The 55,441-nt window shown below is 71.4% G+C and carries 55 protein-coding genes and 1 pseudogene (1 of these 56 running past the window's edge); 22 read left to right on the top strand and 34 right to left on the bottom strand.

The window, feature by feature from the left end; translation table 11 throughout:
* The first annotated feature begins 62 nt into the window (after positions 1-62).
* Positions 63-830: an SDR family oxidoreductase gene (locus OM076_RS08745; RefSeq protein ID WP_270039152.1), complete on the top strand. Its 768-nt coding sequence runs from the start codon at positions 63-65 to the stop codon at positions 828-830.
* Here the strand turns inward: OM076_RS08745 and OM076_RS08750 are convergent.
* Positions 808-1,473, bottom strand: a complete 666-nt coding sequence (locus OM076_RS08750; RefSeq protein WP_270039154.1) for a hypothetical protein — start codon at positions 1,471-1,473, stop codon at positions 808-810. The two genes, OM076_RS08745 and OM076_RS08750, sit on opposite strands and share 23 nt — an antisense overlap.
* A gap of 70 nt (positions 1,474-1,543) precedes the next feature.
* Positions 1,544-1,936 carry a hypothetical protein gene (locus OM076_RS08755; protein WP_270039156.1) on the bottom strand — a complete coding sequence of 131 codons (393 nt, stop codon included), beginning with the start codon at positions 1,934-1,936 and terminating at the stop codon, positions 1,544-1,546.
* A gap of 416 nt (positions 1,937-2,352) precedes the next feature.
* Here OM076_RS08755 and OM076_RS08760 point away from each other — a divergent pair, with 416 nt between their 5' ends.
* The gene (locus tag OM076_RS08760) at positions 2,353-5,643 is read left to right on the top strand and encodes a M14 family metallopeptidase (RefSeq protein WP_270039157.1); all 3,291 of its coding nucleotides are present in this window, start codon (positions 2,353-2,355) and stop codon (positions 5,641-5,643) included.
* 66 nt (positions 5,644-5,709) lie between these two features.
* On the opposite strand, the gene OM076_RS08765 is transcribed toward OM076_RS08760, so the two are convergent.
* The 4 genes from OM076_RS08765 to OM076_RS08780 all read right to left on the bottom strand — a co-directional run bounded on the left by OM076_RS08765 (position 5,710) and on the right by OM076_RS08780 (position 9,829).
* Complete coding sequence (locus OM076_RS08765) at positions 5,710-6,090, bottom strand: hypothetical protein (RefSeq protein WP_270039158.1); 381 nt, start codon at positions 6,088-6,090, stop codon at positions 5,710-5,712.
* 29 nt (positions 6,091-6,119) lie between these two features.
* Entirely contained in the window at positions 6,120-7,112 is a 993-nt protein-coding gene (locus tag OM076_RS08770) for an LLM class flavin-dependent oxidoreductase (RefSeq protein WP_270039160.1), read from the bottom strand.
* Between the two features lie 77 nt (positions 7,113-7,189).
* Positions 7,190-7,654: a DUF8821 family protein gene (locus tag OM076_RS08775; protein WP_270039161.1), complete on the bottom strand. Its 465-nt coding sequence runs from the start codon at positions 7,652-7,654 to the stop codon at positions 7,190-7,192.
* Between the two features lie 21 nt (positions 7,655-7,675).
* Positions 7,676-9,829 carry a glycoside hydrolase family 15 protein gene (locus OM076_RS08780; protein ID WP_270039162.1) on the bottom strand — a complete coding sequence of 718 codons (2,154 nt, stop codon included), beginning with the start codon at positions 9,827-9,829 and terminating at the stop codon, positions 7,676-7,678.
* A gap of 114 nt (positions 9,830-9,943) precedes the next feature.
* Between OM076_RS08780 and OM076_RS08785 the strand changes: the two genes are divergently transcribed.
* Together OM076_RS08785 and OM076_RS08790 are read left to right on the top strand one after the other, a co-directional pair.
* The gene (locus tag OM076_RS08785) at positions 9,944-10,135 is read left to right on the top strand and encodes a hypothetical protein (protein WP_270039163.1); all 192 of its coding nucleotides are present in this window, start codon (positions 9,944-9,946) and stop codon (positions 10,133-10,135) included.
* A 6-nt stretch (positions 10,136-10,141) separates the two neighbouring features.
* The gene (locus OM076_RS08790; protein WP_270039165.1) at positions 10,142-11,272 is read left to right on the top strand and encodes a S1 family peptidase; all 1,131 of its coding nucleotides are present in this window, start codon (positions 10,142-10,144) and stop codon (positions 11,270-11,272) included.
* Between the two features lie 13 nt (positions 11,273-11,285).
* Here the strand turns inward: OM076_RS08790 and OM076_RS08795 are convergent, their stop codons facing one another.
* Positions 11,286-11,981, bottom strand: a complete 696-nt coding sequence (locus OM076_RS08795; RefSeq protein WP_270039166.1) for an alpha/beta hydrolase — start codon at positions 11,979-11,981, stop codon at positions 11,286-11,288.
* Between the two features lie 67 nt (positions 11,982-12,048).
* On the opposite strand from OM076_RS08795, the gene OM076_RS08800 reads away from it, so the two are divergent.
* Positions 12,049-12,600 (top strand): TetR/AcrR family transcriptional regulator, encoded by a 552-nt coding sequence (locus OM076_RS08800; RefSeq protein ID WP_270039168.1) that lies wholly within the window; start codon positions 12,049-12,051, stop codon positions 12,598-12,600.
* Here OM076_RS08800 and OM076_RS46795 read toward each other — a convergent pair.
* Positions 12,587-13,061: pseudogene (locus tag OM076_RS46795) on the bottom strand (GNAT family N-acetyltransferase). The gene OM076_RS08800 and the pseudogene OM076_RS46795 sit on opposite strands and share 14 nt — an antisense overlap.
* A 48-nt stretch (positions 13,062-13,109) precedes the next feature.
* On the opposite strand from OM076_RS46795, the gene OM076_RS08805 reads away from it, so the two are divergent.
* On the top strand, positions 13,110-14,087 hold the full coding sequence (locus OM076_RS08805; protein ID WP_270039169.1) for a DUF2515 family protein: 978 nt from the start codon (positions 13,110-13,112) through the stop codon (positions 14,085-14,087).
* A gap of 4 nt (positions 14,088-14,091) precedes the next feature.
* Positions 14,092-15,057 (top strand): alpha/beta hydrolase, encoded by a 966-nt coding sequence (locus OM076_RS08810; RefSeq protein WP_270039170.1) that lies wholly within the window; start codon positions 14,092-14,094, stop codon positions 15,055-15,057.
* Here the strand turns inward: OM076_RS08810 and OM076_RS08815 are convergent.
* Positions 15,054-17,759, bottom strand: a complete 2,706-nt coding sequence (locus tag OM076_RS08815; protein ID WP_270039172.1) for an ATP-binding protein — start codon at positions 17,757-17,759, stop codon at positions 15,054-15,056. The genes OM076_RS08810 and OM076_RS08815 overlap by 4 nt on opposite strands.
* A gap of 112 nt (positions 17,760-17,871) precedes the next feature.
* On the opposite strand from OM076_RS08815, the gene OM076_RS08820 reads away from it, so the two are divergent.
* Together OM076_RS08820 and OM076_RS08825 are read left to right on the top strand one after the other, a co-directional pair.
* Complete coding sequence (locus OM076_RS08820) at positions 17,872-18,123, top strand: hypothetical protein (RefSeq protein ID WP_270039174.1); 252 nt, start codon at positions 17,872-17,874, stop codon at positions 18,121-18,123.
* Entirely contained in the window at positions 18,120-18,749 is a 630-nt protein-coding gene (locus OM076_RS08825; protein ID WP_270039176.1) for a sigma-70 family RNA polymerase sigma factor, read from the top strand. The genes OM076_RS08820 and OM076_RS08825 overlap by 4 nt, the downstream gene beginning before the upstream one ends.
* Before the next feature lie 201 nt (positions 18,750-18,950).
* On the opposite strand, the gene OM076_RS08830 is transcribed toward OM076_RS08825, so the two are convergent.
* From OM076_RS08830 to OM076_RS08855, 6 genes are read right to left on the bottom strand one after another with little or no spacing between them, the layout of a single operon-like run.
* On the bottom strand, positions 18,951-21,686 hold the full coding sequence (locus OM076_RS08830) for a helix-turn-helix transcriptional regulator (protein WP_270039178.1): 2,736 nt from the start codon (positions 21,684-21,686) through the stop codon (positions 18,951-18,953).
* A gap of 30 nt (positions 21,687-21,716) precedes the next feature.
* Positions 21,717-22,619: a Rossmann-fold NAD(P)-binding domain-containing protein gene (locus OM076_RS08835; protein WP_270039180.1), complete on the bottom strand. Its 903-nt coding sequence runs from the start codon at positions 22,617-22,619 to the stop codon at positions 21,717-21,719.
* Entirely contained in the window at positions 22,616-23,014 is a 399-nt protein-coding gene (locus tag OM076_RS08840) for a hypothetical protein (RefSeq protein WP_270039182.1), read from the bottom strand. The genes OM076_RS08835 and OM076_RS08840 overlap by 4 nt, the downstream gene beginning before the upstream one ends.
* Positions 23,014-23,157 (bottom strand): hypothetical protein, encoded by a 144-nt coding sequence (locus OM076_RS08845; protein WP_270039183.1) that lies wholly within the window; start codon positions 23,155-23,157, stop codon positions 23,014-23,016. Before OM076_RS08845 ends, OM076_RS08840 begins: the two co-directional genes overlap by 1 nt.
* A 26-nt stretch (positions 23,158-23,183) precedes the next feature.
* Entirely contained in the window at positions 23,184-23,402 is a 219-nt protein-coding gene (locus OM076_RS08850) for a hypothetical protein (RefSeq protein ID WP_270039185.1), read from the bottom strand.
* 4 nt (positions 23,403-23,406) lie between these two features.
* Positions 23,407-24,165 carry an SDR family oxidoreductase gene (locus OM076_RS08855; RefSeq protein ID WP_270039186.1) on the bottom strand — a complete coding sequence of 253 codons (759 nt, stop codon included), beginning with the start codon at positions 24,163-24,165 and terminating at the stop codon, positions 23,407-23,409.
* Positions 24,166-24,270: 105 nt separating this feature from the next.
* Between OM076_RS08855 and OM076_RS08860 the strand changes: the two genes are divergently transcribed.
* The 3 genes from OM076_RS08860 to OM076_RS08870 all read left to right on the top strand — a co-directional run bounded on the left by OM076_RS08860 (position 24,271) and on the right by OM076_RS08870 (position 28,060).
* A complete protein-coding gene (locus OM076_RS08860) occupies positions 24,271-25,458 on the top strand; it encodes a low temperature requirement protein A (RefSeq protein ID WP_270039188.1) in 1,188 nt (395 codons plus the stop codon).
* Positions 25,455-26,804 (top strand): peroxidase family protein, encoded by a 1,350-nt coding sequence (locus OM076_RS08865; RefSeq protein WP_270039189.1) that lies wholly within the window; start codon positions 25,455-25,457, stop codon positions 26,802-26,804. Before OM076_RS08860 ends, OM076_RS08865 begins: the two co-directional genes overlap by 4 nt.
* Before the next feature lie 386 nt (positions 26,805-27,190).
* Positions 27,191-28,060: a hypothetical protein gene (locus tag OM076_RS08870; protein ID WP_270039190.1), complete on the top strand. Its 870-nt coding sequence runs from the start codon at positions 27,191-27,193 to the stop codon at positions 28,058-28,060.
* Here OM076_RS08870 and OM076_RS08875 read toward each other — a convergent pair.
* Positions 28,044-28,589, bottom strand: coding sequence for a sigma-70 family RNA polymerase sigma factor (locus OM076_RS08875; RefSeq protein ID WP_270039192.1), 546 nt, complete (start codon positions 28,587-28,589; stop codon positions 28,044-28,046). The two genes, OM076_RS08870 and OM076_RS08875, sit on opposite strands and share 17 nt — an antisense overlap.
* Before the next feature lie 107 nt (positions 28,590-28,696).
* Here OM076_RS08875 and OM076_RS08880 point away from each other — a divergent pair, with 107 nt between their 5' ends.
* The 4 genes from OM076_RS08880 (at position 28,697) to OM076_RS08895 (ending at position 32,436) form a co-directional block, all read left to right on the top strand.
* Positions 28,697-29,899: an alpha/beta hydrolase fold domain-containing protein gene (locus tag OM076_RS08880; protein ID WP_270039193.1), complete on the top strand. Its 1,203-nt coding sequence runs from the start codon at positions 28,697-28,699 to the stop codon at positions 29,897-29,899.
* Between the two features lie 64 nt (positions 29,900-29,963).
* Entirely contained in the window at positions 29,964-30,926 is a 963-nt protein-coding gene (locus tag OM076_RS08885; protein WP_270039195.1) for a methionine ABC transporter ATP-binding protein, read from the top strand.
* Entirely contained in the window at positions 30,923-31,576 is a 654-nt protein-coding gene (locus tag OM076_RS08890) for a methionine ABC transporter permease (protein WP_270039196.1), read from the top strand. The genes OM076_RS08885 and OM076_RS08890 overlap by 4 nt, the downstream gene beginning before the upstream one ends.
* 29 nt (positions 31,577-31,605) lie before the next feature.
* Entirely contained in the window at positions 31,606-32,436 is an 831-nt protein-coding gene (locus OM076_RS08895; RefSeq protein WP_270039198.1) for a MetQ/NlpA family ABC transporter substrate-binding protein, read from the top strand.
* Between the two features lie 49 nt (positions 32,437-32,485).
* Here OM076_RS08895 and OM076_RS08900 read toward each other — a convergent pair whose 3' ends face one another.
* The 7 genes from OM076_RS08900 to OM076_RS08930 form a co-directional block, all read right to left on the bottom strand.
* The gene (locus OM076_RS08900; RefSeq protein ID WP_270039199.1) at positions 32,486-35,350 is read right to left on the bottom strand and encodes a M14 family zinc carboxypeptidase; all 2,865 of its coding nucleotides are present in this window, start codon (positions 35,348-35,350) and stop codon (positions 32,486-32,488) included.
* Positions 35,351-35,511: 161 nt separating this feature from the next.
* Entirely contained in the window at positions 35,512-36,516 is a 1,005-nt protein-coding gene (locus OM076_RS08905) for a PucR family transcriptional regulator (protein ID WP_270039200.1), read from the bottom strand.
* Positions 36,517-36,673: 157 nt separating this feature from the next.
* Positions 36,674-37,159, bottom strand: a complete 486-nt coding sequence (gene tsaA, locus OM076_RS08910; RefSeq protein ID WP_270039201.1) for a tRNA (N6-threonylcarbamoyladenosine(37)-N6)-methyltransferase TrmO — start codon at positions 37,157-37,159, stop codon at positions 36,674-36,676.
* A 10-nt stretch (positions 37,160-37,169) separates the two neighbouring features.
* Complete coding sequence (locus tag OM076_RS08915; protein ID WP_270039203.1) at positions 37,170-37,727, bottom strand: dihydrofolate reductase family protein; 558 nt, start codon at positions 37,725-37,727, stop codon at positions 37,170-37,172.
* A gap of 81 nt (positions 37,728-37,808) precedes the next feature.
* Complete coding sequence (locus OM076_RS08920) at positions 37,809-38,273, bottom strand: hypothetical protein (protein WP_270039205.1); 465 nt, start codon at positions 38,271-38,273, stop codon at positions 37,809-37,811.
* Between the two features lie 14 nt (positions 38,274-38,287).
* Positions 38,288-38,476 (bottom strand): hypothetical protein, encoded by a 189-nt coding sequence (locus OM076_RS08925; RefSeq protein WP_270039207.1) that lies wholly within the window; start codon positions 38,474-38,476, stop codon positions 38,288-38,290.
* Entirely contained in the window at positions 38,473-38,814 is a 342-nt protein-coding gene (locus OM076_RS08930; protein ID WP_270039208.1) for a LysR family transcriptional regulator, read from the bottom strand. Before OM076_RS08930 ends, OM076_RS08925 begins: the two co-directional genes overlap by 4 nt.
* 83 nt (positions 38,815-38,897) lie before the next feature.
* Here OM076_RS08930 and OM076_RS08935 point away from each other — a divergent pair, with 83 nt between their 5' ends.
* Positions 38,898-39,869, top strand: a complete 972-nt coding sequence (locus OM076_RS08935; protein WP_270039209.1) for an aldo/keto reductase — start codon at positions 38,898-38,900, stop codon at positions 39,867-39,869.
* Here the strand turns inward: OM076_RS08935 and OM076_RS08940 are convergent.
* From OM076_RS08940 to OM076_RS08950, 3 genes are read right to left on the bottom strand one after another with little or no spacing between them, the layout of a single operon-like run.
* A complete protein-coding gene (locus tag OM076_RS08940) occupies positions 39,805-41,208 on the bottom strand; it encodes an MFS transporter (protein WP_270039210.1) in 1,404 nt (467 codons plus the stop codon). The genes OM076_RS08935 and OM076_RS08940 overlap by 65 nt on opposite strands.
* On the bottom strand, positions 41,205-42,053 hold the full coding sequence (locus OM076_RS08945) for a dihydrodipicolinate synthase family protein (protein WP_270039212.1): 849 nt from the start codon (positions 42,051-42,053) through the stop codon (positions 41,205-41,207). Before OM076_RS08945 ends, OM076_RS08940 begins: the two co-directional genes overlap by 4 nt.
* Positions 42,038-43,333, bottom strand: a complete 1,296-nt coding sequence (locus tag OM076_RS08950) for an aminotransferase class I/II-fold pyridoxal phosphate-dependent enzyme (RefSeq protein WP_270039214.1) — start codon at positions 43,331-43,333, stop codon at positions 42,038-42,040. Before OM076_RS08950 ends, OM076_RS08945 begins: the two co-directional genes overlap by 16 nt.
* Positions 43,334-43,386: 53 nt before the next feature.
* Between OM076_RS08950 and OM076_RS08955 the strand changes: the two genes are divergently transcribed.
* Positions 43,387-43,887, top strand: a complete 501-nt coding sequence (locus OM076_RS08955) for a cupin domain-containing protein (RefSeq protein ID WP_270039215.1) — start codon at positions 43,387-43,389, stop codon at positions 43,885-43,887.
* A gap of 42 nt (positions 43,888-43,929) precedes the next feature.
* Positions 43,930-44,676 carry a hypothetical protein gene (locus OM076_RS08960; protein ID WP_270039216.1) on the top strand — a complete coding sequence of 249 codons (747 nt, stop codon included), beginning with the start codon at positions 43,930-43,932 and terminating at the stop codon, positions 44,674-44,676.
* 10 nt (positions 44,677-44,686) lie between these two features.
* Here OM076_RS08960 and rph read toward each other — a convergent pair whose 3' ends face one another.
* The 3 genes from rph to OM076_RS08975 all read right to left on the bottom strand — a co-directional run bounded on the left by rph (position 44,687) and on the right by OM076_RS08975 (position 48,275).
* Positions 44,687-47,245, bottom strand: coding sequence for a rifamycin-inactivating phosphotransferase (gene rph, locus OM076_RS08965; RefSeq protein WP_270039217.1), 2,559 nt, complete (start codon positions 47,243-47,245; stop codon positions 44,687-44,689).
* A 134-nt stretch (positions 47,246-47,379) separates the two neighbouring features.
* Complete coding sequence (locus OM076_RS08970) at positions 47,380-47,886, bottom strand: hypothetical protein (protein ID WP_270039219.1); 507 nt, start codon at positions 47,884-47,886, stop codon at positions 47,380-47,382.
* A 38-nt stretch (positions 47,887-47,924) separates the two neighbouring features.
* On the bottom strand, positions 47,925-48,275 hold the full coding sequence (locus tag OM076_RS08975; protein WP_270039221.1) for a hypothetical protein: 351 nt from the start codon (positions 48,273-48,275) through the stop codon (positions 47,925-47,927).
* 273 nt (positions 48,276-48,548) lie between these two features.
* On the opposite strand from OM076_RS08975, the gene OM076_RS08980 reads away from it, so the two are divergent.
* Positions 48,549-49,214 carry a GAP family protein gene (locus OM076_RS08980; protein WP_270039223.1) on the top strand — a complete coding sequence of 222 codons (666 nt, stop codon included), beginning with the start codon at positions 48,549-48,551 and terminating at the stop codon, positions 49,212-49,214.
* Here the strand turns inward: OM076_RS08980 and OM076_RS08985 are convergent.
* Complete coding sequence (locus tag OM076_RS08985) at positions 49,189-50,340, bottom strand: AI-2E family transporter (RefSeq protein WP_270039225.1); 1,152 nt, start codon at positions 50,338-50,340, stop codon at positions 49,189-49,191. The genes OM076_RS08980 and OM076_RS08985 overlap by 26 nt on opposite strands.
* A 114-nt stretch (positions 50,341-50,454) precedes the next feature.
* On the opposite strand from OM076_RS08985, the gene OM076_RS08990 reads away from it, so the two are divergent.
* On the top strand, positions 50,455-52,476 hold the full coding sequence (locus OM076_RS08990) for a phage holin family protein (RefSeq protein WP_270039226.1): 2,022 nt from the start codon (positions 50,455-50,457) through the stop codon (positions 52,474-52,476).
* Between the two features lie 51 nt (positions 52,477-52,527).
* On the opposite strand, the gene OM076_RS08995 is transcribed toward OM076_RS08990, so the two are convergent.
* The 3 genes from OM076_RS08995 to OM076_RS09005 all read right to left on the bottom strand — a co-directional run bounded on the left by OM076_RS08995 (position 52,528) and on the right by OM076_RS09005 (position 55,077).
* A complete protein-coding gene (locus OM076_RS08995) occupies positions 52,528-53,037 on the bottom strand; it encodes an LURP-one-related/scramblase family protein (protein WP_270039228.1) in 510 nt (169 codons plus the stop codon).
* A gap of 108 nt (positions 53,038-53,145) precedes the next feature.
* The gene (locus OM076_RS09000; RefSeq protein WP_270039229.1) at positions 53,146-54,825 is read right to left on the bottom strand and encodes a SulP family inorganic anion transporter; all 1,680 of its coding nucleotides are present in this window, start codon (positions 54,823-54,825) and stop codon (positions 53,146-53,148) included.
* Positions 54,826-54,909: 84 nt separating this feature from the next.
* Entirely contained in the window at positions 54,910-55,077 is a 168-nt protein-coding gene (locus OM076_RS09005; RefSeq protein ID WP_270039231.1) for a hypothetical protein, read from the bottom strand.
* 16 nt (positions 55,078-55,093) lie between these two features.
* Here OM076_RS09005 and OM076_RS09010 point away from each other — a divergent pair, with 16 nt between their 5' ends.
* Complete coding sequence (locus OM076_RS09010) at positions 55,094-55,393, top strand: hypothetical protein (RefSeq protein WP_270039232.1); 300 nt, start codon at positions 55,094-55,096, stop codon at positions 55,391-55,393.
* Between the two features lie 36 nt (positions 55,394-55,429).
* Here OM076_RS09010 and OM076_RS09015 read toward each other — a convergent pair whose 3' ends face one another.
* A protein-coding gene (locus OM076_RS09015) for a hypothetical protein (RefSeq protein WP_270039233.1) crosses the window boundary here: on the bottom strand, positions 55,430-55,441 show its 3' end. 132 nt of this gene lie beyond the right edge of the window; 12 of the gene's 144 nt are visible here — the last part of the coding sequence; its start codon lies off the right edge, out of view; it ends in the stop codon at positions 55,430-55,432.

Raw genomic sequence — 55,441 nt, forward strand, 5'->3', positions numbered from 1 at the left:
CCAAGCCCGGTGCGGGCGACGCGGCCGCCCGCCGCGCGGGACGCATTAGCGTCGCCGACACGATGCTCGCTCCCGATGCTCTCGCCGACCGCGTCTGCCTCGTCACCGGCGGTGGCTCCGGGCTCGGGCGCGCGTTCGCGACCGCGCTCGCGGCCGCTGGGGCGCGCGTTGCCGTGCTCGGGCGGCGAGAGGAGGCGCTGCTCGAGACGGTTGCGGGATTGCCGTCCGGCCGTGGCCTGGCCACGGTGGCCGACGTGCGCGACCCGGCCGCTGTCGCTGCGGCGTTCGATGCCGTCGAAGCGACGTTCGGGACGGTCACGACGCTGGTCAACAACGCGGCCGGCAACTTCGTCGCGCCCGCGGAGGAGATCTCGCCCAACGGTTGGCGAGCCGTCGTCGGCATCGTGCTCGACGGGACGTTTCACTGCTCGCGCGAGTTCGCGTTGCGGGCGAGCGGCGGCGGGCAGATCGTCAACATCGTCGCGACCTACGCGTTCTCCGGCGGCCCGGGCAACGCGCACTCGGCGGCGGCCAAGGCGGGTGTGGTCAACCTCACGCGCTCACTCGCGGTCGAGTGGGCGCCGCGCGGCATCCGCGTCAACGCGATCGCGCCCGGCCCGGTGGACACCGGCGGCGCGGGCGCAAAGCTGTGGTCGACGCCGGAGGTCCGCGACCGTGTGCTGGCCAGCGTGCCGGCCGGGCGCTTCGCGACAGGCGAGGAGATCGCCGACGTCTGCACCTTCCTGGTCTCCGACCACGCCGCCTACATCACCGGCGACGTGATCGTCGCCGACGGCGGCTTCGGCCTCAACCAGTTGCGGCTCGGCTGACCAGCGAGACGCCTGCCGCCGCGGTTATCGCGACGAGCAGGAGCGTGAGGCCGTAGGTGCTGACGCCGAGCCCGTAGACCCAGCCGGCCGCCGCGACGAACATCGCGCAGAACGCGACCGCGGCACCGACGAGCCCCGCGCTTTCCGGGACCTCGGCCCGCGGCCCGGGCCGGACCAACCGGTCGGCCACGGCGGCGGCCGGGACGCCGTAGACCAGGCCGACCGCGAGGCTGCCGTACCAGCCGGCATAGATGGCGGCGACGCCGGCAACGGCGAAGACGAAGGTCGTGAGGGCGGTCAGCCGGAGCCAGGCCGCGACGGCGGGCCAGCGGCGGAGGGTGAGGCCGGCCACGCCGAGACCGGCGAGCAGCGCGACGAGGAACGCGGGCCACGAGCCGGTGCTTCCACGTCGCTGCCACTCGCCCTCATGGACGAAGTACCCCGCGGCGTCTGTGCCCGACGACTCCTGGATGGAGCATTCGCGGCCGGGCGGCGCCCAGCGCGTCGTGGTCCTGCTGATCGATCCCTCGGTCTGCGGAGAGCAGAAGTCCTCGCTGACGAGGTGACCGGAGAGGCCGGCGGCGCCGAGGATGGCCAACGCCACGATGGCGATCAGCCCGACCACGCGCGCAACGATCAGCACGCCCTCAGTATAGAGCGACGCCGCCGGAATACGGTGCGCTGCGACCGGGTGGTCGCAGCGCGAACTTCAATCAGCCGTTGCCGTCCTCGACGGTGCCGCTGACGGTCGTGTTGACGGAGACCGAGTAGACGGTCGGGGGCGTGTAGCCGGCCGGCGCGGCGGCGACGGCGGCGTACCAGGCGTCGACGGCCTCGGCGTACGTGAGGTTGTAGAAGACGTAGCCGCCGATGCTGATGACCGACGTGACCGACGGAGCGGGGGTCGAGGCGGGCGTCGCGGCCGGGGTCGCCGCGGCGACGGCCGGGGCGGCCGTAACGGCAGCCTGAGTCGCGTGCTTGCCGCGATCCGATCGGCTGTGAGAAGCGGCGGAGGCGGTGCTCGCGGCGAACGGGACGACGGCCAGGCCGAGCGCGACGGCAACGACGCGGCGACCCTTGAGGATGGAGCGGAGAGGAGTGTTCATGCAAGATGTGTCGGCACGCCGTCAAGCCCACACGACCCCCAAAATGTTCGTGGTATCTACACGAACGCTTCGCCTGAAGGTGTGTCAGTGGTGCTACAAAACCGCTGGTCAACCGCTTAAGTCGGGCCGATCGGCAACTCGGCGGTCGCGCATTCGGCTCTGCGTAACGGATGCCCCGCAACGATCGTCGACCGCGATCGGGGTTGTAAGCACGCGTACGCGCCCGCAAGGGCGCCGAACGCGTCCGACGGCCTCCCCCAGGTGGAGGAGGCCACCCGTCCACTGGCCGAAGGTCGGGCGTGGAGGCATCTCCACACCCGGATCCAACACAGCCTGCCCGGATCCATTCACATTTCTCTCATCTAAGGGTTGGCGCGACTGCGGCAGCCGAGGGTGAGACGGTTAGGAGGATCTGGATGATCACGAGACGGTCACTGACGACCGTGGCAGCCGCCGCGCTGCTGCTCGGGGGTGCCGGCACCGCGTGGGCCGACGACTCGCACGACGTGCTGCCGGGATCGGATACGGCGCTCGTGCAGGTGTTCGTCAACAGCGAGGCCGACGTCGAGAAGCTGTCGGCCGAGTTCGACCTCGCGGAGTACAAGCAGGTCGAGGACGACGGCACGATCCAGCTCAACATCGATGCCGATCCCGGCGAGCGCGCACAGTTGCGCGCGATGGGCTTCCGCATCGGGCAGACGATCGAGGACGCGAAGACACGCGCAGCGGTCAACGCCGAGCGCGAGGAGGCCGCGGCCCTGGAGCGGCTCGCCGGCGACCTGGCCGAAAACGGCGTGCCGAAGGGCGGCATCAAGCTCGACGGCAAGTCGGTCGTTCCGACTCCTGGCGAGACCGTCATCCAGCGCGCCAACAAGTTCACGAACTACGCCGGCACGTTCATCTACGTCGAGGCGCACAACAAGGCGACCGTCCGCGTCGCGGGCTCCAACACCGCCTTCACTGGCCCGACGCTGGCGCTCTCGTTCGCCGGCGCCGACGGGGTCTACTCCACGCCGACCAACATGGGTCGCTTCATCGACACCGACCCGACGCCCGACGAGTACATGTACCACCGTCAGCTCGTGCGTCTGACGCCCGCGCAGGCCGCGATCCCGGCCTCTCAGATGACGGTCCGCGTGGCCGCCGGCACGGGCGCGACCGACACGTTCAAGGTCACGGAGTGGCTCGGCACGACGCTGCCGCCGAACGTCGCGGGCTACCAGAAGGGCTTCTTCAACCGCTATCAGGACCCGACCGAGAACCGCGCCCAGCTCGACGCGCTGGCCACGCAGTTCCCGAACCTGGTCACGCCGGTCAACCTCCCGAACCTGACCAACGGCTACCAGCGCAAGTCGCAGGCGATCATGAACGGCACGACCGCCATCGGGTCGACTCCGCCGGTCACGCTCGGCCCGCTGCTGATCGACACCACGGGCGAGATCACGGCCGCGCAGCCGGTCGCCTCGATCCCGTTCACCGGCGTCGCGGGGCAGAGCATCCGCGCGATCGTCAACGGGATCCCGGGCGGCTCGACCGACTTCATCCTGGCGATCAAGGACCCCGCGGGCACCGTCCTGCAGTCGATCGACACCGGGACGAGCCCGGAGACGGTCAACCAGGTCCTGCCCACCAGCGGCACATACACCTACGAGGTCTCAGGCTTCGAGGGCGACCTCGGCGACTTCACGTTCACGGTCCAGGAAGTGTTCTCCTCGGCGGTCGTGCTCACCGCGAAGGAGTGGGGCCACACCGGCGGCGACGAAGTCACCGCCGAGTTCAGGAACCCGGGCGCCGCCAGCTCGCCGCTGAGCGTCGCGGTGACCGGTAAGGACATCGTCGTCAATCTCGCGACCAACGACACGGGCGCGCTCACGAGCACGGCCGCGCAGGTCGTCGCCGCGATCAACGCCAAGCCCGAGGCGGCGGCGCTCGTGACCGCCATGACCTATCGCGGCAACACCGGCGGCGGCGTCGTGCCGGTCCGCGCCAAGGTGAACCTCGACGACTTCCTCAACGCTCCGGCGCACGTGCAGCGCGGCCCGTTCCAGCAGCGCGTGTACCGCATCGGCTCCGTCCGTGACGGCTCCAAGGTCGGCGTCTTCCTCTACTGCCAGCAGCACGCTCGCGAGTGGACGACGGGCCTGACCTGCGTCGAGACCGCCGAGCGGCTCGTGCGCAACTACGCGACCGACCCCGAGACCAAGAAGCTGCTGGACAACGTCGAGGTCTTCGTGCTACCGAACGTCAACCCCGACGGCGGCCACTACTCGATGTACGACTTCAACTCGCAGCGGCGCAACATGACCAACCACTGCCCCGTCGCGGGCAACTCCGACCCGGCCGCCCGCAACACCTGGGGCGTCGACCTCAACCGCAACAACGGCGAGTACTCGCTCTTCGACGGCTACTTCGGTGCTTCGTCGAGCTGCACCAGCGACACGTACTCCGGCCCGGCGGAGTACTCCGAGCCGGAGATCAAGAACGAGAAGTGGGTCGCGGACACGTTCCCGAACATCAAGTTCGCCAACAACATCCACTCCTACGGCGGCTACTTCATGTGGGCGCCAGGCTCGTACACCGGCAACGGCCGCGTCACCGCGCCGGCGCCGAACATCGGCATCGAGAAGTACTTCTTCGAGGCCGGCGAGAAGATCCTCGCCCGCATCAAGGAGCACCGCAACACGGTGATCCTGCCCGAGCGCACCGGCCCGATCGCCGACGTGCTCTACAGCGCGGCCGGCAACTCGGCGGACGACCAGTGGTACCGCAAGGGCATCATCTCCTACTCCTTCGAGACCGGCGCGGATCGCTTCACGTCGACGTCGACCGGCACGGCGCAGATCATCACCGGCTTCCAGCCCTGCTTCTCGGGCGTGGGCACCGGCGGCGGCACCGGCACCTGCAACGCAAACCTCATCAACGAGGGTCGTGACCAGGCGATGGAGTTCGCCAACGGCAACTACGGCATGATCGAGTCCGCGTACGACTACGCGATGGACACCACCGCGCCGAAGACGTCGATCGAGTTCTCCGCCGCCCAGACGTCCGGCGACCCGATCAACTACCGGTTCAACTGGGACGACGAGGCCGCGGTCATCTACTACACGACCGACGGCACGACGCCGAACCTGTCCTCGCGCAAGTACAACAACCAGCGGGCGCGCAGCATCGGCGAGGTGCTGACGCTCAGCCAGCCGGGCGCCTACACGGTCAAGTGGATGGCGATCGACATGAAGGGCAACCAGTCCGCGGTCCAGAGCCAGCGGCTCCTGGTCGCCGCGGACGACGAGTCCGGCACCGTCGGCGGCTCCGTGCCGGCGACGCTGGCGCTGACCCTCGGCACTCCGGCGACGTTCGGCGCGTTCACGCCGGGCGTGGCGCGCGACTACAACGTCTCGAGCACGGCCACCGTGATCTCGTCCGCCGGTGACGCGACGCTGAGCGTCGCCGACCCGTCCTCGACGAACACCGGCCACCTCGTCAACGGTGCGTTCTTCCTGCCGCAAAAGCTGCAGGCCGGCACCGGCGGGACGCTCGCCCCGGTCGGCGGCTCCGCCGCTCCGACCACGCTGAAGACCTGGTCCGCCCCGACCTCCAACGAGGCCGTGGCGATCAACTTCCGCCAGACCATCGCGGCGAGTGACGCGCTCCGTACGGGTGCGTACTCGAAGACGCTGACGTTCACGCTCTCTACGACCACCCCGTAGACCGAAGCCGCTCCCGGAGCACGTCCGCGTGCTCCGGGAGCAGTGGTCTCCGTGGGCGGCGGTGGCTCACTCCGGGCACACCGCCGCGCCGTTCTTGCACAGTCGATAGGAAACGCCCGGCCGCAGAAGCTCGCGGTGATCGATTCGATAGGCCCGATCGCCGGAGCCTTGCCCGAACACGACGACGTATGGCCGGCCCAGGTTCCAGCCGCCGTCGAAGCCGCCGAAGCTGTCGGTGAGCCCGCCTCGGTAGCCCGCTTGGAAAGCCTTCGCCGCAACGTCTTTCGTGTCACGTGGAAGCGAAGCGCCGGCCTGCAGCGCCCGGCCGACTGGAACGCCCGCGTCGTAGCCCGCCGTGTAGCCGTCGCTCCACGTCCCTCGATGCGCCGGCGCGGTGTGGCGGCCGAGCAGGAACGCCGCGGCGAACATCGCGCCCAGGGCCACCACGATCGCCGCCGCACGCGCGCGGCTCGGTGTCATCCGAGGGTGGCGGCGCGGTTCGAGGCCGCGACCACCTCGAGGAGCTCGGTCAGCTCAGCCTCCGGACGACCGGGAGGGAGCACGAGGGCAACGCTGTCCGCGCCCGCCGCGGCCCACGCGTCGATCTGGCCCGGCCCTTCGTCATAGGTCCCGAACAGCGTGACCTCGCGCGCGAGCTGCTCGGCCGTGGCGGGCCATTCCTGCCCCGTGGCCTGCAGTGCCTCGATGGTGCCGGAATCGGAGAAGCGCTCGAGCAGCCGCGGGTAGATCGGTCCCATGCGGGTGGTGTAGGTCGACAACCACCATGCCGCCAACCGGCGCGCACTCTCGGTGTCCGGGCCGAGCGCGACCGGCACGGCGGCGGTGATGTGCGTCCGGTGCGGGAGCTCAGCACGCGCCTCGCCCTCGTCCAGCAGCGCGCGGCCTTCCGCCAGTCGCGAGCGTGCCCACAGAAACGGCGCCCACTCGTCCGCGAGCTCCCCCGCCACCCGGATCGACTCGTCCGCCAGCGCCGCCAGCGCGATCGGCACCGGCACGTCAGGGACAACGCCCAGCCGCAGCGGCTTCGCGCCCGCCGCGGGTCGTGGCAAGCGCTCGCCGGCGAGCAACGCGCGGACGCCGGTCAGCGTCTCCCGCAGGTGTGCGACCGGGCGCTCCCAGCGCACGCCGTGCAGCCCTTCCGTCAACGGCTGGCTTCCGGCGCCCAGGCCGAGCGAGAAGCGCCCGGCGGAGGCCCGCTGCAACCCCGCGGCGGCGAGCGCGATGCTCGCCGGCGTCCGCCCCCACACCGAGAGCACGCCGGTGCCGAGCCCGATCCGCGACGTCTGCGCCGCCATCTCCGCGAGCACGATCGTCGCGTCGTGGCTCCACGCCTCAGCTACCTGGACGCGACCGAAGCCGAGCGCCTCGGCGTGCCGCGCGAGCCGCAGCATGGTGTCCACCCGCGTCTCGAAGGGCGTGAACGCGACACCGGTCGCCGAGAGTTCCATCGCGACGATGGTGCCGCCTCGGGCCCCGCGGGACAATCGGGGCGGAACCCCGAACTTTCTCCCCGACAGGTCGGGGGTCAGTACTCGTTCTTGATGATGAAATACGATCCCCGGATCGTCCCGGCCAGCTTCGACCGCTGGCGGGCGAACTTGAAGCTCGACGCGAGCTCGTCGGGAACGTCCATCCCGTCGGACAGCTTGAAACCGACCGCCCGCTTCTCGGGGCCGTCGACGGTGTACATCACGTTGATCGACAGCCCGCTCTCGTAGAACACATACGCGATCCGGATGTTCTCGACCTGAAAGGCCGTCGCCTCCAGAGGGCGAGAGGCGATGACGATGTCCCGTTCCTCCTTGAGGATCCGGTGCACCCACTCGATCGTCGCCTCGGCGTCGCTCGCCGGCTCCACCGTGAAGACGTGGTCGTACTTGTTCTTGAAGTAGCGGGCTTCATTCGCCCGCAGACCGGCCAGCGCATCCGCGAATGGAGACGACTCCAGACCGACGGTCGAGACGGTCTTGAAGTCCACGGTGTACGGCATTCGCATTCTCCAGTTGCGCGCCTAGCAGGGGCCGCCGTAGCGGCAGCTGACGAGGCTGGAGCGCTCCACGGGGCGCCCGGCGTCGATCGACCAGGCGAGCCGGACGAACTGGGCGTGCGTCCACCCGAGCGGGGTCGCGGAGCCCGTGCCCGTCCCCGGGGTGCGGCCGTCGGTGCCGGCCGGCGGGTTGTCGTCCCACACCTGCTCGGGGAGCATGAGCCCGTCGTTGGCGGTGTTGGCGATGGCGTCGAGGCGTGTGGTCGCGGCTGCTCGGGCGGCCGCGACGTTCCCGGTCAGCTGACCGGCGGCGAGCTCGTACTCGCCGCGCTCGCCGGCGAAGATCGGCCACAGGCGCCCGATGCCGTCGTTGGTCCCGAACGGCCGGCCGTCCGGAGTCTCGCCGTAGCCGTCGTGGTTGAAGCGCCGCCAGAACGTCCCGTTCGGAGTGTCGACGCCGAGCTCACGGTCGACCACCGGCAGGGTCGACAGCACGTCGGGATCGTCGGCGCGCAGGACGCCGAGGCGCACGAGCTCCAGGAAGCTCGGGTCCACGACCGTGCGCTGATCGACGGTCGGACCGCCGTCGGCGATCGTGTAGGCGGTGCCCGCGTTCGCGTCGCCGTCCACGCTGAGTCGCAGGAAGTAGGGCGAGGAAGACAGCGGTCCGTTGGTGGTCACGGTCCAGTGATCGAGGCGCGAGCGCCAGTCGTCGGCGATCGAGCGGTAGCGGGCCGCCTCCTCGCTCGCGCCGTTGGCCTGCGCGATCTGCGCGGCGCACACCAGCCCGGCGATCTCGGCGCCGATGCTCGCCGGCGAATAGCCGGTCGCGTTCTCCCAGCGCTCCTGGGTCGCCGGTCCCTTCGCGAGGATGCACTCCGCGGCGCGCTGGACGTGGCTCCAGGTACCGGCGTCGGTGCGTCCGAGCTGCGAGGCGAGCAGGATCGGGTCGGCGACCTCGTCGAGCTGTAGGCCGCCCCAGTGCGGAGAGCCGTCGAGGTTCGAGTTCTGCGGCAGGCAGCCGTCGGCCTGCTGCTGGCGCGTCCACAGGTAGTCGAGCGCCCGCCCTGCGGCTGCGCGGTCGCCGGCGGCGATCTGGGCGGTGGCGATCTCGTAGAGGTCGCGCGACCACACGAGGTGGTAGGGCCCGTTGTAGCCGGGGATCAGGCCCCAGACCCAGGCCATGGTCGGCGACGCGATGACGGCGCCGCGGTAGGTCTTGTCCTCCGAGGCGGCGAGGACCATGAGCGAGACGTCGTAGAGCGCCTTGTGGCCGGCGACGCTGCGCGGCCGCGAGCGACCGGCGAGGTAGTCGTGCCACCCGGACTGGTACGCCCTCTCGGCGGTGCCGTAGCCGTCGGCGAGCGAGGCGTAGGCGGCGGAACGCGCCGCGGATGCAGACGTTCCGAAGCTGAGGGCCAGCGTCGCGTCCTGGCTTCCGGCCTTGCCGGTCAGCTCCAGGCGGCCGGTCTGCACGACGTTGCCGTTGGGCGCCGAGGCGTAGTTGAAGTCCATCGCGTCGTCCGCCTGCAGGTCGCTCCAGCCATCGCTGGCGCCGAGATAGCCGTTGGAGGTCTTCGTGAAAGCCGGGGCGGCGACGAGTGCGCTGGCCGCCTTGGCGTCGGATGCCACCAACGCGGTGCCGGCGGTCGAACCGGAGTCGTCGTCGCCGTTGCCCGACAAGCTCGGGTCGTACAGCGCGTACAGCCGGAGCGGCTTCTTGGTGAGCGACTCGAAGTGCACCCGGATCAGCAGGACGGAGCGCCTCGGATCCGTCGTGTAGGTCTTGGTGATGCGATAGCGCCTGTCCGGGTCGGTGTTGACCTGGCGGTAGGAGAGGCTGCGCGGGTCGGTGAGGCTGAGCGAGTGCCGGGTGTCTTCGCGCTCGCGATCGACCCACGACTTCCCGTCGCTGACGACGAACTGCAGGTCGCGGACCGCGGGCGTACCGAGATCCGGGTAGTACACCTCGGTCAGCTCGCCACCGCCGAGGGTGTGCCAGACGGTGCTGGCCGGCGCAGTCGAGGTGCCGAAGCCGTCCTTGTCGCCGGAGGTCCACAGCGCGGGGGCGCCAGGGGCGCCGGGCGCGACGCCGCTCGCGGCTCCAGCGGGCGGCACGGCGACGAGCGCGCACGTGAAGGCGAGGCCCACCAGCCGGGCGATCCGTCGGTAGGTCATGAAGTCCTCCCAGACTCGAAACGCGACCCTGCTGCAGTGCTGCTACCCCCGAGCGCGGCAATCCGAACAACGGGCAACCGATGACTTGTGGGAGGAGCCGTCGTCTCAAGGCGCATGTCCAACGTCACCTTCAGCCTCTCGATGTCCCTCGACGGCTTCGTCGCGGGCCCCCACGACGAGATCGACCCGCTGCACGACTGGCTCTTCAGCGGTGAGCACCCGCGTCCGCTGAACGCGTGGCTAAAGCTCAGGGTCGGCGCCTCAAAGTTCAGGGCTGACAACCAGGGCGGTCGCCACTTACGCTGACCGGCCATGCGCGTGAAACTCATCCTGGCGGTGCTCCTGACAGCGGTCGCGGCGGCCCCGGCGCACGCGGTGTCGGGCGGGGATACGTTGCCGATCGCGCAGGCTCCGTATGTCGCCTGGCTCGGTGGGCAGTGCACCGGCACGCTGATCTCGCCGACGCGCATCCTCACCGCGGCGCATTGCCTGGACGGAGCGGACGTGGCGGACGCGCGGGTGCTGGTCGGCGTCGACGGCAACACGCTGACGCGTGGCGTGAGCAAGCTCTCCGTGTCCGTCCGCGGGTACACCGAGCACCCGAAGTTCAAGCTGTCGTTCCCGTTCGCGCACAAGCGGCCGCAGGACGCGATCGCGGTCAATGACGTCGGGCTGATCCTGCTCAAGACGCCGGTCCGGACGATCGCGCCGGTGCGCCTGGCGGGAGCGGACGACGGCGCGCTCGAGGCGGGCGGAGCCGCCGCGGCGATCCTCGGCTACGGCATCATCGCGCCGGAGACCGAGATGGGCACGCCGCGCGCCCCGCTGCAGCAGGGCACGCTCGGCGTGCTCGGAGCGAGCGACTGCGAGCAGGCGTACCCGCGGGCGATCCAGGCCACGATGATCTGCACCTCGGACCCCGCGCACCAGGCGCCGCCGTTCGTCATGGCCTGCCCCGGCGACAGCGGCGGACCGGTGATCGCTCAGACCCCGGCCGGACCGGTGCAGCTCGGCATCACCAGCTGGGGAGCGGAGGTGATGGAGGTCGGCTGCGGCCTGCGCTCGCTGCCGAACGTCGCCATGCGCGTCTCGTCATACGCCTCGTTCATCAACCAGACCGACCCGGTCATCCAGCCGTACACGACCGGCGGCTTTCGCCACACGCGCATCGTCGGCAAGGCCCGGATCGGGAACACGGTGACCTGCACGCCCCCGAAACTCGGCGGCGCGCCGCTCAAGCTCTCCTACGAGTGGTCGGTCGGGACCAACACCGGCACCTTCAAGCCGCTCCGCCACGCCCACGGGTCGAAGCTGAAGATCACCAAGGCGATCTACAACAGCGCGCGCCCCACCCAGTACCGGAGCCTCTTCTGCACCGCGACGGCGCGCAACGCGGGCGGGAGCCTCGACACAGGACTGACCTCCACACGGATGAGGAAGTAGCTCCCCGTTGCCGTCACAGCGCGAGGATCAGGTCGCGGACGGCGGCGGGCTGGGAGAGGAACGGGTGGTGGCCGGCGTCGAGTTCCACGACGCTGCCCGCCCGGCCGGCGAACTCGCGCTGCCGCGCGACGGGAGTGCCGTGATCGTCGGCGCAGACGAGGTACGTCGAGGGCACGTGCTGCCAGGCCGCTGACCGCACCGGCTGCCCGACGACCGCCAGGCTCTGGCGGGCCGTCTTGTCGATGGCCTGTCGCTGGATCTCCGGATCGCAGTCCTGCAGGAACGTGGGTGCCAGCGTCTCCGGCCGGACCGTGAACGTGCCGCCCTCGGGATCGATGTCGAGGAATGGTGCGGGCTCCTCACCGCCGAATGAGGAGAGGCTCTGCCCGACCTCGGGCAGGTAGCTCGACACCAGCAGCAGATGGCGCACGGCGTCGATGCCCGCCGCTGCCTCCGCGGCAACGATGCCGCCGTAGCTGTGGGCGACCACGACGGCCGGCTCGTCGCTCGCGGTCAACACGTGCCGGACGGAGACGACGTCTTCGGCCAGCCCGGGTCCTTGCGCACCGGCCGGCTCACCCGTCTCGCCACAGCTGGGCAGGACGGGCGCCTCGCTGGCCACGCCCCGCTGGGCCAGCAGCTCGCCGGTTCGGTGCCACCACCACGATCCGTCCTTCACGCACGCCCCGTGCACGAACACAATCCGCATCACGACCTCCTCGATCGACTGTCGGGCAACGATAGACGTACCGATCGTTACGTGAAAACATGCGGCGATGGGCAGGCAGCGCCAGCCGCAGATCAAGCAGCGGCTCCTCGACGCGTGCACCGACTACGCGCTCGAGCACGGGCTGCCTGATCGGCTCGGGCCGCTGGCCGCCGCCGCAGGCACCTCGAGCCGGATGCTGATCTACCACTTCGAGACCCGCGACGGACTGCTCCGCGAGGTCCTCGGACAGGCCCGCCGCCGCCAGGTCGAGGCCTTCACCGACCTCATACGCCTGCGACCCGACGAGCCCTACCCGGCCACGCTGGACCGCGCCTGGTCCGCGATCTCCGGGCCCCAGGGCCAGCCGTACCTCCGCATGTTCGGCCGGCTGCACGACACGGCGGGAGAACCACTCTGGCCCGGGTTCCGGCGAACCGCGACGACCGACTGGCTCGCGCCGCTCGAGGAAGGCATGCGCAGTCTCGGCCGCCCCGAGCTGGCGACCGTCGTGCTCGCCGTCATCCGCGGCCTGCTCACGGACCTCGCCGCCACCGGCGACACCGCACGCACCGACCAGGCCTTCCAGGACTTCCTCGCCACCATCGTCACTCGAGGGTGAGGACGACCTCGTCGATCTCCTCGCCCCGTGCGTTCGCAAAACCCCCGCTCGGTACCGGTCAACACGAATCCGCACTTCTCCAGCACCCGGATCGAGCGATGGTTGTCCGCCGCCGCGCGGCCACGCAACGGACGGTCCGTCACGACGCTGAGCAGCTCCCGCAGCGCGGCGGTCGCCGCTCCACGGCCCCAGTACTCCCGCCCGATCCAGTAGGTGACCTCACGTTCCTCGGGCGGGCCGTAGACGGCGGCGCTCCCGAGGACCGCATCACCGTCGCCGACGACGGTACGCGTGATGTTCGACGGGTCTTGGAGGATGCGCGCCCAGTGCGCCTCGAAGTAGGCCCGGTCCGTTGGGTCCTTGGCGGTGAACGCCGCCATCCACATCCCCTCGGGATCGTTCGAGTGGGAGAAGAAGACGGGCAGATCGCTGTCTCGCACTTCTCGTAGCGACACGTGCATAGGCACCAGCTTGACCGAACGAACCGGCCACGGGAAGATGGGGCGAAGGTGAGGACACGAGAGGAGCTCATCCCTCCACCGCACGAGCTCGTCCACCGCAATGGGGTGCCGGAGACGATCGCCGAGTGGAAGGCGCTGGGCGAGGGACTCCTGACCGAGCAGCCCTGCGCGTTTCACCGCAACATCGAGATCTCGTCGCGCTACGCCTGGCTGTACACGTTCCTGCCCGAGTACTTCAAGTGGGCCGGCATGGCCGCGTTCGCGTCCCACCACGTCCGGCTCGCCCTCTTTCCGTTCCGGCTGGACACCGATCGCACCGGCTACGTGGACATCCCCCACAGCCTGCGTCGTCAGAAGGCGCTGCTGCTCGCGGACGTCAACACGATCCGCGAGACGAACAACGCCATCTTCGACGACATCTTCTGGGCGCACCTCGCGTACGGCACCGCCGAGGATGGGATCGAGTGCCTTCGCGCGCTCCTGGGAGCGGAGCCCCACTACGCCGCCGTCCTCTCCGGCTTTGAGTCGATCGACCAAGGACGCCGGGTGTTGGAGGACACGGCAGCCTCACCGGAGGCGCGACGAACGGCCACCGCCCTGATTTGGAAGGGCAACGTCCAACTGCTCCAGCACGAGCAGCACGCCTTGGTGCAACCCAACCTCGATCGGCTCTCGTGCGCGTTCGCCAGGCTCTTCTCGATCGGCTCGGCCCTGACCTTCGAGGTGCGCGGAATGCGCGAGGAGGCTTCGTACTTCACCTCGTTCTACCTCTACGCGCTCACGCGAGGGATCCCACCGGCGCTGCGTGCGCAAGCGTGGCCGCGGATCACCCGCTACGACGACCGCTGGCGCTGGATCGTGACGAGCATCGTGCCCCGCTTCCGGAGATTCGACGCCGACACCCGCCTGGCCGACGCCAGCCTGAGCCGCATCTTCGACGAAGCGCGCGACTACGCGTCCAACCCCTGCGTCCTGCGCACCGGCCGAGCCGAGCTGTCACGAAACGGGGCGCGGTCCGGTCATTGAGGGCATGACCGCTCCCACCCTCACCTCGCCGGTCGTGCTCGAGCACGCGGCGCAGGCGTTCGCCGACGCGGCCGCACAGCCGCCGCTCCTTTACGAGCTGACGCCCGCGCAGGCGCGCACGGTGCTCGACGACGTCCAGGCCGCGCCGATCGACAAGCTGCCCGTCGACGAGACCTGGTTCACGGTTCCCGCAGATGTGGGCGACGTGCGCGTGCGCCTGCTGCGGCCGCTCGATGCCGTCGCTCCGCTCCCGGTGATCCTCTACATGCATGGCGGCGGCTGGGTGCTCGGCGACGCCGGAACGCACGACCGGCTCGTCCGCGAGCTCGTCGCCGGCACCGGTGCGGCGCTCGCGTTCGTCGAGTACGACCGCTCCCCCGAGGCGCGCTATCCGGTCGCGATCGAGCAGGGCTACGCCGTGGCCCAGCACATCATGCGCGACGGTGCCGCCCACGGCATCGACGCCAACCGGATGGCCGTCGTCGGCGACTCCGTCGGCGGCTGCATGGCCGCCGCGCTGACGTTGATGGCGGAGGGCCGCGGGGACGTGCGCTTCATCTACCAGGCGCTGTTCTACCCCGTCACCGACGCGGGGATGGACACGCCCTCCTACCGGCAGTTCGCCGAGGGCTACCACCTGACCGCGAAGGCGATGGCGTGGTTCTGGGACGCCTACGCGCCCGACCTCGAGACCCGCAACCAGGCGTACGCGTCACCGCTGCGCGCGGTCGACCAGCAGCTCGCCGGGCTGCCGCCCGCGCTGGTGATCGTCGACGAGGCCGACGTCCTGCGCGACGAGGGCGAGGCCTACGCCGCGCGCCTGCGCTCGGTGGGGGTCGCGGTCACCACCGTCCGCTACGACGGCGCGATCCACGACTTCATGATGCTCAACCCGCTCAGCGAGACGCGCGCGACGCGGGCCGCGATCGCCCAGGCCATCGCCGTGCTGCGCGCCGCGCTACACCCCTAACAGGCGAGTGCTTGGCGGAGATCCCGGCGCGTCGCGACGTCAAGCTTGCGGAACACCTTGCGCAGGTGGTACTCGACCGTCCGCGGGCTGATGAACAGCTGGGCACCGATCTCCGGGTTCGTGTGCCCGTCGCGGGCCAGCCGCGCGACCTGCGCCTCCTGGGGCGTCAGGACGTCGCGGGTGTCCGCGTCGCGCCGGCGCGCGGTCTCGCCGGTGGCCTGCAGCTCGCGGCGCGCGCGCTCGGCGAACGCCTCGGCCCCGATATCGCTGAACGCGCCGTGCGCGGCCCGCAGGAGCTCGCGCGCGTCGACGCGCCGGTTCTCGCGTCGCAGCCACTCTCCGTACAGGAGCCGGCTGCGCGCGAGCTGCAGCGCCATGCGCGTGCCGGCGAGCCGTTCGACGGACTCGCGATACGCGGCCTCGTCGTCGTGGACGAGCGCGCGCGAGCCGGCCTCGATCCCGAGCGCCCAATCGGTCCCGCTCGCCCGCGTGCGCTCGCTCAGGCGGGCGAGCGCGGCGGCGGCCTCGTCCGGGCGGCCCTCGCGGACGGCGGCCTCGATCAGCTCCGCCAGCGCCCACGCATACGTCCCGACGTCGTCGTGCTCGCACGCCCGCTGCGCCGCCTCCAGCGCCTCGCGGTGATGGCCGCCGCCGTTGTGCAGCAGCGCCGTCGCCCAGTCGAGCACGCCCAGGCCCATGCCTTCCCCGCGCGCCGTCCCCTCGCGCCGCGCGGGCTCGAACAGCTCGATCGCCCGCGCGTGATCGCCACGCCACGCGGCGAGCATCAGCGACGCGTACTTGACGGGCGCGCTCTCGCTCACCTGCCCGATCGCGTCGGTCTCCTCGATCAGGGCCTCCGCCGCGGCGAACCGCCCCGCGTGCACGTCCAGCGCGGCGCGGTAAGTGAGCGCGACGGGCAGCAGGCTCAGTGCGCCGGTGTCGCGCGCGACGCGCTCGCCGCCGGTGGCCAGCGCGCCCCAGAGCTCGTCGTCCCACAGGTCCTGGGCGAGCCGGCAGCCGACCGACAGCCAGCGGGTCTCATCCCGCTCCGCGCACGCCCGCAGCGCCGCCGACAGCGACGTCACCGCGGCGGCGTAGCCCCGGGTGAACCGCGTCACCAGGGCATCGAGCAGCAGATCGGCCGCGCGCGGCGGCTCCTCGCCCCGCGGCGCCCAGCCGGCGGCATCGGCCACCTCGCCCACGCTGGGCCCGGCTGCGAGACGGCCGGCGAACATCGCCGCCGTGAGCGCGTCGAGGTACGTGTCGCGGGCGAGCGTCGCATCGAGGCCGGTCAGGCGGCGGGCGGCGTCGAGCAGCAGCGGCGGAGCGTCGCGCCCGCGGCGGACCCGGAACACGACCTGCGCGTTCAGCCGCGCGAGGCGGGCGCCCTGGAGCGCGTCCAGCGGGGCGAGCTCGGCCGCCCTCAGAAGCTCGGCGGCGGTCGCCGGATCGCCGACGTCGAGCTTCGCCTGCGCCGCCAGCAGCGCGCGCTCGCCGCGGCGCGCCGGATCGGGGGTCAGATCGGTCGCGTGCTGCAGGAACGCGGCGGCCGCCGCCAGTCCTCCGCGCCGTTGCGCCCGGTCGGCCGAGCGCAGCATCTCGGCCGCCACGTCCTCGTCGGGCCCAGCCGTCGCGTGCGCGCGATGCCATGCGCGACGGTCGGGATCGATGGTCGGATCGGTCGCCTCCGCGAGCGCCTGGTGCGCGTCGCGCCGGTCGCTCGGGCTCGCTCCCCGGTAGACCGCCGAGCGGATCAGCGGATGGACGAACTCCACGCGCGTGCCCAGCTCGAACAGCCCCGCCGCCTCGGCCGGCCGGCCGGCTTCGGTCGCGATCCCGAGCCGCGAGGCGGCGCGCCACAGCAGGTTCGCGTCGCCGACGGGCTCCGCCGCCGCGGTCAGCAGCAGCCGCTGCGTGTCGCGGGGGAGCGCGTGGACGCGCTCGAGGAAGCTCTGCTCGATGCGGCTGGCCAGCGGGCGCGCGTCCGGCAGCCCGAAGCCGCCCGCGAGCTGCGCGGAGGTCAGTCGCCGCGGCAGTTCCTGCAACGCGAGCGGGTTCCCGCGCGTCTCGGTGATGATCCGCTCGCGCACCTGCTCGTCCAGGCGCCCTGGCGCGACCGCGGCCAGCAGCGAGCGGGCGTCGACGTCGGTCAGCCCTTCGACGGTCAGCTCCGGCAGGCCCGCGAGCGCGTCGGTGTCCGTCGGCTCGCGGACGGCGAAGACCATCGCGATCGGCTCGGCCAGCAGACGGCGGGCGACGAAGGCCAGCACCTGCGCTGAGGCGCGATCGAGCCACTGGGCATCGTCGATCAGGCACACGAGCGGACGCGTCTCGGCCGTCTCGGCCAGCAGGCTCAGGACCGCCACCGCGACCAGGAAGCGATTGGGCGGCCCGCCCTCGTGCACGCCGAACGCCGTCTGCAGCGCCTCCCGCTGCGGCACCGGCAGCCGGTCGAGCCCGTCGAGCAGGGGCGCGCACAGGTGATGCAGGCCGGCGAAAGCCAGCTCCATCTCGGACTGCACGCCCGCGGCCCGCGCCAGGCGACACTCCGACGCCTGCTCGGCGACGTACTCGAGCAGCGCGGTCTTGCCGATCCCCGCCTCGCCGCGGAGCACCAACACCGCACTGGTGCTCGTCCGGACGCCCTGCAGCAGCCGGTCGAGCCGCTCGCGTTCGTCGCCGCGGCCACGCAGCGTGATCATCCCGGTCACCTTATCCGCGCGTGTCCCTAGTGCCCCACGCGTAGGTGACTGGGCATCGGACTCGGGAGTCGCCCGGATGAGACCGGGGCGGCATCAGAGCAAGCTCGACGGCATGAACTCCATCACGTCCACATGCCCCGCACTGGCCTTCCTGCTCGGCCCGTGGCTGTTGCTCGGGCTGGTGCTGAGCGGCCCGTTCCTGGTGCTGCTGACGGTGGTCGTCGCGACGCTCGCGGTGGCCGCCATCCCCGTGTTGCTGCTCGCGCCGCCGTACCTGCTGCTGCGCCGGTACCAGCGACGGGCAGCGCGCGCCCCCGTCGAAGAGCCGCGTGTCGCGTTCGAGCTCCAGCGGGTCGTCGCATGACCGCGGTGTCCGAAGCCGACGCGGTGTCGTTCGTCGACGCGCGTCCTCGCCTGCTGCGCATCGCCCGGCGGGTACTCATCAACCCCGCCGACGCCGACGACGTGGTGCAGGACGCGTGGGTGCGCTGGCACGAGACCGATCGCGGCCAGGTGCGCGACCCCGCCGCGTTCCTCACGACGGCCACGACCCGGCTCGCGCTCAACGTCCGGCAGTCGGCTCGCGTGCGCCGCGAGTCGCCGGTCGGCACGTGGACCGTGGACCCGGTCGACCTGGACGCCAACCCGTCAGGGGCGGCGGAGCAGGTCGACGGCGTCGGGCGGGCGCTGGGAATGCTGCTCGAACGGCTGTCTGCGACCGAGCGCGCCGTCTACGTCCTGCGCGAGGCCTTCGACTATCCCCACCGGCGGATCGCCGAGGTGCTCGAGCTCAGCGAGGCCAACGTCCGCCAGATCGTCACCCGCGCGCGCCGTCGCCTGTCGGAGCCGCCGCGCTGGGCGCTCGACGCGACCGCGCACCAGGACCTGCTCGACGCGTTCCTCGCGGCGGCGCAGACCGGTGAGCTCACCGCGCTCGAGCAGGTGCTCGCCGACGCCATCGAACCGGCCCGCCTCAGCCTGGCGGCCTAATGTCCCGAGTGCCCCCCCGGCGAGGGGGTGTGTAACCAGAGCTGCCTGGCAGGCAGCTCTCGTTCCGCACCCCCCACCCGCGCGCCAACTCGACCAGTGCGAACCTGATCGAAACCCGCGAACGGACCATCAAACGCGCACGGTCAACCACAGCGACCGGGCACTCCCCCTCCCCACCCGGCGCAGTTGACTTTCAAGCACCTAGAGGGCCCCGGAGAGCTCCCTGCGCGAGTTGATGTCGAGCTTGCCGAAGACCTTGCGCAGGTGGTACTCGACGGTCCGCGGGCTGATGAAGAGCTGGGCGCCGATCTCCGGATTCGTGTGCCCATCGGCGGCGAGGCGCGCGATCTGGGTTTCCTGGGGAGTCAGCAGATCGCGCGTCTGGGCCGTCCGCCGGCGCACCGTCTCGCCCGTCGCCAGCAGCTCGCGGCGGGCGCGCTCGGCGAACGCCTCCGAGCCGAACGCGGCCAGCGCCGCGTAGGCCGAGCGCAGCTGCTCGCGCGCGTCCACCCGCCGGTCCGCTCGGCGCAGCCACTCGCCGTAGACCAGGCGCGCGCGGGCGAGCTCGACGCGGATCCGGGTGCGCGCGAGCCGCTCGATCGCCTCGCGGTAGAGCGCCTCGGCGGCCGCGCCCTCGCTCACCAACGCGTGAGAGCGCGCCAGGACGCCGAGCGCCCAGTCCGTCCCCGCGGCGCGGGTGCGCTCCTCCAGACCGGGCAGCGCCGCGGCGGCGACCTCCGGCCGGCCGGAGCGCACACCCGCCTCGACGAGCTCGGCCAGCGACCAGCCGGTGTAGCCCTGGACGTCGTCCTGGCTGCCGCGCCGGGCACCCTCGATCGCCGCTTCATAGCGGCCCAGGCCGTTGTTCAGCACCGCGGTCGCATAGCCCGCCAGCGCCAGCACCCTGCCCTCGCCGCGCGCCATCGCGCTCGCGACACCCGCGTCGATGAGCTCCTGCGCGACGCCCTCGACCCCGTGCCATGCGGCCAGGAACACCGTGGAGTACACGAGGCCCGCGTTGCCGGTCGCGCCGATGATCGCGTCGGCCTCCGCGATCAGTGACGAGGCCACGCCGAACTCGCCGCCGAACACGCGCACGCCCGCCAGATACGGCAGGACGACCGGCAGCGTGGTCAGCGCACCGGTGTCCCGGGCGAGCCGCACGCCGCGCGCGGCGAGCGCTTCGAACGCGTCGTCATCCCACAGCTCGAACACCGCCATCGACCCGACGACCGGACACAGCAGGAGCCAGCGCATCGTCTCCTCGTGACCGTCGAGCGGCTGGTCGCGGAAGGCCTGGACCGCGGCCCGCAACGGCGGCGCGCCCGCGGCGGGTCCCTCCGTGAACCGCCGCGCCATGCCGTCGAGGATGAGATCGATGGGGCGCGGCGACCCCGCCGCGGCGGGCGCCGCGCGGGCGGCCTCGGCGGCCGTGCGCACGCCCGAGTCGGAATAGAGGCGACCCGCGTACATCGCGGCTCCCACGGCCTCGAGGTACGTCTGACGCGCCAGCGCCCCGTCGAGCGCTTCGAGCTCTTTCGCCGCCTCGAGCAGGAGCGGCGGAGCGTCGCGCCCGCGCCTGAGCGCGAACACGATCTCCGCGCGCAGGCGTGCGAGCCGGGCCCGCTGCAGGTCGTCCAGCGGGCACAGCTCCGCGATCGTCAGCAGCTCGAGCGCGGCATCCGGAGCGGCCGATTCGAACTTCGCCTGCGCGGCGGCGAGCGCGCGGTGCGCACGCCGAGCGGGGTCCGGGGTCAGCGCCGTCGCCTTCTCGAGGAACGCGGCGGCCGCGGCGACGCCGCCGCGGGCCCGGGCGCGTCCGGCCGACCGCTCGAGCTCATCGGCCACGGTCTCGTCGGGACCCTCGGCCGCGTTGGCGCGATGCCACGCGCGACGGTCGGGATCGAGCTGGGCGTTGGTCGCCTCCGCCAGCGCCCGGTGGACCTCGCGGCGCTCGGGGGCGGTCGCCGCCCGGTAGGCCGCCGAGCGCACCAGCGGGTGCCGGAACCGGACCCCGGTGCCGATCGCGATCAGGCCGGCGGTCTGCGCCGGAGCCTCCGCGTCGGGATGGATGCCGAGCAACTCGGCCGCCCGCCGCAGGAGCATGACGTCGCCGACCGGGTCGGCCGCGGCCAGCAGCAGCAGGCGCCGGGTCTCCGCCGGGAGCGGCTTCAGCCTCCGGGCGAACCCCTGCTCCATGCGGCTCGCCAGGGTCATCGTGCCGGGCAGCCCGAACCCGCCGGCGACGCTTGCGAGGGTCAGGCCGCGCGGCAGCTCGAGCAGGGCGAGCGGGTTGCCGGCGGCCTCGGCGAGGATCCGATCGCGCACCGCCTCGTCCAGCGGCCCCGGGATCGTCGCGTCCAGCAGCAGGCGGGCGTCGGCGGCACCGAGACCTTCCACCATGAGCTCCGGGAGCCCGCCCAGCGCGTGCTCCTCACCGGTCTCGCGCGACGCGAACACGAGGCCGACCCGCTCGGCCAGCAGGCGGCGCCCGACGAACGCCAGCGTCTGCGCCGACACGCGGTCCAGCCACTGTGCGTCGTCGACGACGCACACCAGCGGCTGTTCCTCGGCCACCTCGGCCAGCAGCGTCAGCACCGCGAGGCCGACCAGGAACCGGTCCGGCGGCGGGCCGGCGCTGAGGCCGAAGGCCGTGCTGAGCGCAGCCGCCTGCGGGACCGGCAGCTGCCGCAGGTGGCCGAGGAGCGACGCGCACAACCCGTGCAGGCCGGCGAACGGAAGCTCCATCTCGGACTCGACCCCGGCGGCGCGCACGATCCGGCACCCCGCGGCGCTCCCCGAGAGATGCTCCAGCAGCGCCGTCTTGCCGACGCCGGCTTCGCCGCGCAGGACCAGCACCCGGCTTTCACCGTCCCGCACTCCGGCCACGAGCCGTTCCAGCGCCTCGCACTCGCTCTGACGGCCCAGCAGTCCCATGCCCGGGTCGCATTATCGCGACCCGGCGGCTCAGACCTCCAGATCGCCGGTGACGAGCGCGCGCAGGACGGCCTGCTCGATCGGCAGCAGATTCGCCGCCTGCTCGGACGTCAGCGCGCGGGGGCCGTCGAGCACGTCCCGGTGGACCTCGCGCCCGCGAGCGGTCGGGATCGCGTGCAGGAACACCGCGCGCGGGGAGGCGCCCGCCAGCAGCTCGGGCGTCACGCGGTACGCGTCGGGCAGCTCGGTCCGCCAGGCCGCGCCGTAGACGGCGAGGACGTCGCGCACCGCCTCGCGCGGCGACTCGTACACGCGCACGTGCTCGCCCGCGCGGGTCAAGAGCGCCGGATCGGGCAGGGCCGTCGGCGGCGCCGCGATCCGCACCTCGAGGCCCGTGAGCATCGCCGCCTCGATCAGCGACTGCGCCACCGCCTCACAGTCGCCGATGTAGGCGAGCGGCAGGCCGCGCAGGTCGCCGAAGCGATCGCGCAGCGTGAGGCAGTCGGCCAGCGCCCGGCACGGATACTCGCGATCGGTGAGCACGTTGATGACCGGCACGGACGCGTGCTCGGCGAGCTCGAGCAGGTCGCGATGGTGGGTGGTGCGAACCGCGATCGCGTCGCAGTAGGACGAGAGCACCCGCGCCGTGTCGGCGACGGTGTCCCCCTGATCGAGCCGCAGCTCTGCCGGGCTGAGCATCACGGGCAGCGCGCCGAGCCGGTGGATCGCGACCTCCAGCGACACCCGGCTGCGCGTGGAGGGCTGCTCGAACAGGCACGCGACCGCGCGCCCTTCGAGGGCGCTGCGCCAGGCCAGCGGGTGGCGCTTCATGACCGCCGCCATGTCGAGCAGGGCCTCGAAGTCGAACGCGGTGAGGTCGTCGATGCCGAGCAGCTGCCGCGGGCGGGTGGAGAGGGCGTCGAGGACGCTCATCGTGCCACGGTCCGGTCGTGCTTGACGTAGAGCTTCGCCTGCAGGCGGGTGGCGCCGCGGCGCAGGCGCGAGGCCGCCAGGGCCGAGTCCCGCCGGCCCAGCTGCGCGAGGCGATGCACCCGCGCGTGCGCCTCTCCCGCGCGGTGGCGATGCAGGTGCCGGACCACGAAGACCGGGAGCGCGATCACCGCGACCGCCGTCCCGACGACCACCGCGAGGGCGATGGCCGGGACGATGACCACGACGGCGAGGATCAGCAGCGGCGGGCAGACGAGCAGCGCCGCGAGCGCGATCACGGCGATCTCGACCACGCGGATCGTCTCCGCGATCGCGAGACCGGCCCACGACAGCTCCTCCTCCGAACGCTCGGCGAAGGTGTGGGTGTCGGTCGACATCAGGCGAGCACCAGCGCGTGGCGCAGCCAACGCGGCTGCCGGCGACCCGGCATCCGGGCCGCGGCGGTCAGCGAATCGCTCCGGTCGCGCTCGCACGGCGGCGCGTGCCCGGTGCTGAGCAGGTAGATCAGTCGTGGGCTCATCGGAGCCTCCTTGTGCGACGAAGGGGTCAGTACTCGGCGATCTGGTGTGCCGCGCTCTCGAGCGCGCGCCCGAGGCTCGTGGTCTCGATCAGCCACGGCTCGCCGTCGCGCCGGGGATCGATCCGCAGGTGCAGTTGCCCGTCATGGAGGACGGTGATGGCCATCAACTCGCCGCCGCACCAGAACTCGGTGTTGAAGTCCGCGGCCTCTTCCGGGCCGGTGACGATCACCCGCACAGGTGGCATGGCGCTAGGCGGCCGCGAGCTGGCGCTCGAGCCAGTCCTGGAAGTGGACGTCGCCGATCAGGGCGCCGTCGCCGGGGACGAGCGTCGTGTCGTCGACGGCGTAGTCGCCGAAGTACGGGGCATCCGCGTCGGCGACGACCTGGCGCGGGTCGCCCGCGGCCTGCAGCGCCTGGCCGACGAGCTCGTCCATGCGGAACTGGTCCGGGCCGGCGACCTCGACGATCCCGTTGATGGGCGCGCCGACCGCGGTCCGGCCGACGGCCTTGGCGACGTCCTCGGACGCGAGCGGCTGGAACAGCACCGGCGGGAGCCGGACCGTGTCACCGTCGGTCGCCAGCGCGGCGATGCTCTTGATGAACTCGAAGAACTGCGTCGCGTGCACGATCGAGTACGGGATCCCGGACTCGCGGATCAGCTTCTCCTGCGCGGCCTTGGCGAGGAAGTAGCCCTTGTCGGACATGCGCTGGGTGCCGACCACCGAGAGCGCGACGTGATGGCCCACGCCCGCCGCCTTCTCCGCGGCCAGCAGGTTGCCGGTCGACGTCCGGAAGAACTCGAGCACCGCGGCGTCCTCGAACGAGGGCGAGTTGGAGACGTCGACGACCACGTCGGCGCCCTGGAGCACCTCGGACAGGCCCTCGCCCGTGAGCGTGTTGACGCCGGTGTTCGGTGACGCGGCGATGGCCTCGTGCCCGTGCTCGCCGAGCTTGCTCACGACCTGCGAACCGACGAGCCCGGTGCCGCCGATGACCACGATCTTCATGGGATTGCCCTTCGTTGGGATGCGATTCACCCCGCATGACCGGACAGCGCGCCGGGATGTGACACCGCCGTCACAAACGGCGGGCGTGTCCGGTCCGTCGTCCATGTGACCCTTCTGATCCGCACTCCGATGGTCGCGCGCGCGACCGATGAGCCGCACCGCGCCTCGAGCCAGCTCGAGCTGCTCTTCGACCTCACCTTCGTGATCGCGATCGCGAGCCTCGCGCGGTACTTCGCCGGGGCGATCGGCCGCGGCGACGCGGCCGATGAGATCGTGCCGTTCCTCCAAGTGTTCTTCGCGATCTGGTGGGCGTGGGTGAACTTCACGTGGTTCGCGTCGGCGTTCGACACCGACGACGTCCCGTTCCGCCTGCTGACCCTCGTCCAGATGGCCGGCGTGCTCGTGCTCGCGGCCGGCGTGCCGGCCGCGCTCGATCACAGCGACTACCGGGCGGTCACGATCGGCTACGCGATCATGCGCGTGGGCCTGGTGGCGCACTGGCTGCGGGCGGCGTTCGAGGACCCCACCAGCCGTAGCACCGCGCTGCGCTACGCCGCGGGGATCACGGTCGCCGAGTTCGCCTGGATATCGCGCCTCCTGCTCGACGAGGCCGGCCTGCTCTCGGACTCCGCGCGGCTGGCCGCGTTCGTCGCCCTGGTGCTCTTCGAGCTGGCGATCCCGGTCTGGGCCGAGCGCAAGGGCGCCACCGCCTGGCATCCGCAGCACATCGCCGAGCGCTACGGGCTGTTCGCGATCATCCTGCTCGGCGAGAGCGTGTTCGCGGCGTCTTCCGGTGTGGAGAGCGCCGTGGCGGCGGGCGGCTTCAGCCTGCCGCTGGTCGCGATCGGCGGCGCGGGGCTCGTGCTCGTCTTCGCGCTCTGGTGGCTCTACTTCCTCCAGCCCGCGAAGGAGGGCCTCGTCGCCCACCGCGAACGCTCCTTCATCTGGGGTTACGGCCACTACGGCCTGCTGGCGGCGCTGGCCGCGATCAGCGCCGGCCTGGAGATCGCCGTCGAGCAGACCGGGCACCACGTCGCCGCGTCGCCGGTCGTGATCGGCTACGCGCTCGCGATCCCGGTCGCGATCTTCGTCTTCCTGACGTGGGCGCTGCACTCGCCGATCGTGCCGCAGCCGGTGCTCCGCCTCCCCTTGGTGTCGAGCAGCTGCCTCGTCATCCTCCTGCTTCCCATCGCTGCCGGATGGGTCGGGGAGGCGGTCGTCCTTGCGGCGATCGCGGCAACCTGTGCGTCGGTCGTCGCCATCACTTTGATCCAGCAAGGAGACCGGTCATGAGTCAGCATGCCGCGCGAATCGCCCGAGACCACTGCCTGGCGCCCGAACGCGTCGACGCGCCGATCTACGGCGGGCGCTACCGCTCGCTGTTCGACGACCTTCCCGCGCTCGACTCCGACGAGGACGCGCTGCACGCGCTCGGCCGGCCCGGCGGCCCGTGTGATCTCGGCGTCGACTTCGGCGACGACCCGGACTCGCACGTCGCCGCGGTGTGGCCGTTCTTCGGGCAGTTCATCGCCCACGACATCACCGCCGATCGCTCGCCGCTCGGCCATCGCGCCGACGTCGCCGCGGTCCGCAACTTCCGCGTCCCCAAGGCCAACCTGGAAGGCCTCTACGGAGCGGGCCCGGTGGGCTCGCCGTACCTCTACGGCAAGGACGATCCCGCGAAGCTCCTGCTCTCGCCAACGGGCATCGACGTGCCGCGCAACCACGAGGGCATCGCGCTGATCGGCGACCCGCGCAACGACGTGCACCTGTTCACCAGCCAGATGCTGGTCGCCTTCATCAACCTCCACAACCGGCTGGTCGATCGCCTGCGCGACGACGAGCTCGCCGAAGCGGACGTCTTCGAGGCGGCGCGGCGAGCCGCCACCTGGCACTACCAGCACGTCATCCTGCGCGAGTTCCTGCCCTCGCTGATCGGCGCGGAGCTGACCGCCGAGCTGCTCGACGACGGCCCGCAGCTGTACCGCATCGACGAGGACCCGTACATCCCGTTCGAGTTCGCCGACGCCGCCTACCGCTACGGCCACGCCCAGATCCGCGACCGCTACCAGATCAACGAGCACTTCGGCCCCTGCCCCGTGTTCCCCGATCTCATGGGCTTCGGCCCCGTCCCGCCCGATCACACCGTCGACTGGGCGCTGCAGATCGACGTCGAGGGCCACGCTCCGGCGCAGCGCGCCAAGCGCATCGACTCGCGGCTGCCCGCCCCGCTGATCGCCCTGCCGACCCAGATCTCCGGCTCCGAGCCCGGCACCGACTACGCGTCGCTCGCCAACCGCGATCTCCAGCGTGGCCAAGCCGTCGGCCTTCCGTCCGGCGAGGCCGTCGCGCAGCGCCTCGGGGTGCCCGCGCTGAGCGCCGAGCAGGTGGGCCTCGCCGGGGAGGGGTGGGTGGGAGAGACGCCGCTGTGGTTCTACATCCTCAAGGAGGCCTCCGCCCTGCACGACGGCGAGCAGCTCGGCCCGGTCGGCGGCCGGATCGTGGGCGAGGTGCTGGTCGGCATCATCGACGCCGACCCGGAGTCCTTCCGCTCGGTCGACCCCACCTGGATGCCGACGCTGCCGGCCCGCCGCACCGGCGCCTTCGGCCTGGCCGACGTCCTGGTGCCGTCCGACTGACCCGCTTGAGCGGCCAGTGAGTCGCCCCCGGGGTCACGCCCCTCCGAGGCGAGGGGGGGCGAACGTCAACTGCGCCGGTGAGGGATGCGGGAGTGCCGGCGCTGCCCGTCCGGTCGCCGTGGTCGACCGTGGGCGTTTGAGGGTCTGAGCGCGAGTTTCGATCAGGTCGCCCTGTTCGACGTGGCGCGCGGGTGGGGGTGCGGAACGAGAGCTGCCTGCCATGCAGCTCTGGTTACACACCCCCTCGCCGGGGTGATCGGCGCGCGTGAGAACGCCCTTTCTGTCTCCGTGGCCCGCACTCGGATGTCGGCGGAGGCTCACGCCGCAAGACTCTCGTGAACCACTTCCGGTCGCCGGTCGGCCGGCTCGCTGTATCACTCTCCGCGATGCGCGAGCCCTCCGCCGCACTCGTCTTGGCCGCGACACAGGTCGCTGCCGTGCGCGACGTTCCGGCGGCGCGTCTTGCGTTGCTGGCGCAGGTGTTCAAGGGGCCGACGGGTCGTGCTCCGAAACACCTCCCGTTCCGGCGTGCGGCGTTGTCATTCATGCGTTGGCAGGCGCGTCGCGGCGTGCTCGCGCCGCTGGACGCGTCGCCGCCCGGGAGCGTGTGGTGGCGTTCGGTCAACGAGCGGCTGCTGCTGGACGGGTGTGAGACGGTGGCGCTGCTCGGCGGGGTGACCGGCGAGCCGTCCTCGCCCGCGGTGCAGCTGTGGCTGGAGTTCGCCGCGACGCCGACGGGGCGCCACTGGTACCGGGCGCACAACGCGAGCGTCGTCGCCGGGTACCTGGAGCATCGCGATCTCGCCGACGCCGAGAGCGAGGCGGAGCGCTTCTTCATGAACGTCGCGCTGCTGCGGGTGCTCTACGCGCACGCACTCGCCGCCGCGCCGGAGCTGGCGCTCGGCCCGTTCGCGCCACTCGGCCGTGTGCTCGGCGACCCGAGGCTCGGGATGGCCGGCGTGTTCCTCTCTTTGCGCGCCGTGCTCCCCGACGCCTACCCGCTCGGGCGCGAGGCGGAGCGCTACATCGCCGACGAGCAGCACCTCGGCCGGATGCTCGACTACGCGGTGATCGCACCGCGGTTGCAGCGCCTGTACGAGTGGTCGGCCGAAGCTCTCGGGGAGCCGCGCCTGCTCGGGTGCGTGCGCGAGGGCAACCCGATCTACGCGTGGCCGTTCGAGCGGCGACATGTCTGGCGGACGTCGCACATGAATGCCGCCGGGCGGCTGCTCGAGCGGGTCACGCGGGCGCGCTGAGCGCCGGCCAGTCGACGGAGTCGCGGTCGAGTCGCGTGCGCAACGCGGTCCGCGCCCGCTGCACGGCGCTGTTGGCCGCGGGCACGCTGATCGACAGCGCGGCGGCGGTCTCGCGCGAGGAGCAGCACAGCAGGTCGCGCAGCACGAAGGCGGTGTGCTGGCGCGGCGGGAGGTAGCGCAGCGCGGCGAGCAGCGCGTGCTCGACCGTCTCGCGCTCGAGCGCCTGCACCTCGGGGAGCTGGTCGCGCGGCGCGGCGGGCTCGGACGGCTCGTCCTCGAGTGAGCTGCAGGGCGGGTCGCGCCGGGTCTGCAAATCGCGACAGGCGTTGGTGGCGATCCGGTACAGCCACGGCCGCGGGTCATCGGCGGTGAGGGAGCGGCGATAGCGCCACGCTCGCAGCAGCGTGTCCTGCAGCGCGTCCTCGGCATCCGCGGGCGAGCGCAGGAGATACGCGCAGTGCCGGCCCAGCCCGTCGCGGTGGCGCTCCAGGGCGGCGATGAAGGCCTGCTCGGTCGGGTCGGTCAGCACGGCGAGGATGCTCGCGAGCGGACTCGCGAAAGGGAAAGGCCGATCGCGAATGGCGCTCGTTCGCGATCCGCATGACCGGTTTCCGGAGCCGCGACATACTGGATCGGATGGACGAGCCGACCGGTGAGGTGATCGCGTTCCCGCAGGCTCCGGAGGGCGTCGAGATCCGCCATCTGCGGGCGTTCGTCGCCGTCTCGGAGGACCTGAACTTCAGCCGCGCGGCCGCTCGGCTCTATCTGTCGCAGCCGTCGCTGAGCCGGCAGATCCGCGCGCTCGAGCGCGTGGTCGGCTGCGAGTTGCTGCGGCGCTCGACGCATCGCGTCGAGCTCACGGTCGCCGGGAACGCGTTGCTGGATCGCGCACGGCGGCTGCTCGCCGACCTCGACGAGGCGATCGCCACGACGCAGTCGGTCGGGGGTGAGCTGGCCAACCGCATGGCCACGCTGTGGGCGCCGGTGCTCGAGGTCGCTCGCGCCGATCGCGACATCGAGCAGATGCGCACGGCGTACGAGGCGTTCCTCGCCGAATCCGCCGTGCCGGACGGCATCGCGGTGCGAGCGGTCAACGCCGGCGGCGTTCCCTCCCTGGCGTTGAACCCGACCGACAACCCGGCGACCGCGATCCTCTACCTGCACGGCGGCGGGTACACGGTCGGCTCGGCCTACGGCTACCGCCCGCTCGTCGGCGCACTGGTCGCCGCCACCGGCGTCGGCGCGCTCGTGCCCGACTACCGGCTCGCCCCCGAGCACCCGTTCCCGGCCGCGCTCGAGGACGCGCTCAGCGCCTACCGCTGGCTGACCGAGCAGGACGGCGCGCGGCGGATCGTGCTCGCCGGCGACTCGTTCGGCGGCGGGCTGGTGTGCTCGCTGTTGCTCACCCTCAAGGCGCGCGAGTTGCCGCTACCCGCGGGCGCCGTGCTGCTCTGCCCCGCGCTCGATCTCACCGGCGCCTCTCCCCTGGCCGCGAGCGAGGACCAGCAGACCGTCACGCTCCGCCGCGTGATCGAGGGCTATCTCGACGGGCACTCACCCGAGGACCCGATCGTGAGCCCGCTGCTCGGCGATCTGACGGGGCTGCCGCCGCTGCTCGTGCAGGCCGCGACAGGCGATCTCGTCCGGAGTGAGGCGGAACGGCTCACCGAGCGCGCGACGGCGTCCGGCGTCGACGCGCGCCTCGAGGTCTTCCCCGCCGAGACGCACGTCTTCCACGTCTTCTGGTCCTTCCTGCCCGAAGCCGCCGACGCGCTCCAACAGGCCGGCGCGTTCGTCCGCGACCGCGTGCGCGAGCCGCCGCGGCAGGCGAGCGCCTGACGGCGGCCGTCCTAATAGGTCTAAATCCGACCTGGTTTAAGTTGTTTCTATTGTTGCGGTCTCGATGCTCGAGATCCAACAGCTCCACAAGGTCTTTCCCAACGGTGTCGTCGCGCTCGACGGCGTCGACCTCTTCGTCCCCCGGGGCGAGATCCTCGGCGTCATCGGACGCAGCGGCACCGGCAAGAGCACGCTGATCCGCTGCATCAACCGGCTCGAAGAGCCGACGTCGGGCTCGATCCTCCTCGACGGCCGCGACGTGACGCGGATGCGCGGCGGCGAGCTGCGCGCCACGCGCCGGCGGCTCGGGATGATCTTCCAGCAGTTCAACCTGCTGACCTCGCGCACGGCGGCCGAGAACGTCGCGCTGCCGCTCGAGGTCGCCGGCGCCGGCCGCGCCGAGCGCCGCCGGCGCGCGCTCGAGTTGCTGGCGCTCGTCGGCCTCGAGGACCGCGCCGGGTCCTATCCGTCCCAGCTCTCAGGCGGGCAGAAGCAGCGCGTCGGGATCGCCCGCGCGCTGGCCGCTGAGCCGTCGGTGCTGCTCTCCGACGAGGCCACGTCCGCGCTGGACAGCGAGACGACCGACTCGGTGCTCGACCTGCTGCGGCGCATCAACGCTGAGCTCGGCGTGACCGTGCTGCTGATCACCCACGAGCTCGACGTCGTCCGGCGCGTGTGCGACTCCGTCGCGCTGCTCGACGCCGGCCGCGTCGTCGAGAGCGGTCCGCTGGGCGAGGTCGTCGCACGCACCGGATCGGCGCTGGCCACGGGCCTGCTCCCCTCGCTGGGGCGGGTCGAGGTCGGCGAGAGCGAGATCGCGCTGGACGTCGTGCTGCTCGACGACGACGCCGACGAACGGCTCGCCGCCGCGCTGACCGACGGCGCGCGCGTCGAGGCGCGCGCGACCGAGCGCATCGGCGACCGGCGCGTCACCCGCGCGCTGGTCGTGACCGACGACGCGGCCGACGCTCCCCGGCTGGCCGACGAATTGCGCGTGCGCGGCGCCCGCGCGGAGGTGGCGCGATGAACGACGGGACGGCATCCCTGATCTGGCAGGCGACGCGCGAGACGCTGATGATGGTCGGCGTCGCGATGGCGGTCACGATCCCGCTCGGGCTCGCGCTCGGCGTCCTGCTGCTGATCACCGGTCGCGGCCAGATCCTCGAGCAGCCGCTCGCCAACCGTGCGATCGCCGCGGTGGTCAATGTCGGGCGCTCGGTGCCGTTCATCATCCTGCTCGTCGCCGTGATCCCGCTCACGCGGGCGCTCGTCGGCACGACGATCGGGACCACCGCGGCGATCGTGCCGCTCGCGCTGGGGACGATCCCGTTCTTCGCACGCATCGTCGAGACCGCGTTGCGCGAGGTGCCCGGCGGCCTCGTGGAAGCCGCCCTCGCCGCCGGCGCGCGCCGCCGCGAAGTGGTCACCAAGGTGCTGATCCCCGAGGCGCTCCCCTCGCTCGTGGCCGGTGTGACGATCACGACCATCGGCGTGCTCGGCTACTCGGCGATGGCCGGTGCCGTCGGCGGCGGCGGGCTCGGCGACGTCGCCATCCGCTACGGCTACCAGCGCTACGAGACCGACGTGACGATCGCGACCGTCGTCGTCCTCGTGGTCCTCGTGCAGCTCCTGCAGTTCGCCGGCGATCGCCTCGCCCGGCGTCTCTCCCACACCTGATCCTCCCCAAGCTCCCCGAAAGGAAGCCGATGAGACGTATCGCCCTCGCCCTGGCCGCCGCCACCCTCGCCGTGGGTGTCGCCGCCTGCGGCGGCGACGACCAGCAGTCGAGCGCCGCCGCCCCCAAGGACACGTCGAAGCCGCTCGTGGTCGGCGCGTCCCCCGTGCCGCACGCCGAGATCCTCGACTACATCGCCAAGAACCTCGCGCCCAAGGCCGGCCTCAAGCTCGAGGTCAAGGAGTTCACCGACTACGTCGTGCCGAACACCGCCCTGGTCGACCACCAGCTCGACGCCAACTACTTCCAGACGCCCGCGTACCTGTCCGACCAGGAGAAGGCGCGCGGGTTCAAGGCCGTGTCGATCGTCGGCGTCCACATCGAGCCGCTCGGCCTCTACTCGCACAAGGTCAAGGACCTCGCGAGCATCCCGCAGGGCGCGCAGGTGGCGATCCCCAACGACGCCACCAACGAGGCCCGTGCGTTGCGCCTGCTCGCCGCCAACCAGCTGATCACGCTCAAGGACGGCGCGGGCGAGACGGCCACGGTCCGTGACATCGCCGCCAACCCCAAGGACCTGAAGTTCGCCGAGGTCGAAGCCGCGCAGACGCCGCGCGCGCTCGACGACGCCGACCTCGCGGTCATCAACGGCAACTACGCGCTCGAGGCCAAGCTGACGCCGTCCAAGGACGCGCTCGCGCTGGAGAGCGCGCAGAACAACCCCAACCAGAACATCCTCGTGACGCTGCCCGAGGAGCGCGACGACCCGCGCGTGAAGACGCTGGCCAAGCTCCTGACCTCACCCGAGGTCAAGCGGTTCATCGACCAGAAGTACCAGGGCGCCGTCCTCCCCGCCTTCTGAGGACCCGAGGAGCGCCACCGCCCGCGCGGGCGGTGGCGCGCTCTGAGCGTTACGGCGTGGTGGTGCTGAGCGTGAAGGTCAGCGTCTTGCTGTAGCTGCCCGTGCGCAGCGGCTCGTTCGCCCCGATCTGCTGGCGGAACGAGATGGTCACGGCGTCGTTGGAGACCGGCGCGGCGTACGTCTTCAGCGTCGCGGTGAGCGGCGCGAACGCGCCGCCGCCGCTCGCCTGCAGCGGCGTCACCAGCGCGAACGCCCCGTTCACCAGGCGCCCGGTGGCGGTCGTGCTCGGATCCGCGACCGTCAGGGCCGCGTCACCGGCCGTCGAGATCACGTTCGCGGTCGTGCCCGCCGTGTACTCCTTCGCGACGCCCGGCGTGAACGCGCCGAAGGTCGCCGGCGTGCCGAGCGTGAGCGCCAGCGTGGCCGGGACGGACCCGCCCGCGGTCCCCTCGACCGCGGTCGCCGCGGTCGTCTGCGAGGCGCTCCACAGCAGCGCGCGGCCGAGCTGCGGTTGCAGGCCCTTGGCGTGCAGGCGGACGGTCGGGCTGGTGCCGATCAGGACGACGCCGGTGCCGCCGGGGGCGATCGCGTGGACGACGCTGGCCTTGCCGGCGGCCTGCGCCTGGCCGTTGTTGGCGTTGCTGGGACGCCACCAGCCGGACAACAGCGGGTCGGCGGCGTAGGACTGCTCGACGACCGCGTTGGCGCCCAGCCCGCTGTACCAGGTGGCCGGGAAGATCCACGCGTAGGGCTGCGCGCCGTTGACGACCGGGCCGCCGTGGTTGACAACGTTCGCCACACCGCTCACGAGGCTCTGCCCCGTGGTCGCGGTGGCGGTCAGCAGCCCCGCGTTCGTGGTGAAGGCCGCACCCGCGGCCGTGAGGCCGACGACGCCGCCGCGGCGGGCGAGGAACGCGTCCAGCGCGGCCTTGTTCGCGGCATTCAGCGTCGCCGGGTTCAGCGTGGCGCCGACGAGCAGCACGTCGACATCCGGCGTCAGGGTCGTGGTCAGCGTCGTCGCGGTGACGGCGCGGCCCTCGAACCCGAGGGCGAGGAGCGTGTCGCGCACTTCGGAGCCGCCGTTGTAGGCGACGACGACCTTGTCCAGCGACGCCCCGGTCCACGCGCTCGGCGCGGCCTTGAACGTCGTCCCGTGCTTGGTCGCCTCGGCCGTCGCGAGCGCGCGGGCGGTGCGCGGGATCAGGACGGAGCCGTCGGCGAGGCGCTGCGTCTTGACGCCCTGATCGAGCAACGCGTTGAGCGCGAGCAGGTCCTCGGCGTCCTGCGGGTCGAGCACCAGGTCGCCTTCGCCCGCGGCCACCTGGCCGGCGGCGACGCCCTCGTAGACCCGCTCGGTGTCGACGGCGGGCAGCGGGTCCCACAGCGTGTCGACCGTCGCGCCCCACGTGAGCGCCTGGCTCCAGGCGCCCGGGCCGGCGTACAGGTCGTCGACGCGGTCGGTCAGGTCGATGCCCGGCTCCAGCAGCGAGTTCACGAGGCCGCGCTTGGGCTGGCGCAGGTCGAGCACGTAGGAGCCGGCGGGGTAGGTGTTCCCTCCGGCCGTGAACGCCGCCTTCGCGATCGTCACGCGGCCGCCGCTGGCGATCAGCAGGTCCACGAGGCGCTTGACGGCCGGCGCGGAACGCTGGCGCGCGCCGGCGGGGATCACGTACGCGCGCGGGAAGGTCGTCGTGTACTTGTCCTCCTCGCCCCAGCCTTCGACGTAGCCGACCGGGATGTCGCGCAGCGGCTCAGCGGCCCAGCCGCGGCGGTAGCCCTCGGCCTGGTCGAAGATGACCTGGTCGCGGTGGTCCTGGATGTACTTCAGCGAGGTCTTGATCGCCACGTCGTGCACGTCGGTGTCGATGTCGGCGCGGCGGATGGCCGTCGCGCCGGTGCCGCTCGGCTGCAGCGGCGCCTCGATCGTGTACGGGATGCTGCTCTGGAGCATCGCGAACGACGGCACGTAGATCGGCGGGAAGTCGTCCCACACGCCGGGCGCGTCGTCGCGGAACGGAATCCGCGCGCGCGTGACCTCCGGGTACCCGAGGGCGGCGATGCCGGACTCGATGTTCAGGGCGTTGGGCAGCCCGTGCTTGATGTAGAGGTCGTACTCGTTGTTGACGTTGTGCGGCGGCGTGCTCGGGTGCAGCAGCGTCGGGTTGACGTACCCGTGCAGGTCGAGCGTGATGATCGGCCGGTGCTCGACGATCAGGTCGCGGATCAGACGGGCCTCCGGCTGCGAGGCGATCGTCAGGTCGCGGTTGAGGTCGTAGCCGGCGCTGTTGGCGCGCGTGTTCGCGATGCGCCCGTCCGGGTTCGACGTGACGTTGAAGATCAGGATGTTGCGCTTGAGCAGCGCCTCGATCGCGGGATCGGTGCTCGTCGCGTACTGCTCGAGGACGCGGACGATCGCGTCCGTGCCCTCCTTCTCGTTGCCGTGGATGTTGCCGTTGACGAACAGCGGGGTCTTGTAGCCCGCCAGCAGCGCCGCGTCCTCGCGGGCGCGGACAGGCTCGTCCTCGATCAGCTGGCGCCAGGCGCCCTGCTGCGCGGCCTCGGCGGCGGTCTCCGGCGCCGTCACGACCACGGCGTAGAGGTCGCGGCCACCCGAGGACTTGCCGGCCACTCGCGCCGAGATGCGGTTGCTCGCGGCCTGCAGCGCGTTCAGCTTGGGCGCGATCTCGTCATACGGGATGTCGCCGATCGACGCGGAGGCGTCGGCCGGGTTGTCCGGCCAGACCGGCAGGACGTTCTGCTGCGGGTACGCGGGCCGCGGGGTGACACCGGCGGCGGCGAACGCGGTCAGCGGGCTGAACGACGCCGGCGTGGAGCTGAAACTGGCGGATGCGGCGACCGGCGCGGCCAGCGCGGCCGCGGCGGCTACCGACGCAGCGACCCGTACGAGCCGCATGGGCATGACTGTGGGCACGGAGTGCAATACCTCTCGAGAAGTGGAAACGGAGCGTGGACCGCCCGCGGAAGCGGGCGTGCGGAATCAGGCCCCGGAACGACCAAGAGCCGGGGCGATGACCTCTCGCACTGCTCTCATTTTCACGTGCGCCTCACGCTAAGTCAAGTATTCCGATCATCTTTGATGTATTCAGCCGCGGCGCGCTCGATGTCGAGCGCCTGGAGGCCGAGCGCGAGCTGCGTCTGGCCCAGCGTCGTCTGCGGGTCGTGACCGGTCAGCGAGCGGATGCGCTCGAGCCGGCTCGAGACGGTGTGGCGATGGGCGAAGATCACCGTCGCGGTCGCGTTCATGTTCGCGTCGTGCGCGAGATAGGCGCGGAGCGTGTCGACCAGGTCGCGGGCCGGCCCGACGGTGGAGTCGATCAGCGCCTGACGCTGCGCCCCGCTCGAGGCCAGCAGCAGCCGCCAGCTCCCCCCGAGCAGCGCGTCGAGGTCCACCCCGTCCAGCCCTCCGGACAACTCGGCCACGCGGAGCGCGTCGCTCAATGCGGCCGCGTCGGGCTCGAACGGGGAGAGCCCGGTGGTCCCGAACCGGCGGGCGAGCCGCCGTGCCGCGGCGCCGGGATCGCCGACGCGGGGCGCCGGCAGCAGCGCCTGGACCCGATCGTCGCGCGGCGCCGCCAGCGCGCCCGGGTACTCCTGCGCGATCGTCGCCAGGACCCGGTCGACGCGACCCACGGCCCGCACGCTCAAGGCGCTGGCACCGCGGGAGAGGTCGGCGTCCAGGCCGCGGGCCCGCGCCACGATCTCCGCTCCTGTCAGCGGCTGAGGACCGCGCAGCTCGTCGAAGAACACCGCCGACGCGCGCCGCTTCGTGACGCTGGCATCGCGCAGGGTCAGTGCGGTGAGCGCCGCCACGGCGGCGAGCTCGAGCACCTCTTCCGCATCGTCCGGATCGCCGGCGTCCAGGAGCCGCACCGACCCGAGGACCTCGTCACCGGAGCGGACCGGGATCTCGAGCAGGACACGCGGCCGGTGCCCGACAGGAAGTGGCGGCTCGACGACCGCGACGTCCTGGAGCACGATCGCCACGGTTCCCCCGAGGTGCTCGGCCGCGATCGCCGCCACCGGCGCGACGCCGCCACCCGCGAGGACGGCGTCGATCATCTCGAGGTGGATCTTCCTTACATCGGCGACCGCGCGGTCAGCAAGCGCGGACAAGCGGGCTCCAGTCTCATGGAGCTAAAGCTATCAAACCCGATCGTCTTTCCATCGATTTGGGGGCCCATCGGTGCTGCAGCTTGCGACCATCCCTTGGCACGCTTCAGGAGTCTGTTTCGAAGCGGGCGTCGGCCCGGACCTCGTTGACGCGCTCGGCGGCGCCCTCGAGCCACCCCGTGCGCTCAGCCCCGACGACGTCGAAGCGCGGCACGTAAGGCTTGATGTCGAGCACCGGCGTCCCGTCGACGAGGTCGACGCCGGCGATCTCGAGCGTTCCCCCTTCGACCGCGATCAGCCGCACGACCGACAGGCCGATCGGGTTCGGGTGCCGGGGCGAGCGAGTGGAGAACACGCCGCGCGGCGTGTCGTCCAGGAACGGCATCACCTCCAGCCCGCCCGGCCTGCCCCGGTGCAGGTGCGTGATGACGTGCACGTGCGAGAACCCGTCGAGGTCCTTCAGGCCGGGGGCGAACTCGGGCAGCACCTCGATCCGCCCCCGCACCGCCTCCGCCGCCACCGACTGCAGCGGCATGCCGTCGAGCCGCGTGAACGGCGACCGCACGGTCCCGATGGGGCGATACGAGATCACCCCCGCGATGCTAGCCCTGCGACGCGTAGACGTGGATGACGATCCCGGAGGCGAACGTGGTCGTCCGCTGCAGCGTCAGATGCGTCGTGTCGATGCCCTCCAGCAGCCGCTCGCCCGCGCCGGCGATCACCGGGAAGACCCACAGGTGGAGCTCGTCGATCAGCCCGTGCTCGAGCAGCGTGCGATCGAGCTCACCGGTGCCGAATTTCAGGATGTCCGCGCCCGGCTGCTGCTTCAGCTCGGCGACGTACTCCGCGACGTCGCCTTCGATCACGCTCGCGTTCCAGGTCGTCTGCCCCAGCGTCCGCGACGCGACGTGCTTGGGCAGGGCATTGATGCGGTCGGTGTAGGGGTCCGAGGGCCGCGTCGGCCACACGGCCGCGAACCCCTCGTAGGTCTCCCGTCCCAGCAGCAGGGTGTCCGCGGCGAACAGCATGTCGCCGGCGTACCGCATGTACTCCTCGTCCCAGTACTTCGGGCCGCCCCACACCTGCGGGTTGCTGATGACGCCGTCGAGCGTGACGAACGTGGACTCGACGAGCTTGCGGGGATTGGTGTGCGTGTTCATGGTGCCTCGACGCGCGAGTCCTCCGCCACCCGACAATGACCGCTCGATGTGGCGCGCAAACGCTCGGCGCGCCGCCGCCCCTCAGCGGCGGCTCAGCGACGTGGGGTCGCCGAGGGAGGAAAGGTCGGGCCGGCGACTGTCCAGCCCGTAGTCCCAGATCTCACCGGTCCTCGGCTCGATCACGAGCGAGAGGAACGTGCCCGTGGGGATCTCCGCACCGGGCGGGTGCTTCGCGCCTTCGGCGGCGAAGTCGCCGGTCATCACGATCAGGTCGACGTCCTCGTCGTCCCCGACGTCGTCGCCGGCCATTGCCGCGTGCACGGCCGCGTTGTGGGTCGTGGCGATCGCCGTCACGTCATCTGGATCCGGGTCGCCATTCGCCGCAGCGAAGCCCATGCCGATCCGCATGATCTCGCTGTCGGACAACCCTCCGGATAGGCCGGCATTGACGGTGGAGGCCGCGTCCGCGGTGGTGCCGAGGACACCGTGGAGCGCGAACAGCAGGAGGGCGGCGCAGATGACCGCGGCACCGGTTCGAGAAGGCATGGCCGCAGCCGCTCCTACCGCGTCGTCAACGTGACGCTCTGGTTGTTCGTGCCGGCGAACTCGGGGGCGGTCTCCGCCAGCGCGTCGACGACCCGCCGGGCGAGCGGGTGCCGCCCGCCGGGTGGGAGCAGCGCGTAGATGTCGCGGCGACCGACGGGTGCATCGAGCCGGCGGATCGCGACGCCGGCGTAGTCGTCGATCAAGAGGCTCGGGACCCAGCCGACGCCGAGGCGACGTCGAACTCGCCGCTGATGAACCGCGACTCGAGGGTGCTCGGCGTCACCTCGCTGAGGATGATGCGAAGGCCACCGTCGGCGGACCGGAGGCGCCTGATCGCCGCGGGCACGAACCCCCGCCAGCGCGGTCGGAGCTCGAGCAGGACCTCACCCACGTGCGTCAGGCGAAGGCCGGCGCGCCCGCGGTCGCGGTCGAACACCCGCACGCCGATCTCGGTCTCCAGCAACGCGATCTGGTGCGAGACCGACGGCTGCGAGAGCGAGAGCTTCTCAGCGGCCCGCGAGAACGACTGCTCGTGGGCCACGACGCGGAACTCTACGCGTACCGCGAGCTCTCGACCTCGCTGGCGTACGATCAGCCGGTCGCCGCGGCCTGAGGAGGGCACCGATGCAGTACACACGGCTGGGAAGCACCGGGCTGAAAGTCAGCCGGCTCGCGCTGGGCTGCATGAGCTACGGCGACCCCACGACCCCGGGCGCGCACGAGTGGGCTCTCGTCGACGACGCGGCGCAGCCGTTCTTTCGCCAAGCGATCGAACTCGGCATCACGTTCTGGGACACGGCGAACGTCTACCAGGCGGGCACGTCAGAGGAGGTGGTCGGCCGCGCGATCAAACGCTTCTCGCGGCGCGAGGACATCGTGCTCGCCACCAAGGTGTTCGGCAGGATGCACGACGGCCCGGGCGGGCAAGGGCTGTCGCGCAAGGCGATCCTCGAACAGCTCGACGCATCGCTGAAACGGCTGGACACCGACTTCGTCGACCTCTACCAGATCCACCGCTTCGATCCCGACACCCCGGTCGAGGAGACGATGGAGGCGCTGCACGACGTGGTCAAGGCGGGCAAGGTCCGCTACATCGGCGCGTCGTCGATGTACGCGTGGCAGTTCGCCAAGCTCCAGCACGCGGCGGACCTCGGCGGCTGGACGCGGTTCGTCTCGATGCAGAACCAATACAACCTGCTGCGCCGCCAGGACGAACGCGAGCTGATGGCGATGTGCGCCGACATGCAGGTGGGCCTGGTGCCCTACTCGCCGAACGGCAAGGGCCGCCTCGCGCGCCCGTGGGGCGAGCAGAGCACGCGCTCCACCGTCGACAAGGTCGTCCAGTCCTTCGACTCACCGCTTGACGAACCGGTCGTCGACGTCGTCGAGCAGGTCGCCCAGGCGCGCGGCGTGACGATGGCCCAGGTCGCGCTCGCGTGGGTGCTGACCAACCCGGCCGTCAATGCCCCGATCGTCGGCGCCACCAAGCCGCATCACCTCTCCGAGGCGGTCGCGGCGCTGGACCTCCAGCTCACCGCGGAGGAGTGTCGAGCGCTCCAAGCGCCGTACACGAATCACGGGCCTTCCTGGTTCTAGGGACCAGTTTGAGCGTGATCGCCGCGGTGGCGACCAGCGCGGTGGTGGCGACGAGCAGCGCGATCGACAACCCGTCGGCGTAGGCCGTGGCGGTTCCAGCGGTGGCGTGGGCGGTGACGATCGAGCCCAGCACCGCCACGCCGAGCGTCGCGCCGACCTGGCGGCCGGCGTTGTGGATCGCGGAGGCCATGCCGGTGCGCGCGGCGTCGACCGCGGCGACCGCGGTCGCGGTCGTTGCGGGCAGCGCGATCCCGGCGCCCGCGCCGATGGCGAACAGCGCGGGCCACAGGAGCCCGGCGCCGGGCGCCGCTCCGACTCGGCTGAGCAGCAGCGCTCCACCCGCGGCGCACAGCAACCCGACGACGATGGCGACCCGCGCCGGAACGCGCGCCGTGAGCCGGCCCGAAGCGGCGGCGAAGAGCGCGGTGGCGGCGCCGAGCGGCAGCAGCGTGAGTCCCGCCTGCAAGGGCGTGCTGCCACGGAAGGTCTGCAGGAAGTCCGAGAGATAGACGCTGGTCGCGAGCATCACGAACATCAGCGTCGCGGCCGCGAGGTTGGCCGCCGCGAAGACCGGACGGCGGACGAGCTCGAGGTCGACGAGCGGCGCCGGGTGGCGTCGTTCGGCAGCGACGAACGCGGCGGCGAGGAGCACGGTGGTCGCGAACGCGAGCAGCACGGCGCTCGAGGTCCAGCCGCGGCCGGGACCTTCGATCAGGCCGAAGACGAGGCTGGCGAGCACCGCGGTCACGAGCAGCGCGCCGAGGTGGTCGAAGCGGCGGGTGGGAGCGGCCTGCGCATCGCGGGGGATGAGCCGCAGCGCCGCCGACGCGAGACCGAGCGCCGCCAGCGCGCTCAAGCCGAACACCCACCTCCACCCGAGCCCGCTGACGATCACGCCGCCGAGCAACGGGCCGACGGCGATCCCGAGCCCCGAGCCCGCGCCCCACACGCCGATGGCGCGGGCGCGCGCGCCGGGCGCGGAGAACGTCACCGTCACGATCGACAGCGACGCGGGCAGGATCAGCGGCGGTCCGAGCGCCTGCACCACCCGCGCGCCGATCAGCAGGCCCGGGTCGGAGGCCAGCGCGCAGCCGAGCGATCCGGCTGCGAACGTCACGAGCCCGGCGACGAAGGCGCGGCGGCGACCGTAGCGATCGGCGAGCACGCCGCCGGCGACCAGCAACGCGGCGAAGACGAGCACGAACGCGTCGACGATCCATTGGCGCTGGACGTGCGAGGCACCGAGGTCGCTGCTCAACTGCGGCAGCGCGACGGCGATCATGTTCGAGTTGGCGACGCTGAGGACCTGGGCGGTGACCAGCACCGCGAGCACCCTCATCCAAGCCCTCGCAACACGGCCTCGACCTCGGTGCGGGCGTCCCCGTCCAGCAAGCGCAACGGGCGAGGGAGGTTGCGCGCGCCGGCGAGCCCGAGCAGCGAAGCGGCGGTGGCCACGACCCGCAGGCCGCCGTAGCGGCGGAACAGCGCCCAGAGCGGCTCGAGCCGCGCGGAGGCGGGGCCGCCTTCGCGCACGATCGCGAGGGCGAGCTCCGGGAAGAGCCCGCCGACCACGCTGAACCACACGTCCGCGCCGGCGTCCAACGCGCCCGCCGCGAACTGGTCGCCGCTGACGCCGATCGCGACGCTCGCCGGCACAAGCGGCCGCAAGGCGCCGGTCCGTTCCGCGGCTCCGTCACCCGGAAGCTTGATCGCCGCGACGCCGGCGAGCCCCGCGACCCGCGCATGCAACGCGTCGCTGAACGCGAACCGCGTCGTGCCGGGGTTGTCGTACACGCACAGCGGCACCGAGAGCTCGGCCGTGACGTCCGCGTAGAGCCCGTAGACCTCGTCGTCGGTCAGCGGCTGGTAGGAGACCGGGGCGAGCATCACCGCGGCGGCGCCGGCCTGCTGCGCATCGTGCGCGTGCTCGATGACGTGTTCGGTGCGCACGGCACCGATGCCGATCATCACCGGAACGCCGCCGGCCGCGCCGACCGCGAGTCGCGCCACCCGCGCCCGCTCGGCGCGGGTCAGGTAGGCGTAGCTGCCCGTGCTGCCGAGCGCTCCGATCGAATGCACGCCCGCTTCGGCAAGACGCGTCACGAGGAGCTGCAATGCCCGTTCGTCGATGGCGCCGGTGTCGTCGAGCGGGGTCAGGGGAAAGGCGCTCAGGCCTGTGAACATGCTGCCTCCTGGAGGTCTGCGGCGAACGCTTCGGCCTGCTGTTCGGTGAGGGTCGAGGTCGTGACCCGCACCGCGTCGATCGTCGCGCCGACCGCGAACGCATTGGCCGGCCGGACGCGCCAGCCGCGGGCGGCGAGGGCGTCCGCCGTCGCCGCCGTCTCGATCCACACGTTCAGGCCGTCGGGCGCGATCGACACCTCGATCGAGCGCCGCCGCAGCGCGTCGACCAGCGACGTGGCGCGCGCCGCGTACGCAGCGCGCGCGGTCTGGCGAAGGCGTTCGACCCGCGGGTCGTCGAGCATGCCCGCAACCGCGTGTTGCAGCAGGTGGCTGACCCAGGTCGTGGCCGGTCCGAGCCGCGCGTGCAACCGGTCGACGGTCTCCTCGTCGGCGGCGACGACGGCCAGCCGCAGGTCGGGGCCCAGGAACTTGGCGACCGAGCGCACCAGCGCCCAGCGCGGCAGCTCGGGCGGCGTGATCCGGTGGTAGCCGGCGGTGGAGAGCGCCCAGAGGTGGTCGTCCTCGATGACCAGCGCATGCGGGTGGCGAACCAGGACCGCGCGCAGCGCTTCCGCACGCTCGGCCTTCAGGCTCGCGCCCGTCGGGTTCTGCGCCCGCGGTGTGCAGATCACCGCCCGCGCTCCCGCCTCCAGCGCGTCCGAGAGACCGCGCGCCGACATCCCGCACTGATCCACGGCGACCGGAATCGCGGTGAAGCCGTTCAGCCGCAACGTGCTGATGTGCGCCAGAAAGCACGGATCCTCGACGGCCACCGCGTCACCCCGCGTCAGATGCATGGCCAGCAGGCGCTCGATCGCATCCACCGCCCCGTGCGTGACGACGACGCCGAACGGCCCGGGCAGCTCCTCCCCCAGCGCCCCGCGCGCCCACGCGGCCAGACCTGCGTGTTCGGCCGGCGTGCCGTACAGCGACGCTTCGTATCCGCGGACATACTCGACCACATCGGGAAGGAGCCGCGGATCCGGATTGCCGCTTGCCAGGTCGACCAGCCCGGGACGCGCCGAAGCGCCGTCGCGAGCTGCATCCGGCACCGCCGCGATCACCGTTCCGCCCCGGCCGTGGGTCTCGGCCACGCCGGCCGCGACCAGCAGCCGGTACGCCGCCGCCACTGTGTTGCGGTTCACACCGAGCTCCTGCGACAACGACCGGATCGGCGGGAGCGCGTCGCCCGCGCCGAGCCGGCCGACGTCCACGAGGTCGCGAACGCTCGCCGCGATGCCCGCCGCCGTCGTCCCACCGATGCTCGAAACCGCATTCACCCGAGACAAGGTAGCATTTGTCCTAGGACAAAGACCAGGAGGAGTTTCAGGACATGAGCGTCCCGCGCCGAATCGTCACCGGCCACGATGCGAACGGCCGGTCGGTCGTCCTGTCGGACGGCCCGACACCGCGCACGCACGAGAACGAGTTCGCGATCTTCCACGAGCTCTGGAACACGCGCGCGATGCCTGCCCCGGTCGCGCCCACCGAGCGCGAGCCCACGGAGCGGCCGTTGATCACCCCGCCCGACCCGAACGGGACGATCGTCCGCATCACCGTGATCAAGGCGGGCGAGCAGTCGCCGATGCACCGGACCGAGTCGATCGACTACGGCATCGTGCTCGAGGGCGAGATCTGGCTCGTGCTCGACGACGGCTCCGAGACCCGGCTGGGGCCGGGTGACGTCGCCATCCAGCGCGGCACCGACCACGCGTGGGTGAACCGCTCCGATCAAGCGGCGCGGATCGTCTTCATTCTCGTCCACGGCAGGTTCACCGACGAGCTGCGGTCGGCGATCGGCTCGCCGGAGCTGTGGGATCAGGCGCTCGACTGAGGGCTCATCCGCTTCTCCTCCGGCGCCGGGGAGAGTGCGCACATGCTGCGATCCAGACTCACCTACGCGAACGTCGTCGCCACGCTCGCGCTGTTCATCGCGCTCGGCGGGACCAGCGTCGCCGCCTCGAGCCTGATCAGCGGGAGCAAGATCAAGAAGGCCTCGATCCCCGGCGATCGCCTCAAGAAGCACACCCTGACCGCGACGCAGATCGATGTGGCCAAGCTCGGCGCGGTGCCGGCGGCCTCGCACGCGACTACGGCCGACACCGCGGCTCACGCGACGGCCGCCGACAGCGCCGGGAGCGCCGCGGTCGCCGACACGGCCGCCAGCGCCACCCATGCGACCGCCGCCGACACCGCGGGCCACGCGTCCGACGCCGACACCCTCGGCGGGCTCGCGGCCTCGGCGTTCACGCGCAGCGAGCGCTTCCAGGTCGGCACCGCCGACTCACGCTCGACGACCGCTCAGACCCTGCTCGACTACCCGGACATCAACCTGCGCGTCGAGACCGACGGAGCCGCTGACTTCGACACCAGCGTGATCGTGCACAACACGGGGACGTCGACGCTCCAGCTCGTCGGCGACTCCGGTGGCGGCAACATCTTCGCCGGACAGAAGGCCACCATCAGCGAGGGCAACACCGGCCTCGACTCTCAGCCCGACGAGACGCTGTTCCTGATCCAGACGAATGGGCGCGACGAGGTGCTGGTGGATTGCCACTTCCCAGCCGCGGGGAACACGACCGGGATCTTCACGTTCTGCACAGGCGTTCGCGCGAACCGCTGATCGCGCCGTCTCAGGACAGGATCTCGACGTACCCGTCCGTTCCGTGCAGGCGGATCCGCTGCCCGTCGCGGATCAGCCGCGTGGCTCGCTCGACCCCCACGACGGCCGGCAGGCCGTACTCCCGTGCGATCACCGAGCCGTGGGTCATCAGGCCGCCCACCTCGGTCACCAGACCGTTGATGGCGACGAACAACGGGGACCAGCTCGGGTCCGTGTACGCCGTGACCAGGATGTCCCCAGGCTCGAGTTGGGCGTCCGCCACGTCCATGACGACGCGGGCGCGTCCCTCGACGGTTCCGCTGGAGACCGGTAGGCCGATCAGCGCGCCGGCCGGCGCGTCGTCGCGCCGGTAGCTCCCGGCGACGACCTCGCCCTCCGACGTGAGCACGCGCGGCGGGGTGAGCGCCAGATACGACGTGAACGCCTGCGTGCGCTGGGCGATGAGCTCGTGGTCGACCTGCTGCGTGCGCGTGACGTCTTCGAGCTCCTGGAACGTGAGGTAGAAGACGTCCTCCGGCTCGCGCAGCACGCGGGCCGCGACGAGGCGCTCGGCCTCTTCCAGCAGCGCCTGCCGGTAGACGGAGTAGCGGCAGACCATGCCGTACTTCGGATACTCGCGGTAGCCGATGAAGGTCCGGACCCGGTCGATCATCCGCTTGGTCTCTTCGGCCTTCTGCTGACCGTCGGGCAGGTCGCGCAGCCGCTCCAGCAGCTCGTGTTCCTTGTCCCATGCCTCCTGGCGCCCTCGCTCGAACCGCCGCTCACCGTCGCCCGGCTCGAAGTGCTTGACGTTGCCGAGGATCAGCGGCACGAGCGCACTGGGCCGTTCGCTCCACCGCGGTCGCGTGATGTCGATCTCGCCGACGCAGCGCATGCCGTACTTGTCGAGGTAGTCCCGGATGGCATCTCGCGATTCGGCCCCGCCAGGCAACTCGGCGAGATCGTCGAGGAACGCCTCGTTCTCGACGTGCTCCAGAAACGCCACCACGTCCGGGTACGGGCGGATCACGTCGGCGACGTCCAGCAGCGCCAGGCCCATCTCCGACGTCACGTTGTTCGGGACGGACTGCGTGAGTGTGTCGGCCACGTTCTTCTCGCCCAGCCACGCCTCGAGCTGGTCGTTCAGCCACCACGTGGCCTCCATCGCGCCCATGAACACCTGGTGGCTGCGCGGATCGAACAGGATCCGCCGCAGCTCCTGGATGTCCGCCAGGATGAAGTCGAGCAGCGCCGTTCCCGACTTCGCCTGGATGTCGCGCTTCAACGCGGCGACGGATGCCTGGTTGTGCTCGATCAACTCGGTGACGATGGCCGGATCGGTCTCGATCGGGGCGGGCCCAGCACCGGCCGGCGGCCCGCCGGGGCCCTCGTCCGGGACCGACGGGACGAAGTCCCCGCGGTCGAGGATGGTCTGCAGCGCGTCCCCGGTCAGCGGATCGGATTGCCCGATGACCTGCATGATGCCGGAGCGAGCCGCGGGCGACGCCAGGCGCGGGGCGACGTCGACGAACAGCCGCCCACCCGCCTCGTACATGGTCGGGAGGGCCACCAGCTGGTGCACGGAGAGCCCGAGCGGCTTCATAGGGTCGGTCATCATCTGCTGGTGACCGACGGAGAGGTAGACGTGGTTGTCCGCGTCACCGATCACGGGGATCGGGAAGAGCGTCGTGATCGGCCGGCTCTGGACGATCTGGAAAGCGTCGTCGACCAGGCACCATTCGATGTCCTGCGGGCGGCCGAAATGCGCTTCGATCCGCCGGCCGAGCCGATCGAGCGCGATGACCTGCGCGTCCGTCAGCGCGGGCTGCTCCTGCGCGACCACCTTGGTGACGATCTCGCCGTCGCGCACCGTGTAGCGGTCCGGATTCACCAGGCCGGAGACCAGTGCCTCGCCGAGGCCGAAGGTCGCCTCCACCGCGGCGACCTTGCGGTTGGACGTGACGGGGTCCGCCGTGAAGAGGATCCCGGCCGCATGCGGGAAGACCATCTCCTGCACGACGACCGCCATGTGGACCTTGCGGTGGTCGAAGCCGTTCCGCAGGCGGTAGGTCACGGCCCGCTCGGTGAACAGCGAGGCCCAGCACCGGCTTACGTGCGCCACGACCGTCGCCGTCCCCACGACGTTCAGGTACGTGTCCTGCTGGCCGGCGAAGGAGGCCGTCGGCAGGTCCTCCGCCGTCGCGCTCGATCGAACCGCGTAGGCGGCGTGCTCGCCGAGCCGGCTCACGGCGCTCGCGATCGCCGCCGCCAGATCGTCGGGGACGGCGATCGCTTCGACGCTCTGGCGAACCTCTGCGCTGAGCGTGCGGATCGCCTCCCGGTCGTCCGCGCTCAGGCGCGACAGCCGCTCGAGCCGCTCCTCGATCGCGGGCGCTTCCCGCATGACCCGCTCGAAGGCCTGCGTCGTCACGCAGAAGCCGGGCGGCACGCGGATGCCGTCGATCCGCGAGAGCTCCCCCAGGTGCGCGCCCTTGCCCCCAACGACCGCGACCTGCGCCTCGCCGACCTCCTGAAGACCGACCACGTAATCGCCACCGGCCACCACCGCCGCATGCCCCTGCCTGCCCATCGCGCCGCTCCCTTCATCGCTTGCGGCAAGCGAGTATGGAGCACACCCGGGGGCTTGAAACAAGCCCCCCAGGCAGGGATACTCTGGAAGTGGAGGGGGCCGCGCGCACCTCCGCGTGCTCGAGCGCAGAGGTTCTAGTTGCAGTACGGCAGCGGAACGTCGGGGTCGTCGGAGCAGCTCAGGTCGTCGCTCGCCTCCTCCAGACCTTCGGAATAACCCTCGTCCCGGCCGGTTGAGTGACCGGCGTTGTAACCCGCCGCATTGCCGGATGAGTAGCCGTCGCGCTGCCCCTTGGCGTACGCCTCGTTCACCTTGCGCCTGCCCGAGCGCTTCATCTTGCGGACAACCCTCTTGATGACGCGGGCCGAGCGCTTCTTCTCCACTGCGACAGCGTCCTTCACTGCAGCGTCCTGGGCGCGCGATGCGGCGAGCATCGCAGCCTGCTCGTCACGGTCGGTCTTGATCGCGAGTGCCGCGTAGCGGTCGTCGCGCTGCTTGTACTGCGCTTGCACGTGGTTGGTCGTGAGGGTGAGACCGGTCGCCAGCAAGGCCATCACAAGCGCACCGATGGCGGCGATGCGTGCGGTGCGCTTGTTGAAGGTGACTGTCGCGTTGTTGTTGTGCTGTTCGTTGGAGTCCATATCGGGGTCTTCTTGTGATTGCGTCGGATGCGAGGTTGTCAGCCGTAGTAGACGGCGCGGAACTTGAAGGCGGTGTTCGACGTGTACTCGTCACAGCGCCACCCGTAGGTGCTGGTCTTGCGACAGTGCCAAGTCACATAGCCGTCGAAGAAGTGGGTGGGAATCCGGTTGGTGTACTGGCGCTCGTAGCCGCGCTTGAGCCACTTATTGACGACATAGCGGCTGCTGGCGCAATTCATGCCCTCCATCGGCACGACGTTGCTGACCTCCGCATACTCATCGAAGCGATTGCCGGTGTACCAGCCGCCGCAGTTGGAGGCGGACGCCACCGACGGCGCAGCGACGATGACCGCGACCGCGGCCAGGGTGAGAATCATGATGCGCTTCACTACGAAGCTCCTTGCCTTGTGCGAGGGAGAGATGACCGGCCTCTCGCATGGGAGCAGGCGGCCCGTTGTAGAGACAGCACATAAGACCCCACCGGCGCGGCCCGTTACGCCGATTTCCTGACAGTGTGAACAATTACGCAGCAGGACCGCGTGGAACTACGGATCGACGATGCGGCGCACTACGGTCACGCTGCGTGACTGCGCTCGTGGGTCCGCCCCGCAGGGCGGAGGGGCGCCGCCACCTGTGTGCTGTCAAGCTGACGCCCGAGTCCGTTGATCTTCGAGCTCCTCGCCCTCGGTGTCCTCAGTGCCTTGCGTCCCGCGACGAGCCAGGCCGCGGTCGTCGCGCTGCTGCGCGCGCCGGATGCGCGCCGTCTGCTGCTGGCGTTCACGCTCACCGGACTGATCGTCAGCATCGCCGTCGGGACCCTGATCGTGGTCGCCTTCGACGGTGCCGGTAACGCCTTCGGGCGGTCGTCCTTCGCGGCCGCGTTCGACGTGCTCGCCGGCGTTGCGGCGCTCGCCTTCGCGGCCGGCGTCAAGCAGGGGCGGGTGTCCCCGCCGCACCGCGCGGCGTCGAAGCCGAAGTCACCGTCGCGGATCACCACGCGGTTGAGCCATCCGTCCGCGCGGACCGCTGCCGTCGCGGGCGTCGCCACCCACGTGCCCGGTCTGATCTACCTCGTCGTGCTCAACGCGATCGCCGCGGAGGACTTCCGAGGCGGGGAGGCGACGCTCTACGTCGCCGTCTACAACCTGCTGTGGTTCGCAATCCCGATCATCGCGCTCGCGCTGGCGGTGTTCTCGCCCGGCACGGCGAACGTCTACCTCGGTCGCGGTGCCGCTTGGGCACGCGAGAACGAGGAGTGGCTGCTCGTCACGTCCTTCGCCGCGCTCGGCGCGTATCTCGTGATCAAGGGAGTGGTTGCGCTGGCTTAGGTCTTGCTCGCGCGAGGTCGGCCGCGATGTGCGTCGCGGCCGAGGTGAGCGGCGCGGCCAGGACGAGACCGATCATGCCGAACAGGCTCCCGCCGGCGATCGTGACGATCAGCACGGCCAGCGGGTGGATGCCCAGCGCGGCGCCGAACGCGATCGGCTGGATCATCTGCTGCAGGATGCCGTTGGCCAAGAGGACGATCACCGCCATGATCAGCGCCGTCGTCGTGCCCTGTGACCCGAGCGCGATCAGGACGGTGAACGCGCCGGCTGACCAGGCGCCGAGATAGGGGACGTACGCCGCCGCGAAGTTGACGAGCGCGATCGAGCCGGCGTGCCCGACGCCGAGCACGAGCGCTCCCAGGCCGATCACGATCGCATTGAACGCCGCGACCGCCGTGACGCCGGTGAAGTAGCCGCGCAGTGCCTGCAGCGTGCGCTCGGTGATGATCCGCCCGACGTCGGGCGGCACGCCCATATGACGCTCCGTCCAGCGGCGGATCTGCGGGCCGTCCTTGAGCAGGAAGAAGAGGCTGAGCGCGGTGAAGGAGACGAAGATGGCGAGCCCGCCCAGCACCTGGACGCCCGTCCCGACGCCCTGCAGGAGGGCGTGGAACGCGTCACTGAGGCTCGAGCTGGCGCCGGCGTTGGCCTGTTGGGCCTGCCCGCTGCTGACGCCGGCGTCCTCGAGCGCGCTCTGGAGCTTCGCGGCCGCGTTCGTGAGGGCGCTCTCCAGCTCGGAGGACTTGCTGACGACCGCGCCGAGCATCAGCACGGCGAATCCCACCCCGAGCGCGACCAACCCGAGGAACACGAGCGCGGCGGCCGCGGTCCGCGAGAGCCGGCCGCGGCTCAACCGGCGCACCAGCGGGGAGAGCACGGCGGCGACGATCGCCGCGGTCACCACCGGCGCGACGATCGCGTTGGTCAGTGCCAGCAGGGCCGCCACGCCGACCCCCAGCGCGGCGACGCCGACGAGCAGCCAGGACATCATCCCGAGGTCGCGCAGCCACGTCGGAGCGGCGAAGACGCCGCTCAGCTCATCCGGGGCGAGCTCGACGAACTCGGCGGCGGGCGCACCGTTGGGCTCGGGCGATGGACGCTGGCGGATCACTCGGCGGTGGCGCATACCCGGACGGTCTCAGATCTCCCCGGAGCCCACCTCGTCCGAACCGGGTGATCACGCGCGGTTCATCCGGATCGGGCGATGCGCGACCGCGCGCGGGCGCGGATGATCGGCACCATGAGCGATCCGGGCTATGGCGAAGCGATCAAGTGGGAGCCGGCGACGCCGCGGATCAGGCCGCTGCGGCTCCTTGTCTCCTGGGCGATCCTGGCGGCGTCCGTGTACGTCGCCGCGGGACTCGTCCCGGGCGTGGCCCTCGAGGAACCCGGCGCCGGCTTCGTGGTCGCGTTGTCGATCGCGCTGCTGAACGCGATCGTCCCGCCGGTGATCGCGGCGCTGCGGCTGCCGTTCATGGTCGCGATCGGGTTCATCCTCGTGCTGCTCGTCGACGCGGGCCTGCTGATGCTCGTCGACGCCGTCTTCCCGGATTGGCTGCGCGTGGACTCCTTCGGCGACGCGCTGCTGACCGCCGTGCTGATCGCCGCCGTGAGCATGCTCCTGCAGGTCATCGCCGGCACCGACGATGACGACGAGTACACACTGCGGGTCACCCGCCGGATCGCCCGCCGGCTCGGCTCCGACGACCGCACCGACACGCCGGGCATCATCTTCCTCGAGATCGACGGGCTCGCGCTGCCGATCCTGCGCAACGCGATGCGCGACGGGAGCGCGCCGAACATGGCGCGCTGGATCTCCGACCACGGCTACCGGCTCGCGGAGTGGGAGACCGACCTCTCGTCGCAGACGGGAGCGAGCCAGGCGGGAATCCTCCTCGGCTCCAACGACGACATGCCGGCGTTCCGCTGGGTCGAGAAGGAGACCGCGACGATGATGGTGTGCTCGTCGGCCTCGGACTGCGCGGAGATCGAGCGCCGGCACTCCACCGGCGTCGGCCTGCTCGCCGGCGGCGGCGCCAGCCGCGGCAACCTGCTGTCCGGCGAGGCGGACGACGCGATCCTCACCGTCAGCCGCATGGACGCCGAGAAGCAGGCCAATCCCGGCTACCGCGCCTTCCTGGCCAACGGCTTCAACGTCACCCGGCTGCTGGTGCTCTACCTGTGGGAGGTCGTGCTCGAGTTGACGGCGGCCGCTCAGCAGAAGCGGCGCGACGTGCGCCCGCGCGGGCACCGCGGCGGGATCTACCCCTTCCTGCGCGCCGCGATGTGCGTCTTCGTCCGCGACCTGATCGTCTACGGCGTGCTGACGGACATGATGCGCGGGCGCCCGGCGGTCTACGCCACGTTCGCCAGTTACGACGAGGTCGCGCATCACTCCGGGCTCGAACGCGCGGACACCGGCGAAGCGCTGCGCAAGCTCGACCAGCAGTTCGCACGTATCGAGCGGGCGCGCCGCTATGCGCCGCGTCCGTACGAGATCGTGGTGCTGTCCGACCACGGCCAGACGCAGGGCGCCACGTTCAAGCAGCGCCACGGCTACGGCCTCGACGAGCTCGTCCAGCGCCTGCTCTCCAGCGCCGACGTGGCGGGCTTCTCCGGAGGAGATGAGCAGCGCGCGCTGGTCGGCCACGCCGTCACCGAGGCGACGGGCTCGGGATCGGGCAAGCGCGCGAAGAACGACGTCTCGGGACGCGAGGTCGTCGTCCTGGGCTCAGGCAACCTCGGGCTGATCTACCTGATGGACTCCGACCGGCGGCTCACGCTCGAGGAGATCCAGCAGCGCCATCCGGAGCTGATCGGAGGCCTGCGCGCGCACGAGCACATCGGCTGGCTGCTGGTCCGTTCGGCACAGGACGGCCCGGTCGCGCTCGGCCCTGACGGGTCGCATCGGCTCCGGGACGGACATATCGAGGGCGTCGATCCGCTCGCCGCGTTCTCTCGCACCGCGCCCGCGCATCTCCTGCGCACCGACGGCTTCGCGCACGTCGCCGACATCATGGTCGGCAGCTTCTACGACCCCGACCTGGACGAGGGGTGCGCCTTCGAGGAGCTGATCTGCTTCCACGGCGGTCTCGGCGGTCCCCAGACCCGGCCGTTCCTGCTGTACCCGCCGGGGCTGACGCTCCCCGACGGGCCGATCATCGGCGCGGCCGCGGTCCACGGTGTGCTGCGCGGCTGGCGGTTCGCGCTGCAGCCGCCGGCACCGGCTCCCGCCGCCGGCGTCAGCGTTCCCGCTCCTTAGCGGCGAGGGTCGCCACCGCGCCGCGCCCGTGATCAGCGCGGGCGCGGGCTCCTAGTCGTGGCCCATCTGCTCGATGCAGACCGCGATCGCCAGGATCAGCGCGTCGTCCTGGTCGGGCATGACCTCGATGCCGTACGCATCGCGGATGCGGAGCCAGCGCTTCGAGACCTCGGCCACCTTGTCGCCGTCGCGCTCGATCTCGTACTCGTGGTCGACGAAGTTGCCCTTGGCGGACAGGTCGTCGCCGTCTTCCACCTCGATCGAGTAGCGGTCGCGGATGCCGACGAGCGCCTTCTTGACGGTCGCCACCGTGTGGCCGTCGCGCTCGATCTCCATCTTGTCGCGCACGGTGAGCTTCTTCTCCTGGATCTTGAGCAGCTCCTGGCCGGAGCGGCTCTCGACCACCAGCGTGTCCCGGACCCGCAGCGCCTTGCCGTTGACCTTGAACGCGCGTTCACCGCCGTCGGTCTCGATCCAGTAGTCGTCGCCGACCGAGAACAGCTTCTCGCGCAGCGTGTAGCGCGTGCCGTCCGGTTGCCCACGATCGCGCAGTCGTCGCATGGTTCATCCCTCCTATTGCCGCGCCATCAGTAGAACGGCTTGTCGGATGCGCACGCGACTCTCGCCGCTCGCGTGCGAACCGGCATCACCTCGACTGGGTGAGATCGCTCACGGACCCGCCGCGAGCCAGCGCTGCCCCTCGCGATAGGCCGCGTCGGACGCGTCCCCGACGACCTCGGTCGCCGCGAAGACGCTGACTTGCGCGTCGAGGTGGCTGCGCCCGGTGCGCCGCAGTCGCTCGACCAGCTCCGGAGCGACGCCGCTGAGGATCAGCCGGCCGCCGACGGCGGCCAGCCGCTCCGCGTAGGCATCCAGGACGACCAGCGAGGAGGCGCCGAGCTGCGTGCGACCGCGCAGCCGCAGCACGACGACCGGGCGCTCCGCGCCGGCGGTCTCCGGCAGCCGCGCCGCGAGCGTCTTGGCGCCGGCGTAGTAGAGGCTCCCGTAGACGTCGAGCAGGGTGACGGCGGCGCTCGGCAGCTGGGCGGGCGCCGGCGACTCCTCGAAGCGTCCGCTTTCAAGCGGCTCGAGCCGGACGACCTTGAGGTCGAGCGCCTCGCGGTTGAGCTGCAGCAGCAGCGACAGCGTCACCCCGACCCCGACGGCGGCCGCCACGGGCAGGAAGAGCGTGGCCGCGACCGTCGAGACGAAGCCGATCTGCGAGACCAGACCCGTCCGCAGGATCGTCCCGATCGCCCCGCTGCGCAACGAACCGGCCGCGGCAAAGATCAGCACGGCCGCCAGCGGCGGGATCACCACCCGCCCGACGATGCCGGAGAAGACGACGAGCACCGCCAGCATCCAGATCCCCGAGAAGATCGATGCCCAGCGTCCGCGCGCCCCCGCGGCCACGTTGAGCGCCGTCTGCCCGACCGAGCCGCCGACCGGCTGCCCTCTAAAGAGGCCGGACGCGAGGTTGCCGACGCCTTGGGCGATGAAGTCGCGGTTCGGCTCCGACGCGGGGCCGTCGCGGTTGGGTGCCGCCTCGCTGACGCCGACGCCTTGGACGAGGACGATCACCGCGACCGACAGCGCACCGACGAGGACGTTGGGATCGACGGCGAGCCCGAAATCGGGGAGGTGCGGAAGCGGGACCCCGGTCGGGATCTTGCCCTCGTCCTCGACCCGTGCGATCGAGTCGACCGACAACGTCAGCAAGGTCGGGATGACGAGCGCGATCACCGCGGAGAAAGCGGCGAGCCGCGTCCGCGCGAGCCCCACCAGCAGCACGAGCGCGCCCGCGCCGGTGAGCAGCGAGGCGAGCTCGATCTGGTCCGGATGCGTCACGACGTACCACGCCTTCTCCAGCGCGAAATCGCCGGTCGCGCTCACCCCGGTGAAGTCGGGGATCTGGCCGAAGATGATGTTCGCCGCGACGCCGGTGAGGAACCCGATCATCACCGAGAACGAGACGAAGCGGGTGTAGCGACCGAGGCGCGCGAGCCCGGCGACGACCATGATCGCGCCCGCCAGGACGGTCAGCATGAACAACGCGTCGGGGCGCTTGGCGGCATCGAATCCGTCGACGGCCGAACCCGCCGCGAGCGCCGCCGCGGTCGTCGTCGTGATCACCATCAGGCGTGTACTCGCCGTCAGGCCGCCCGCGATCGGCCCGGCGAAGCTCGCATAGAGCCCGTACACCGGATTGACCCCGACGAGCACCGCCGAGGCCATGCCGTCCGGAACGCTGCCGACCGCGCCGGGAACACCGGCGATCGCATCGCTGCGCAGGGTTCCCGGCTCGGGCCGGACGGACCTTAGCCAGCGGCGGGCGAATCCGAACTTCAACGCGATGACCGATCGACGCCGATGGCCCCAGGAGAGCACGCGCGACCTGCGTCCTGCATCACCCCAACCGGATGACCCGCGGAGCTAGATGGAATCTGGTGGGGGACGCTGGGGCTCGTCGATCGTCGTGATCAGAACCGCCCCACGGATCTCCTTGGCGAGCTTTCGGAGATCGGGCGGAGTGTCGTCGCGATAGAAGAGCCGGAACAGCGGATCGGTCGTGCTCGGGAGATAGCGAACGAGTGAGCACATCGGCGGCCGCGTCGACGTGTCCAGCTTCATTCTCGAGAAGACCGAGGAGCACCAACCCAGCTCCGTACTGCTCAGTCGCGTGTTCGGAGTCGTCGAGCTCGATGTGGATGGCGGCGCGCGCAAGTCCCCATTCCGGTGGCGCGTCCTCCGTGTCGGCGCATTGCTCGAGCCATCCGAGAACCTCACCGAGGGACGTTCGAGCTTTGACGAGAGGACCGCGAGCTGGAACCTGATCGCGGTGGTCAACTCGTCCGTTTCCGCGAAACGCAGCGCCGTCTGGAGCTGTGCCTCCGCCTCTTCCAATCGGTCTGCATGACCGGCGGTCAGAACCCGCCCGAGCTCGAGCAGCGCCTCAGGGAACGCC

It is taken from the genome of Solirubrobacter ginsenosidimutans (assembly GCF_027587205.1).

Coding starts and splice junctions, on each gene's coding strand:
- OM076_RS08745 (WP_270039152.1), top strand. CDS start 63: ATGCTCGCTCCCGATGCTCTCGCCGACCGCGTCTGCCTCGTCACCGGC.
- OM076_RS08755 (WP_270039156.1), bottom strand. CDS start 1,936: ATGAACACTCCTCTCCGCTCCATCCTCAAGGGTCGCCGCGTCGTTGCC.
- OM076_RS08760 (WP_270039157.1), top strand. CDS start 2,353: ATGATCACGAGACGGTCACTGACGACCGTGGCAGCCGCCGCGCTGCTG.
- OM076_RS08770 (WP_270039160.1), bottom strand. CDS start 7,112: ATGGAACTCTCGGCGACCGGTGTCGCGTTCACGCCCTTCGAGACGCGG.
- OM076_RS08775 (WP_270039161.1), bottom strand. CDS start 7,654: ATGCCGTACACCGTGGACTTCAAGACCGTCTCGACCGTCGGTCTGGAG.
- OM076_RS08780 (WP_270039162.1), bottom strand. CDS start 9,829: ATGACCTACCGACGGATCGCCCGGCTGGTGGGCCTCGCCTTCACGTGC.
- OM076_RS08785 (WP_270039163.1), top strand. CDS start 9,944: ATGTCCAACGTCACCTTCAGCCTCTCGATGTCCCTCGACGGCTTCGTC.
- OM076_RS08790 (WP_270039165.1), top strand. CDS start 10,142: ATGCGCGTGAAACTCATCCTGGCGGTGCTCCTGACAGCGGTCGCGGCG.
- OM076_RS08795 (WP_270039166.1), bottom strand. CDS start 11,981: ATGCGGATTGTGTTCGTGCACGGGGCGTGCGTGAAGGACGGATCGTGG.
- OM076_RS08800 (WP_270039168.1), top strand. CDS start 12,049: ATGGGCAGGCAGCGCCAGCCGCAGATCAAGCAGCGGCTCCTCGACGCG.
- OM076_RS08810 (WP_270039170.1), top strand. CDS start 14,092: ATGACCGCTCCCACCCTCACCTCGCCGGTCGTGCTCGAGCACGCGGCG.
- OM076_RS08815 (WP_270039172.1), bottom strand. CDS start 17,759: ATGATCACGCTGCGTGGCCGCGGCGACGAACGCGAGCGGCTCGACCGG.
- OM076_RS08820 (WP_270039174.1), top strand. CDS start 17,872: ATGAACTCCATCACGTCCACATGCCCCGCACTGGCCTTCCTGCTCGGC.
- OM076_RS08825 (WP_270039176.1), top strand. CDS start 18,120: ATGACCGCGGTGTCCGAAGCCGACGCGGTGTCGTTCGTCGACGCGCGT.
- OM076_RS08830 (WP_270039178.1), bottom strand. CDS start 21,686: ATGGGACTGCTGGGCCGTCAGAGCGAGTGCGAGGCGCTGGAACGGCTC.
- OM076_RS08835 (WP_270039180.1), bottom strand. CDS start 22,619: ATGAGCGTCCTCGACGCCCTCTCCACCCGCCCGCGGCAGCTGCTCGGC.
- OM076_RS08840 (WP_270039182.1), bottom strand. CDS start 23,014: ATGTCGACCGACACCCACACCTTCGCCGAGCGTTCGGAGGAGGAGCTG.
- OM076_RS08845 (WP_270039183.1), bottom strand. CDS start 23,157: ATGAGCCCACGACTGATCTACCTGCTCAGCACCGGGCACGCGCCGCCG.
- OM076_RS08850 (WP_270039185.1), bottom strand. CDS start 23,402: ATGCCACCTGTGCGGGTGATCGTCACCGGCCCGGAAGAGGCCGCGGAC.
- OM076_RS08855 (WP_270039186.1), bottom strand. CDS start 24,165: ATGAAGATCGTGGTCATCGGCGGCACCGGGCTCGTCGGTTCGCAGGTC.
- OM076_RS08865 (WP_270039189.1), top strand. CDS start 25,455: ATGAGTCAGCATGCCGCGCGAATCGCCCGAGACCACTGCCTGGCGCCC.
- OM076_RS08870 (WP_270039190.1), top strand. CDS start 27,191: ATGCGCGAGCCCTCCGCCGCACTCGTCTTGGCCGCGACACAGGTCGCT.
- OM076_RS08880 (WP_270039193.1), top strand. CDS start 28,697: ATGGACGAGCCGACCGGTGAGGTGATCGCGTTCCCGCAGGCTCCGGAG.
- OM076_RS08885 (WP_270039195.1), top strand. CDS start 29,964: ATGCTCGAGATCCAACAGCTCCACAAGGTCTTTCCCAACGGTGTCGTC.
- OM076_RS08890 (WP_270039196.1), top strand. CDS start 30,923: ATGAACGACGGGACGGCATCCCTGATCTGGCAGGCGACGCGCGAGACG.
- OM076_RS08895 (WP_270039198.1), top strand. CDS start 31,606: ATGAGACGTATCGCCCTCGCCCTGGCCGCCGCCACCCTCGCCGTGGGT.
- OM076_RS08900 (WP_270039199.1), bottom strand. CDS start 35,350: ATGCGGCTCGTACGGGTCGCTGCGTCGGTAGCCGCCGCGGCCGCGCTG.
- OM076_RS08905 (WP_270039200.1), bottom strand. CDS start 36,516: ATGATCGACGCCGTCCTCGCGGGTGGCGGCGTCGCGCCGGTGGCGGCG.
- OM076_RS08915 (WP_270039203.1), bottom strand. CDS start 37,727: ATGAACACGCACACCAATCCCCGCAAGCTCGTCGAGTCCACGTTCGTC.
- OM076_RS08920 (WP_270039205.1), bottom strand. CDS start 38,273: ATGCCTTCTCGAACCGGTGCCGCGGTCATCTGCGCCGCCCTCCTGCTG.
- OM076_RS08935 (WP_270039209.1), top strand. CDS start 38,898: ATGCAGTACACACGGCTGGGAAGCACCGGGCTGAAAGTCAGCCGGCTC.
- OM076_RS08940 (WP_270039210.1), bottom strand. CDS start 41,208: ATGAGGGTGCTCGCGGTGCTGGTCACCGCCCAGGTCCTCAGCGTCGCC.
- OM076_RS08945 (WP_270039212.1), bottom strand. CDS start 42,053: ATGTTCACAGGCCTGAGCGCCTTTCCCCTGACCCCGCTCGACGACACC.
- OM076_RS08955 (WP_270039215.1), top strand. CDS start 43,387: ATGAGCGTCCCGCGCCGAATCGTCACCGGCCACGATGCGAACGGCCGG.
- OM076_RS08960 (WP_270039216.1), top strand. CDS start 43,930: ATGCTGCGATCCAGACTCACCTACGCGAACGTCGTCGCCACGCTCGCG.
- rph (WP_270039217.1), bottom strand. CDS start 47,245: ATGGGCAGGCAGGGGCATGCGGCGGTGGTGGCCGGTGGCGATTACGTG.
- OM076_RS08970 (WP_270039219.1), bottom strand. CDS start 47,886: ATGGACTCCAACGAACAGCACAACAACAACGCGACAGTCACCTTCAAC.
- OM076_RS08985 (WP_270039225.1), bottom strand. CDS start 50,340: ATGCGCCACCGCCGAGTGATCCGCCAGCGTCCATCGCCCGAGCCCAAC.
- OM076_RS08990 (WP_270039226.1), top strand. CDS start 50,455: ATGAGCGATCCGGGCTATGGCGAAGCGATCAAGTGGGAGCCGGCGACG.
- OM076_RS08995 (WP_270039228.1), bottom strand. CDS start 53,037: ATGCGACGACTGCGCGATCGTGGGCAACCGGACGGCACGCGCTACACG.
- OM076_RS09005 (WP_270039231.1), bottom strand. CDS start 55,077: ATGTGCTCACTCGTTCGCTATCTCCCGAGCACGACCGATCCGCTGTTC.